Source organism: Fulvivirga sedimenti (assembly GCF_020328055.1).
Window position 1 is genome coordinate 1 of the sequence record NZ_JAIXNE010000007.1, and the last position, 57,671, is coordinate 57,671.

Annotated in this window: 51 protein-coding genes (1 of these 51 running past the window's edge); 31 read left to right on the forward strand and 20 right to left on the reverse strand. The window is 46.6% G+C overall.

Features of this window, described 5'->3' with window-relative positions; translation table 11 throughout:
• Positions 1-305: 305 nt before the first annotated feature.
• Both LDX50_RS27840 and LDX50_RS27845 read right to left on the reverse strand, forming a co-directional pair.
• Positions 306-2,066: a TonB family protein gene (locus tag LDX50_RS27840; RefSeq protein ID WP_225699578.1), complete on the reverse strand. Its 1,761-nt coding sequence runs from the start codon at positions 2,064-2,066 to the stop codon at positions 306-308.
• Positions 2,059-2,436 carry a BlaI/MecI/CopY family transcriptional regulator gene (locus tag LDX50_RS27845; protein ID WP_225699579.1) on the reverse strand — a complete coding sequence of 126 codons (378 nt, stop codon included), beginning with the start codon at positions 2,434-2,436 and terminating at the stop codon, positions 2,059-2,061. The genes LDX50_RS27840 and LDX50_RS27845 overlap by 8 nt, the downstream gene beginning before the upstream one ends.
• Before the next feature lie 148 nt (positions 2,437-2,584).
• Here LDX50_RS27845 and LDX50_RS27850 point away from each other — a divergent pair, with 148 nt between their 5' ends.
• Positions 2,585-4,285: a GMC oxidoreductase gene (locus LDX50_RS27850; protein ID WP_225699580.1), complete on the forward strand. Its 1,701-nt coding sequence runs from the start codon at positions 2,585-2,587 to the stop codon at positions 4,283-4,285.
• Position 4,286: 1 nt separating this feature from the next.
• A complete protein-coding gene (locus LDX50_RS27855; RefSeq protein WP_225699581.1) occupies positions 4,287-4,883 on the forward strand; it encodes a gluconate 2-dehydrogenase subunit 3 family protein in 597 nt (198 codons plus the stop codon).
• Positions 4,884-5,099: 216 nt separating this feature from the next.
• Here LDX50_RS27855 and LDX50_RS27860 read toward each other — a convergent pair whose 3' ends face one another.
• A complete protein-coding gene (locus LDX50_RS27860) occupies positions 5,100-5,957 on the reverse strand; it encodes a hydroxypyruvate isomerase family protein (RefSeq protein ID WP_225699582.1) in 858 nt (285 codons plus the stop codon).
• The gene (locus tag LDX50_RS27865; RefSeq protein WP_225699822.1) at positions 5,954-6,628 is read right to left on the reverse strand and encodes a DUF4159 domain-containing protein; all 675 of its coding nucleotides are present in this window, start codon (positions 6,626-6,628) and stop codon (positions 5,954-5,956) included. The genes LDX50_RS27860 and LDX50_RS27865 overlap by 4 nt, the downstream gene beginning before the upstream one ends.
• A gap of 90 nt (positions 6,629-6,718) precedes the next feature.
• On the opposite strand from LDX50_RS27865, the gene LDX50_RS27870 reads away from it, so the two are divergent.
• The 12 genes from LDX50_RS27870 to LDX50_RS27925 all read left to right on the forward strand — a co-directional run bounded on the left by LDX50_RS27870 (position 6,719) and on the right by LDX50_RS27925 (position 18,889).
• Positions 6,719-7,129, forward strand: a complete 411-nt coding sequence (locus tag LDX50_RS27870) for a hypothetical protein (RefSeq protein WP_225699583.1) — start codon at positions 6,719-6,721, stop codon at positions 7,127-7,129.
• Positions 7,126-7,653 (forward strand): hypothetical protein, encoded by a 528-nt coding sequence (locus LDX50_RS27875; protein WP_225699584.1) that lies wholly within the window; start codon positions 7,126-7,128, stop codon positions 7,651-7,653. Before LDX50_RS27870 ends, LDX50_RS27875 begins: the two co-directional genes overlap by 4 nt.
• Complete coding sequence (locus LDX50_RS27880) at positions 7,650-8,366, forward strand: DUF2927 domain-containing protein (protein WP_225699585.1); 717 nt, start codon at positions 7,650-7,652, stop codon at positions 8,364-8,366. The genes LDX50_RS27875 and LDX50_RS27880 overlap by 4 nt, the downstream gene beginning before the upstream one ends.
• 62 nt (positions 8,367-8,428) lie before the next feature.
• On the forward strand, positions 8,429-9,157 hold the full coding sequence (locus LDX50_RS27885) for a DUF6503 family protein (protein WP_225699586.1): 729 nt from the start codon (positions 8,429-8,431) through the stop codon (positions 9,155-9,157).
• A gap of 15 nt (positions 9,158-9,172) precedes the next feature.
• Positions 9,173-10,354, forward strand: coding sequence for a TlpA family protein disulfide reductase (locus LDX50_RS27890; protein WP_225699587.1), 1,182 nt, complete (start codon positions 9,173-9,175; stop codon positions 10,352-10,354).
• Between the two features lie 116 nt (positions 10,355-10,470).
• Positions 10,471-12,327 (forward strand): glutamate-cysteine ligase family protein, encoded by a 1,857-nt coding sequence (locus tag LDX50_RS27895; protein ID WP_225699588.1) that lies wholly within the window; start codon positions 10,471-10,473, stop codon positions 12,325-12,327.
• Positions 12,299-13,507, forward strand: coding sequence for a succinylglutamate desuccinylase/aspartoacylase family protein (locus tag LDX50_RS27900; protein ID WP_225699589.1), 1,209 nt, complete (start codon positions 12,299-12,301; stop codon positions 13,505-13,507). The genes LDX50_RS27895 and LDX50_RS27900 overlap by 29 nt, the downstream gene beginning before the upstream one ends.
• Before the next feature lie 116 nt (positions 13,508-13,623).
• Positions 13,624-15,072 carry a sodium:solute symporter family protein gene (locus LDX50_RS27905; RefSeq protein ID WP_225699590.1) on the forward strand — a complete coding sequence of 483 codons (1,449 nt, stop codon included), beginning with the start codon at positions 13,624-13,626 and terminating at the stop codon, positions 15,070-15,072.
• Between the two features lie 14 nt (positions 15,073-15,086).
• A complete protein-coding gene (locus tag LDX50_RS27910) occupies positions 15,087-15,527 on the forward strand; it encodes a GNAT family N-acetyltransferase (RefSeq protein ID WP_225699591.1) in 441 nt (146 codons plus the stop codon).
• 5 nt (positions 15,528-15,532) lie between these two features.
• On the forward strand, positions 15,533-16,663 hold the full coding sequence (locus tag LDX50_RS27915) for an amidohydrolase (protein ID WP_225699592.1): 1,131 nt from the start codon (positions 15,533-15,535) through the stop codon (positions 16,661-16,663).
• Positions 16,656-17,813, forward strand: coding sequence for an alanine racemase (gene alr / locus LDX50_RS27920; protein WP_225699593.1), 1,158 nt, complete (start codon positions 16,656-16,658; stop codon positions 17,811-17,813). The genes LDX50_RS27915 and alr overlap by 8 nt, the downstream gene beginning before the upstream one ends.
• A gap of 5 nt (positions 17,814-17,818) precedes the next feature.
• Positions 17,819-18,889 carry an alanine racemase gene (locus tag LDX50_RS27925; RefSeq protein ID WP_225699594.1) on the forward strand — a complete coding sequence of 357 codons (1,071 nt, stop codon included), beginning with the start codon at positions 17,819-17,821 and terminating at the stop codon, positions 18,887-18,889.
• Here LDX50_RS27925 and LDX50_RS27930 read toward each other — a convergent pair.
• On the reverse strand, positions 18,886-19,728 hold the full coding sequence (locus tag LDX50_RS27930; protein ID WP_225699595.1) for a formate/nitrite transporter family protein: 843 nt from the start codon (positions 19,726-19,728) through the stop codon (positions 18,886-18,888). The genes LDX50_RS27925 and LDX50_RS27930 overlap by 4 nt on opposite strands.
• Before the next feature lie 84 nt (positions 19,729-19,812).
• Between LDX50_RS27930 and LDX50_RS27935 the strand changes: the two genes are divergently transcribed.
• Positions 19,813-20,355: a Dps family protein gene (locus LDX50_RS27935; protein ID WP_225699596.1), complete on the forward strand. Its 543-nt coding sequence runs from the start codon at positions 19,813-19,815 to the stop codon at positions 20,353-20,355.
• A 47-nt stretch (positions 20,356-20,402) separates the two neighbouring features.
• The gene (locus tag LDX50_RS27940) at positions 20,403-21,146 is read left to right on the forward strand and encodes a hypothetical protein (protein ID WP_225699597.1); all 744 of its coding nucleotides are present in this window, start codon (positions 20,403-20,405) and stop codon (positions 21,144-21,146) included.
• On the opposite strand, the gene LDX50_RS27945 is transcribed toward LDX50_RS27940, so the two are convergent.
• From LDX50_RS27945 to LDX50_RS27955, 3 genes are read right to left on the reverse strand one after another with little or no spacing between them, the layout of a single operon-like run.
• Positions 21,138-21,818 (reverse strand): peptidoglycan DD-metalloendopeptidase family protein, encoded by a 681-nt coding sequence (locus LDX50_RS27945; RefSeq protein WP_225699598.1) that lies wholly within the window; start codon positions 21,816-21,818, stop codon positions 21,138-21,140. The two genes, LDX50_RS27940 and LDX50_RS27945, sit on opposite strands and share 9 nt — an antisense overlap.
• Before the next feature lie 18 nt (positions 21,819-21,836).
• On the reverse strand, positions 21,837-22,235 hold the full coding sequence (locus LDX50_RS27950) for a hypothetical protein (protein ID WP_225699599.1): 399 nt from the start codon (positions 22,233-22,235) through the stop codon (positions 21,837-21,839).
• Entirely contained in the window at positions 22,232-22,783 is a 552-nt protein-coding gene (locus LDX50_RS27955) for an RNA polymerase sigma factor (RefSeq protein WP_225699600.1), read from the reverse strand. The genes LDX50_RS27950 and LDX50_RS27955 overlap by 4 nt, the downstream gene beginning before the upstream one ends.
• Positions 22,784-22,906: 123 nt before the next feature.
• Between LDX50_RS27955 and LDX50_RS27960 the strand changes: the two genes are divergently transcribed.
• Together LDX50_RS27960 and LDX50_RS27965 are read left to right on the forward strand one after the other, a co-directional pair.
• Positions 22,907-23,266 carry a DUF6249 domain-containing protein gene (locus LDX50_RS27960; protein ID WP_225699601.1) on the forward strand — a complete coding sequence of 120 codons (360 nt, stop codon included), beginning with the start codon at positions 22,907-22,909 and terminating at the stop codon, positions 23,264-23,266.
• Between the two features lie 41 nt (positions 23,267-23,307).
• Complete coding sequence (locus LDX50_RS27965; RefSeq protein ID WP_225699602.1) at positions 23,308-25,710, forward strand: ABC transporter permease; 2,403 nt, start codon at positions 23,308-23,310, stop codon at positions 25,708-25,710.
• A gap of 304 nt (positions 25,711-26,014) precedes the next feature.
• Here LDX50_RS27965 and LDX50_RS27970 read toward each other — a convergent pair whose 3' ends face one another.
• Together LDX50_RS27970 and LDX50_RS27975 are read right to left on the reverse strand one after the other, a co-directional pair.
• Positions 26,015-27,037, reverse strand: a complete 1,023-nt coding sequence (locus tag LDX50_RS27970; RefSeq protein WP_225699603.1) for a glycoside hydrolase family 113 — start codon at positions 27,035-27,037, stop codon at positions 26,015-26,017.
• A gap of 8 nt (positions 27,038-27,045) precedes the next feature.
• Positions 27,046-29,331, reverse strand: coding sequence for an efflux RND transporter permease subunit (locus tag LDX50_RS27975; RefSeq protein ID WP_225699604.1), 2,286 nt, complete (start codon positions 29,329-29,331; stop codon positions 27,046-27,048).
• A gap of 118 nt (positions 29,332-29,449) precedes the next feature.
• Here LDX50_RS27975 and thyA point away from each other — a divergent pair, with 118 nt between their 5' ends.
• On the forward strand, positions 29,450-30,244 hold the full coding sequence (gene thyA, locus LDX50_RS27980) for a thymidylate synthase (protein WP_225699605.1): 795 nt from the start codon (positions 29,450-29,452) through the stop codon (positions 30,242-30,244).
• Positions 30,241-31,029, forward strand: coding sequence for a glycoside hydrolase family 16 protein (locus LDX50_RS27985; RefSeq protein WP_225699606.1), 789 nt, complete (start codon positions 30,241-30,243; stop codon positions 31,027-31,029). Before thyA ends, LDX50_RS27985 begins: the two co-directional genes overlap by 4 nt.
• Positions 31,030-31,296: 267 nt before the next feature.
• Here the strand turns inward: LDX50_RS27985 and LDX50_RS27990 are convergent, their stop codons facing one another.
• On the reverse strand, positions 31,297-32,238 hold the full coding sequence (locus LDX50_RS27990; protein WP_225699607.1) for an alpha/beta hydrolase: 942 nt from the start codon (positions 32,236-32,238) through the stop codon (positions 31,297-31,299).
• Positions 32,239-32,496: 258 nt separating this feature from the next.
• Between LDX50_RS27990 and LDX50_RS27995 the strand changes: the two genes are divergently transcribed.
• On the forward strand, positions 32,497-34,629 hold the full coding sequence (locus tag LDX50_RS27995; RefSeq protein ID WP_225699608.1) for a PQQ-dependent dehydrogenase, methanol/ethanol family: 2,133 nt from the start codon (positions 32,497-32,499) through the stop codon (positions 34,627-34,629).
• Between the two features lie 27 nt (positions 34,630-34,656).
• Positions 34,657-35,157, forward strand: coding sequence for a VOC family protein (locus tag LDX50_RS28000; RefSeq protein WP_225699609.1), 501 nt, complete (start codon positions 34,657-34,659; stop codon positions 35,155-35,157).
• 102 nt (positions 35,158-35,259) lie between these two features.
• On the opposite strand, the gene LDX50_RS28005 is transcribed toward LDX50_RS28000, so the two are convergent.
• Both LDX50_RS28005 and LDX50_RS28010 read right to left on the reverse strand, forming a co-directional pair.
• Positions 35,260-35,706, reverse strand: a complete 447-nt coding sequence (locus LDX50_RS28005) for a hypothetical protein (RefSeq protein WP_225699610.1) — start codon at positions 35,704-35,706, stop codon at positions 35,260-35,262.
• On the reverse strand, positions 35,703-36,140 hold the full coding sequence (locus LDX50_RS28010) for a peptidylprolyl isomerase (RefSeq protein ID WP_225699611.1): 438 nt from the start codon (positions 36,138-36,140) through the stop codon (positions 35,703-35,705). The genes LDX50_RS28005 and LDX50_RS28010 overlap by 4 nt, the downstream gene beginning before the upstream one ends.
• A gap of 93 nt (positions 36,141-36,233) precedes the next feature.
• On the opposite strand from LDX50_RS28010, the gene LDX50_RS28015 reads away from it, so the two are divergent.
• Complete coding sequence (locus LDX50_RS28015; protein WP_225699612.1) at positions 36,234-36,707, forward strand: DUF4442 domain-containing protein; 474 nt, start codon at positions 36,234-36,236, stop codon at positions 36,705-36,707.
• On the opposite strand, the gene dinB is transcribed toward LDX50_RS28015, so the two are convergent.
• Entirely contained in the window at positions 36,686-37,786 is a 1,101-nt protein-coding gene (gene dinB / locus LDX50_RS28020; RefSeq protein ID WP_225699613.1) for a DNA polymerase IV, read from the reverse strand. The genes LDX50_RS28015 and dinB overlap by 22 nt on opposite strands.
• A gap of 54 nt (positions 37,787-37,840) precedes the next feature.
• Here dinB and LDX50_RS28025 point away from each other — a divergent pair, with 54 nt between their 5' ends.
• Positions 37,841-38,041 (forward strand): hypothetical protein, encoded by a 201-nt coding sequence (locus LDX50_RS28025; RefSeq protein WP_225699614.1) that lies wholly within the window; start codon positions 37,841-37,843, stop codon positions 38,039-38,041.
• Positions 38,042-38,202: 161 nt separating this feature from the next.
• Here the strand turns inward: LDX50_RS28025 and LDX50_RS28030 are convergent, their stop codons facing one another.
• Positions 38,203-38,820, reverse strand: coding sequence for a deoxynucleoside kinase (locus LDX50_RS28030; RefSeq protein ID WP_225699615.1), 618 nt, complete (start codon positions 38,818-38,820; stop codon positions 38,203-38,205).
• Between the two features lie 215 nt (positions 38,821-39,035).
• Between LDX50_RS28030 and LDX50_RS28035 the strand changes: the two genes are divergently transcribed.
• Positions 39,036-39,992, forward strand: coding sequence for a YheT family hydrolase (locus LDX50_RS28035; RefSeq protein ID WP_225699616.1), 957 nt, complete (start codon positions 39,036-39,038; stop codon positions 39,990-39,992).
• On the opposite strand, the gene ggt is transcribed toward LDX50_RS28035, so the two are convergent.
• Entirely contained in the window at positions 39,989-41,692 is a 1,704-nt protein-coding gene (gene ggt / locus LDX50_RS28040) for a gamma-glutamyltransferase (RefSeq protein WP_225699617.1), read from the reverse strand. The two genes, LDX50_RS28035 and ggt, sit on opposite strands and share 4 nt — an antisense overlap.
• A 143-nt stretch (positions 41,693-41,835) precedes the next feature.
• Here ggt and LDX50_RS28045 point away from each other — a divergent pair, with 143 nt between their 5' ends.
• Positions 41,836-42,513: a TetR/AcrR family transcriptional regulator gene (locus LDX50_RS28045; protein WP_225699618.1), complete on the forward strand. Its 678-nt coding sequence runs from the start codon at positions 41,836-41,838 to the stop codon at positions 42,511-42,513.
• Here the strand turns inward: LDX50_RS28045 and LDX50_RS28050 are convergent.
• The 4 genes from LDX50_RS28050 to LDX50_RS28065 are packed head-to-tail and all read right to left on the reverse strand — an operon-like array spanning position 42,495 to position 45,637.
• A complete protein-coding gene (locus tag LDX50_RS28050; protein ID WP_225699619.1) occupies positions 42,495-43,478 on the reverse strand; it encodes a glycosyltransferase in 984 nt (327 codons plus the stop codon). The genes LDX50_RS28045 and LDX50_RS28050 overlap by 19 nt on opposite strands.
• Positions 43,478-44,191, reverse strand: a complete 714-nt coding sequence (locus tag LDX50_RS28055; RefSeq protein WP_225699620.1) for a tetratricopeptide repeat protein — start codon at positions 44,189-44,191, stop codon at positions 43,478-43,480. Before LDX50_RS28055 ends, LDX50_RS28050 begins: the two co-directional genes overlap by 1 nt.
• On the reverse strand, positions 44,160-44,435 hold the full coding sequence (locus LDX50_RS28060) for a lipoprotein (RefSeq protein WP_225699621.1): 276 nt from the start codon (positions 44,433-44,435) through the stop codon (positions 44,160-44,162). Before LDX50_RS28060 ends, LDX50_RS28055 begins: the two co-directional genes overlap by 32 nt.
• A 32-nt stretch (positions 44,436-44,467) precedes the next feature.
• Positions 44,468-45,637 carry a glycosyltransferase family 2 protein gene (locus LDX50_RS28065; RefSeq protein WP_225699622.1) on the reverse strand — a complete coding sequence of 390 codons (1,170 nt, stop codon included), beginning with the start codon at positions 45,635-45,637 and terminating at the stop codon, positions 44,468-44,470.
• A gap of 253 nt (positions 45,638-45,890) precedes the next feature.
• Here LDX50_RS28065 and LDX50_RS28070 point away from each other — a divergent pair, with 253 nt between their 5' ends.
• The 5 genes in view from LDX50_RS28070 to LDX50_RS28090 are tightly spaced (at most 37 nt apart) and all read left to right on the forward strand, a layout consistent with a single transcriptional unit that may run on beyond the window.
• Positions 45,891-52,994 (forward strand): putative Ig domain-containing protein, encoded by a 7,104-nt coding sequence (locus tag LDX50_RS28070; RefSeq protein ID WP_225699623.1) that lies wholly within the window; start codon positions 45,891-45,893, stop codon positions 52,992-52,994.
• Positions 52,991-54,004: a PorP/SprF family type IX secretion system membrane protein gene (locus tag LDX50_RS28075; RefSeq protein WP_225699624.1), complete on the forward strand. Its 1,014-nt coding sequence runs from the start codon at positions 52,991-52,993 to the stop codon at positions 54,002-54,004. Before LDX50_RS28070 ends, LDX50_RS28075 begins: the two co-directional genes overlap by 4 nt.
• Positions 53,998-55,278 (forward strand): hypothetical protein, encoded by a 1,281-nt coding sequence (locus tag LDX50_RS28080; protein ID WP_225699625.1) that lies wholly within the window; start codon positions 53,998-54,000, stop codon positions 55,276-55,278. Before LDX50_RS28075 ends, LDX50_RS28080 begins: the two co-directional genes overlap by 7 nt.
• A 37-nt stretch (positions 55,279-55,315) precedes the next feature.
• A complete protein-coding gene (locus tag LDX50_RS28085; protein ID WP_225699626.1) occupies positions 55,316-57,541 on the forward strand; it encodes an exopolysaccharide transport family protein in 2,226 nt (741 codons plus the stop codon).
• Between the two features lie 4 nt (positions 57,542-57,545).
• Positions 57,546-57,671, forward strand: partial view of a glycosyltransferase gene (locus tag LDX50_RS28090; protein WP_225699627.1) — the 5' portion only. 1,053 nt of this gene lie beyond the right edge of the window; only the first 126 of its 1,179 coding nucleotides appear in the window; its start codon is at positions 57,546-57,548; the stop codon falls past the right edge of the window.

Sequence of the window (57,671 nt, forward strand, 5' to 3'; positions counted from 1 at the left end):
AAGATATGGAATAGTTCAGCAGACCAACCCCTGTGCAACGGGGGTCGCATATGTGAGCAAATGATGGTTAGTCAGAATGACCCCTGTGCAACAGGGGTCGCATACGTAAGATATGGAATAGTTCAGCAGACCGACCCCTGTGCAACTGGGGTGGCATATGTGAGACAAGAAATTGTTAAACAAACCGACCCCTGCAAAGCGGGGGTCGCATATGCGGGAAGCATGCAGTTAGGAGTATTCATAAATAAAAAAAAGCTGCCCTTTCGGGACAGCTTTTTCGTTTTCAACCTTGAAATTTTCTGACCTTAGTTATTTGAGAGTTTTGCTGTTTCATAGCCTACATAGCTAAAAACCAGTTCCTGATCCGGGCTATCCAGTTTGATCTTAAAACTGCCGTCACGGTCGCATACGGTACCGCGGGTAGTCCCTTTGATTACCACGTTCGTACCAGCCAGCGGTTTTCCATCCTCTCCGAATACTTTGCCATATACAGCATCACCTGATCGCTGCACGTCCAGCTTCATCTTAAAGAAATCTTGTTTCAATTCTCCGGGTGCGGGCGGAGGAGGGGTGTTTGAGCCATGTGACTGACTGTCGCCACCCAGTGCAAAAGCGATTGGAACAACGATCTTTTGCTTCACCTTTTTTCCACGCTGCTCGGCAGGTTGCCATGCAGGTGCTGCAGAAATTACACGAACAGCTTCTTCGTCACATCCGTAACCGATTCCTTTTACAGCGGTTACATCGGTAACGGAACCATCGGTGTCAATGATCATCTGGATATAGACCTTGCCCTCAATACCTTTTTCCTTTGCCGATGCTGGGTATGTCAGGTTATCTGCAATGTACTTGTAGAATTCCTGGTATCCACCCACCGGTTCGGCCGCTTGTTCTACCACAAGGAAAGTTTCGCCGTCACCGGTGTTTTCCGCAACACGGGTCATCACGCCGTCTTTTCGTACGATCATTCCAATACGGTTTTCCTCCTTATTCACATCGACCAGTGCGATTGTATTGGGGTCCATAGATTTCAGACGCGCTAGTTCCTCCTCATTATCCGCGCTCGTTTCCAGGTATTCAAATTCAGCATTCGGATATTTCTCCTTAAGCTTCTGCATTTCAACCTGGATATTTTCAGGTATTTCAACCGCCATGGCAGATCCTTCTACGACCGTTTGAAGATCATTCATCGCTTCATCATTACAGCTGAATGCTATCAGGATGATCGCGACCAGCGGGGCAAGTGATGCCCATTTCCATTTTTTAATTTGAGTTTTTGTTGTGTTCATCATATTGATCCGTTTTAGAGTTTTTGATTTATTAAAGTGATGTCCGATGGACAAGTGTGCTTTGTTTAGCGCCATGCGCGCGAGCAGGTCTGAATAATCTTCAGGTGTTGTTTCTTTCAGAATAACGTCATCCGCCAGGTATTCATGTAAATCCTGGATTTCCTTCCGGTTATACCATGTTACCGGATTAAACCAGAAAAAGATTTTTACCGCCTCAAGGAATAGTATGTCAACTGAATGCATCTGACGGATATGTGCCATCTCGTGTGCCACGATCTTATCTTCCTCCTGTTTAGTGAGCTCTACTGAATTGTCAAGAAACAGCAGGTTGAAGAATGAAAATGTGGGAAGTGTACCATTGGTATGAATGATGATATAGCTGCCTTTTCTGGACATTCGGTGTGTATTGGCCATAAAGAACCACACTACCTGCCCGAGCTGAAACATCAGCCAGAGGGATAACAGCACAACGCCAGTCCAGTAGAGGACCGGGATCCATGTAAAGGATGATGTGACTGTCTCTGCCTCGGCAATTTCACCACCACCAATTACTATTTCCGGCAGAATCATGGTTTGAATGCCTTTCAGGGTCTCACCCTGATCCGGAAACAGATCGAATCGAAACAGCGGCAATACCAGCGCGAAAAGAGATGAACCAATCAGGTACCATCGCTTGCGCCGGAAATCGGTTTCATTTTTCAGGAAACCATAGTAGAACAGGCCGAGCAGTAACAGTGTACAATTCGCTTCAAACAGATATAACAGGTAATTATTCATTTTCGCCTTCTTTCAAGTTTTTCTTAACATGTTTCATTAACTCATCTACCTCTTTCATGCCCAGTTCATTTTCCTTTGCAAAAAAGGAGACTAGCCGTTCAAAGGATCCGCTAAAATATCCCTTGAGAAAGTTGTTGAGGTAGAACTGACTGTAATCGTCCTTATCAACAATGGGGAAATACTGGTAGGTCTTGCCGAATGCCTCATGGTCAACAAATCCCTTCTGTTCCAGGATGCGGATGATGGTGGATACCGTATTATATGCAGGTTTGGGTTCAGGCATTTCTGCGATGATCTCCTTAACGAACGCCTTATCCAGCTGCCAGAGGATCTGCATAACCTGTTCTTCCGCTTTTGTGAGTTCTTTCATAGTTCCGAATTAGCTTGCTTCAAATATATGACTAATAATTTAGTTGACAAACTAAAAACTTAGTTTATTAAAAAAAAGTTAAAAAAAAATCCGCCAGTGCCCGGGTTTGTTCAAAATGCTTTAATTTTTACCCTTCATTTCAGAATATATGAATTTAAACACGAAGGCAAAGAAGCAGAACACGTACGATGCGATTGTTGTAGGTACCGGAATTAGTGGGGGATGGGCTGCAAAAGAACTCACAGAAAAGGGATTGAAAACCCTTGTATTGGAGCGGGGCAGGATGGTCGAACATTTGACGGATTACCCCACCATGAACAAGGCTCCATGGGAACTTCCCTACAATGACCGCCTCACAGCGGAAGAATCCAAGGATTATTATGTTCAAAACAGAACAGGCTACACGGTGCGCCAATCGACCAAACATTTCTGGATTAAGGATACCGAGCATCCTTATACGGAGGTGAAGCGTTTCGACTGGATTCGCGGATATCACGTGGGTGGCAGATCATTAATGTGGGGGCGGCAGAGTTATCGTCTCAGTGACATTGATTTTGAAGCAAACCTCAAGGATGGTATTGCTGTAGACTGGCCGATACGCTACAAAGATATTGCACCCTGGTATGATTATGTTGAATCGTTCATTGGTGTTAATGGCAAAAAGGAGGGGCTTCCTCAATTACCCGATGGTAATTTTCTTCCTCCGATGGAAATGAACTGTGTCGAGGAGCATCTGCGGGACAGTATTTCCAAGCGGTACACCGATCGTATCATGACCATAGGGCGTTCTGCAAACCTCACCCAGAATCACAACGGCCGGAGCAAATGTAATTACCGAAACTTGTGTACACGAGGTTGTCCGTACGGTGCATATTTCAGTTCGCAGTCGAGCACACTGCCTGCGGCTGCAGCGACAGGGAATATGACGTTAAGACCTCATTCCATTGTTACGGAAGTTTTGTATGACAAAGAGAATAAGCGTGCAACGGGTGTACGCATACTCGATGCCGAGACCAATGAGTACATGGAATTCTATTCAAAGATTGTATTTCTGTGTGCTTCAACACTGGGATCAACCTTTATCCTTCAGAATTCAGTAAGTGATGTTTTCCCGGATGGTATGGGTAACGCATCCGGAGAACTGGGTCATAACCTCATGGACCACCATTTTCGGGTTGGGGCGCGTGGAGAGTATCCCGGATTCCAGGATCGCTATTATAGTGGTCGCCGTCCGAACGGTATCTATATTCCAAGATTCAGAAATATCTCAGAACAACGAACTGACTACATACGTGGATTTGGGTACCAGGGCTCTGCAAGCCGTGAAGGCTGGCAACGTGCCGTGGCTGAACTCAGCATAGGCGGCGAACTGAAAGAGGCCATTACCACACCCGGTGAATGGACTATGGGGCTTACCGGTTTCGGTGAGTGTCTTCCTTACCATGAGAACAAGGTATCGCTTACAACTGAGAAACTGGATAAATTTGGACTTCCAACCTTTGTGATCGATTGTGAATTCAAGGACAATGAAATGGCCATGCGTAAGGATATGCAGGAATCGGCCATAGAAATGCTGGAAGGTGCCGGATTCAGGAATGTTCGTGGTTATGACAGCATCGGCGGGCCTGGTCTTGGTATTCATGAAATGGGTACTGCCAGAATGGGTCGTGATCCCAGGACATCGGTGTTGAATGGCAACAATCAATTGCATGAGGTTCCGAATGTTTTTGTTACAGATGGTTCGGCAATGACATCAGCAGGATGCCAGAATCCGTCACTTACGTATATGGCCTTAACGGCGCGCGCTGCAGACTTTGCCGTAAATGAGTTAAAAAAGAATAATCTCTGATATGAAAGGAATGAATAGAAGGGAAGCATTAAAAAGAACAGCCCTGGTGATGGGTACAGCACTTTCTGCTTCAACGATTGCCGGAATCATGCAAGGATGCAAGGCAGAGCCCGAACTTACCTGGGTGCCTGTTTTCTTTAACGAGGATCAGGCCCAACTTGTCTCTGCGATGGCCGGGACCATCATCCCCAAAACCGGAACACCGGGAGCCGTGGAGGCAGGCGTTCCGAAGTTTATCGAGGATATGGTAAAGGATGTTTATGGCCAGGAGGAACAAGCCAGTTTTATCGAAAGTCTGTCAGCTTTTGATTCTGCTTGTAAGGAGAGTACCGGCAATGCCTTCAACGAACTTGATTCCGGAGAGCAGGAAAGTCTTTTGAAGGAATATAATACCCGGATGCAGGCGGCGATTTCCGACAGAAGTCAGGAACCTTCGATGGACGTACAATTCTTTTACCGGATGAAGGAGCTCACTGTAACAGGATTCTTCACTTCTCAGCCGGGAGCTACCGAAGTACTGCAGTATAAGGCCATTCCTGTGGAATATCATGGCTGCATTTCCCTGGAAGAGGCCGGAGGAAAAACCTGGGCTACGTAAGATTTTATTTTCTCTCTCTAAAACCCTGGTTGAAAAACCAGGGTTTTTTTATTTAGTGCCTTTTCTATTTGGAGGTTTCTCACCATTGAGTCCCATCATTGCCAGCATTCGGGATATCTACGACTAGTATTTGGAGGTAAATCACCCCACCCTTGAGGGGGGTGTCTCATTAACCATTTTACCAGGCGGCCTTTTAGCCGCCTTGAGAGACTACTTTTACACGTCGCAGATTTTCTGTGCCTGGGCCAGTGAAGCCATTTTGTCGGGTCTGGCCGGGATGAATTCCTGGCCAACAAATCCGGCATAGCCGGTTTCGGCTATCGCATTCATTATGGCCGGATAGTTCAATTCCTGTGATTCATCAATTTCATGTCGGCCGGGAACCCCTGCCGTATGATAATGACTGATATAATCGGAATACTGGCGGATGGTAGCGATCACATTTCCTTCCTGGATCTGCATGTGATATATATCATACAGCAGCTTAAAATTGGGAGAACCTATTTTATCAACCAGTGCAACGCCCCAGGCGGTGCTGTCGGCCATATAATCCGGGTGGTTTATTTTACTGTTCATCAGCTCCATGCTGATTACAATATTATGTTTCTCGGCTATTTTGATCACAGGGTCCAGTCCCCGGGCACAATTTTCAAGTCCCGTCTGATCATCCATACCCCTGCGGTTGCCCGGGAAGCAAATGATCTGTGTCAGACCTGCATCGGCCGCTTTGGGAATATTTTTAGCGTATTGTTCCATCAAAGAGGAATGAAGCGACGGGTCATTAAAGCCACGAGTTAATCCGTGGTCGTTACCGTAGGCGATAGCGCACGTAAGACCTGCATCAAGTACCACCTGCCATTCATCAGGGCCCAGTAATTCCACAGACTGTAATCCGATATCTTTTGAAGCTGCTGCCAGTTCCGGTAAGGGAATATCCTGAAAGCACCATCGGCATACGGACTGCCGGATCCTGCCACCAAACAGGTTCAAATTCTCTGAGGTTCCCATTGATGAAGCCACTGTTGGCATAGCCAGGGATGCGGCCAACAGTCGTAAGGCGTCTTTTCTGTTCATGGCGTCATTCGTTGCTTTTGTGTAAATGCATAGGTTAGAATATTTGCACCCATCCGCAACGCTGCCTGCCGTTTCTCTTCAGGGTCATTGTGAATGCTCGGGTCTTCCCATCCGTTGCCCAGATCAGATTCGTAGCTGTAAAAACAGACCAGTCGCCCTTTCCAGATGAGTCCGAAACCCTGTGCAGGCTTACCGTCGTGTTCATGAATTTTCGGGAGTCCTTCAGAAAAACGGAATTTCTGATCATAGATGGGATGGTCAAAGGGCAGTTCAACGAATTCAAGATCAGGAAAGACTTTTTTCATTTCAATACGGATGAACTGATCCAGGCCATAGTTATCATCGATATGAAGAAAGCCGCCTGCTTCAAGATATGTGCGCAGGTTTTCAGCATCCGAATCAGAGAATACAACGTTCCCATGGCCGGTCATGTAGACATATGGGTACAGGAATAATTCCGGACTGCCCACGTCAACCACGTCATCTTCGGGTTCAAGATTCATATTGAGTTCCCGGTTACAGAAATCGATCAGATTTGGGAGCGCTGTTTTGTTTGCATACCAATCGCCTCCTCCGTCATATTTCAATTTAGCGATCCGTACCTTTATCTGAGCTTCTGCTGAAAAGACCATCAGTGCGGTCGCTAAAAGCAAAAAGAGTGCTTTCTTCATCATCTCCAAATTAGTCAATTATTTTCAAATGCGTATGTCTGTATTTGTTCTTATTGCTTCGCATTGTATCTTTCTTATTAACGATATGCTATGAAGTACGTTTTATCCGTAGTTATTTTATTCAGTATATTTACTGATCTTTTTTGTCAGACCACTGAAGAGCTGGAAGGAACCTGGAAGGTTATTGAAGTATCAATCAACGATACTTTTTACTATGATGCCGCCACAAAAACTGATCTGACCATGATTGCAGACGCACTGGTGGGAAGTTTTATCGTTCTGGTCAAATCGGGAAGGGCCGATTTCAGCACCCGGGTACCGCAGCTTTACGTGGAAAATGCCAGATGGAAATATGATGAGGAAGAAGGAACACTTCGATTTCTTGAAAAAAGGAAGAAGGAGGTTGTTACCGAATTTATTGTCGCAGGAAGAGGTGACAGGCTGTTATTTCAGATGGTCAATTCTCCCTTTATCCTGTCGGCGGAAAAAGTGAAGAAATGAAATACAGATTAATACTTTCCCTGATTCTAACATCCCTGATGGCTACTTCATATTCCCAGTCGGCCGAATATAACGGGGTTCATTTAGATAGTAATGAAGAAACCAGCGACATCCGAACAGCTGATTATATTGACAAGGAGGGCCGGTCAGGAACAGTTACCGGTGCCTATTCTTCGGCAGAAATTGAAAATATCAACTTTGCAAGTGAAACCGAGATAGGTTCATATTCTGAATCTTTTATCTATGCTGATGGCATGCTGGAACGGGTGGAAATTACAGAAGTACAATTCAATCGTCCGAAATTCTGGAGTCAGTCAGTTGCAAAATCAAACGGTGATAATGAATGGTATGATCCCGACAAATCTGTAACAGCGGTAACAACATACTATTTCAAAGGGGGTGTCCTTGAATATTGGGAAAACAGTGATGGTTCTGAAGGGCATCCGATCAACAAACAGCTTAAAAAAATCGGCCCGGATTTGATGGATAGGGCTGAATTGTACCGGCAACTTTTAGAAAAATGATCAGAAAATACCGGCATCTGTGGGTTTTGTTGCTTTTGCCTGCATTCGTTGCCTGCAGCGATGATGATGTTGTTTCCAGGGAATTTACACCCTTCCAGGAGGAGGCCATGGTCTATTTTAATGAAATTGCCCTGGGTTTTGAATTCGGACAGTTCCCGGAGATCACACGAAAATGGAAAGTCCCGATGAGGGTCTTTATCGGGGGGCGACCTGATTCCCGTCTTTTGCAGGAATTTGCCGACATCAAGGATGAAATTAACTCCCTTGCCACCGATGGTTTTGAAATGATCGAGGTTCAGGATTCACTGGAAGCGAATTATTACCTTTTTTTCGGCAGTGGGACCGAATACGTGAAGCATTTTCCATATCAGAGTGAGTATGTCCCGTTTAACTGGGGTTTGTTCTATCTGGTTTTTAATCAGCGGGCAGAATTCATCGGCGGACATATGTATGTGGATATTGACCGGGCAAATAATACTGAGCAACTTCATTTACTACGGGAAGAATTAACACAGTCGCTTGGTCTCGCCAAGGACTCCAAACGTTATCCAACCAGTATTTTTCAACAGGACTGGACCACCACGACCAATTATGCAGAAATTGATCGTGAACTTATTCGATTGCTGTACAATCCGAACATGGTGGTAGGTGTAAGTGCGGCGGGCAGCACCGCCATCATAAAAAATATTTATCGAGAAGAAAACGCAGATTAATTAATGAATTGGTCAACCCTCGGCATATCCCTGTCGTATGGTAAGTAAAACCCTTTTATTAAATGCGCTTTATTTCCTCTATTTTTTTGCTCGCATCACTGGGATGGCTTGTTCCGGAAGCGGAACTCTCGGAAAGAACACGTCATACCATCAACCAAAGCCGCTCATTCCATGACCCTACCGGGAAATGGGATAATGCGTTGCTTAATTTTCATATCGAGGAGCCACGGGTTGCCAATCCCACCAGGTTTTCAGAAATTTTTCTCAATGTGGCAGATGGCACCTTTTCACTCGTAAGGAACAGGGAAGATCACCTTACAACGTATAGCATGGATGCCAATGGAAAGCCCATGGTACTGCTGGACGGCAGTGAACAGTTCGATGAAGAGTTGAGGGCGCGGTACCGGCTTTATCCTGATCGTGTCGCTGGCTACCGGGATTTTTACAGGGTGATGTATGGGCTCCCCATGAGCCTCGACCTTTCGCGTATCAGAAATCTGGGAGACGTTGCTGCCGGAACATTTCAGGGTAATCGTGCACTCGTATTTACCATTGAATGGAAAAAGCCACTTATTAAGCCGGTCTGGAAAGTATTTCTGGATCCGGATACCCATAGTGTTATGGGGGTGGAGTTGATCGAACCGGATAATGCGGATGCAGGTGAACGGATTGTATTCCAGGGATTGGTGGAGTATCAAGGAATCAGAATCCCGCATATGCGACATTGGTATTCGTTAAAAAATAATTCATACCTTGGTTCTGATATTATCATCACGAACGAGGAATTCTGATATTTCAGGAATTGTATGAGAATAAAATCTTGTTTTTTAGTATCACTGCTGCTGTTTTCTCTAGCCTGCAGTCCCGAATATGAATCTGCCGAGGAATTATTGCAAGATGTGGTTGAGGCGTATAACGTTCGTCAGAGTATTTCGTATTCTGTAACCTACCATGCTAAGTACTTTGATAGTGATGACACATTAACCTACCCGGTAGATGTGGAGATGTTGCGGATTCCTGAAGATTCTGTATTCCAAGGGATGATTTGGATGCATGTGGAAAGGGAGGGCTCTTCCTGGGGCAATCTCTATGACCTTGATACCATTTACCAGGTCGTTTACAAGGATTCCGCCGTTACAACCTTCAGGCCGCATCTGGGTGAGGATTGGGTAATTACCGGAAATACTGCCGGTGATGCGATCGCTATAAATTTCATGAAGCCTTCCGACCTGTTGAAGCAGGTTCAGGATACATTGAATCAGTCGGTCTTGGAAAGGGAAGCGGATGGGCGATATCATATTACGATAAAAGAACCGGATGAAGATCCCTTTTATCAACAGGAAAGGCATTACTGGATTGATCCCGACGGATTGGTCATCAATGAAAAGAGTTTTCAGGTGATGTTTCAGGGAAATTATCAATACAACCACTGGGAACTATCCAATATCGGGTTCAATACCCTTACAGCCGAAAATTTTTCCGACAGGCGCCATGAACTTACTTCTAAATATCCTGTAACCGCTTACGTACCCAGGGATCCTACAGATTATAAATTACTGAATCCGGGGCAGGAAGCTCCTGAAATTTCCGGAGACCTTTGGCCAACCCGTGAGCCCTGGTCGCTGGATGATTACCGCGGAAAGGTGGTGGTCATGGATTTCTGGTATATGTCGTGCATGCCTTGTATTCAGGCCATCCCTCATTTAAATGAAATTCATGATTCCTTCGGTTCAGATGTAGTGGTAATAGGAATAAACAGTCTCGATAATGATGATAAAACACTCAAACGTTTACCGGGATTTATTGAGAAAAATGATCTGCGCTACCAGATTGTTCTGAACGATCGTACAGCCGACAGCCTGTATCTTGTAAAGGCATATCCATCCCTCTATGTGATTGATCAACAGGGATCTGTCGTGTTTACTCAGCTGGGATTTAATGAAACGCTCACCGATACCCTCGCGGTAGTGATAAATCAGCTTCTCTGATTTTTTTTCTTTAGTTAACAGGTATTTCATGGTACAGGATCAGTGAATATACTGATGCTTATCACCGTTCACAGATGCTCCGCATTGTAAATTTAGGGGAATCAATTACGGTAATTATGGGTGAACATAAGGTTCGGCAAGTTGGCAAAAAGGACCGCGGCCATTTTATACATAAACTCTTACTGGATATTGAGGCCCTGGAATATATGCTGGAAAAAGCCATAATTGAACCGGGTTTTCTGCGCATTGGTGCGGAACAGGAGTTTTGTATCGTAAATAATGACTGGTCTCCATCTACAAGCGCGATGGAGATTCTTAAGGCAATAGATGATCCACACTTTACTACTGAGCTGGGGTTGTTCAATCTGGAATTGAACCTGGATCCGGTAAGGCTAGGTCCGGATAGCTTTTTACACATGGAGGAGTCCCTCAAGTCTTTGTTGAAAAAGGCGGCAGAGGCCGCAAAAACCCTTGATAATAAGATTTTGCTCACGGGTATTTTGCCTACCGTGTTGAAAAGACATCTTACCGATGATTACATGACGCCCATACCAAGGTATAAGGCGCTCAACGATGTGATCCGGCAGATCAGGGGACGTGATTTTGAATTACACCTCATTGGCGTGAATGAACTTTCACTTACCCATGATTCGGTCCTGTTCGAAGCTTGCAATACAAGTTTTCAGATGCATCTGCAGATAGATCCGGATGATTTCGTTCCGAGTTACAACTGGGCTCAGACGATCGCCGGTCCCTTACTTGCTATTTCAACCAATTCTCCCTTGTTGCTCGGGCGTGAACTCTGGAGTGAAACACGAATTGCCTTATTTCAGCAAAGTATTGATACGCGCTGTACGTCAAGCTTTTTAAATGAGATGGAACCCCGGGTGACCTTCGGGAAGAACTGGATTAAGTCGGTAACGGATATCTATAAGGATGATGTAGCGCGGTATAAGATTCTTCTTAGCTCTGATATAGAAGAAGACAGTATGCAGGTTCTCCGGGATGGAGGAATCCCAAAACTCAGAGCATTGAATCTGCATAACGGTACGATTTATCGCTGGAACCGGCCATGCTATGGTACGACCAATGGTGTACCCCACCTGAGAATTGAGAACCGTTACATTCCGAGCGGACCTTCAGTAATCGATGAAATAGCGAATTTTGCGCTCTGGGTAGGTCTGATGGTTGGAAGGCCGAAGGAATATGACAGAATGGAAGACCTGATGGATTTCCGGGATGTGAAGATTAATTTCATCAATGCCGCCCGCAGCGGTTCGGTTGCCAGTATGTATTGGATGGATGGACGAATGAGTGTCGGACGACTGGTTGAAGAGGTTTTCATCCCGATCGCGATTGATGGACTTAATAGAATTGGGTTAACCGAACAGGAAATCTGGCGATATATGAATGTAATTCGTGAGCGCATTCACGGGGTAACGGGGGCACGCTGGATGATCCGGAATTACCGTGAGCTTCTCACGCAAGAAAAGCGTGAGGACGCCTTAACGCTGCTAACCGGGGCGATACATGACTATCAGCAGACCGAGCTTTCAGTGAATGAATGGGGTGGGGCCGGGCATACCGACCTGGGACTGGTTCGGCATGTTAGTCGTCATATGACCACGCATCTTTTTACTGCACATGAACATGATCTGGCAAAAATGGTGGAACGTGTGATGGAATGGAAGAACATTCACCATATGCCGGTGGAAAACAGTGATGGTGAATTTGTAGGTTTGATCACTTCTACTAATATTGAGGTCCATCGTGAAAAGATCAGGGAGAATCCTTATCTGACCGCGGCGGATATCATGGTAGTGGACCTGATCACGGTAACCGAAGACAAGTTGATCGAGGAGGCTATTGACCTCATGCAGCATCATGGAATCGGATCGTTACCAGTAGTTCAGGATAAGAGATTAATAGGCATACTTACCAGGAATGACCTGGCAAATTATAGAAATGGATAAGGCCCTGGAGAAGAACAGAAAGCATCAGAACGTGGATCAGCGATTGATCGGAAAGGTTGAGACGGGCGTCGGGCCGACGGTTATATTTACCGCCGGTATTCACGGAAATGAACCATCCGGTGTGCATGCACTGCGTGATGTATTATCCGGCCTCGGATTATTCGGGGATGTGAGACAGGGAAACGTATACGCGTTTGCCGGTAATTTAAGTGCATTGAAGGAAGGTATACGCTTTCATGAACGGGATCTCAACCGATTGTGGACTCTTGATCGCGTCCGGCAACTTGAAACCGGCCCGATAGATACCGGAATACTGGATATCCGTGAACAGTATGACCTGTACCAGGAATTGCAGCGCATCATCCAAACCGGTTCAGGACCTTTTTATTTCATTGATCTGCATACGACTTCCAGCAGGACCATTCCGTTTATTACCATTAACGATACCATGATCAATCGACGGTTCTCACTCAAATTTCCGGTTCCTGTGGTATTGGGAATAGAGGAGTATCTCGATGGTCCCTTATTGACCTATATCAATGAACTGGGGTACATTGCCATTGGTTTTGAGGCCGGACAGCATGATGATGAAATCGCCTTTAAGAATCAGGTGGCCTTTATTCATCTTGTGCTCAAAGAAACAGGCATATTGCCCGGAAAAAGCGATCTGCGTGATTACGCCGATGAACTGGCGCAACAGACAAAAGGGCGACATGATTTTTTCGAGATCCTGGATTATCACCGTATACAGCCGGGAGAATCCTTTGAAATGGAAGCGGGTTTTGAAAATTTTCAACCCATCAGAAAAAAAGAAAGGCTCGCCAAAAGTAATGGAAATGCTGTCTATGCATCAAAAGGCGGCCGCATATTTATGCCGCTCTATCAAAAGCAGGGGGAAGATGGTTTCTTCATAATCCGGAAAATACCACAGGTTGTTATATGGCTTTCTTCACTCCTTAGGTTCATTCGTTTTGACTCTTTCCTCACATTACTTCCCGGTGTCTCCTGGATGTCGGAAAAGAAAGATGCACTTCGTGTAAATCTTCATGTTGCACGTTTCATGGCCCGTGATTTTTTCCATCTCCTGGGATATCGCACAAAGCAGAAAGGCAATGATTACCTGGTGGTAAGAAACCGTGAACGGGCTGCCCGCACCAGTGAATATTCAGAATATCTGTAGGTATATATGATCTTCCTGGCTACATTTTTCGGAAAGTCGGCCGTATAATGGACATTGCCGATTGCTGTCCGTAGCTTTACACCTGAAACAAATACGAACCGGCAAACTCAAAAAGGATGCATTGGATCGATGTGACAATTTTTGTCACGTACATGTTGGTGATGTTGGGTGTGGGGTTTTTCTTCCTGCGCAAAAACAAAAATAGCGAAGATTATTATGTAGGTGGTCGTGGCATGGGAGCCATGCATGTGGGCCTTTCTGTAGTTGCTACGGATGTTGGCGGTGGTTTTTCCATTGGCCTCGGAGGGCTGGGCTTTACCATGGGTATCTCCGGAAGCTGGATGTTATTTACAGGATTGCTGGGCGCATGGCTTGCGGCAGTTTTATTGATTCCGACCGTAAGTAAATTGGCTACCGCCAAAAAATTTCTCACCTTCCCCCAACTCTTCGGCCATTATTACAGCAAACGCGTTGCACTTTTAGCGGGGGTCATCTCAGCTATCGGATACGTGGGATTCACCAGCTCTCAAATCCTGGCAGGTGCCAAACTCGCATCAGCCACGTTTATTGCCCTGGATATGAAAACGGCACTCCTTGTCATGGGAGTGATTGCGATCGTCTATACGGTGATGGGAGGGATTAAGGCTGTTATCTATACCGATACGATTCAATGGCTTATCCTGATGGGAGGATTGATCTTCATTGGTTTGCCGATGGGATATTCTGCCATAGGGGGTTATGATGGAATTGTGTCAAGTGTAGGGCCGGAGCTGCTGTCACTTCAAAATATTGAATGGCAAACGCTTGTCAACTGGTCGGTCACCATAATTCCTATTTGGTTTGTTGGGATGACCTTATACCAGCGAATTTATGCTTGCGGAGATGAAAAAGTGGCGAAAAAGGCATGGTTCATAGCCGGACTGTTTGAATGGCCCATAATGGCCTTCATGGGCGTTTTACTAGGGCTTTTTGCAAGGGTTGCTGCAGAGCAGGGAATGTTTCAAGCACTTGGATTTTCAGATCCGTCTGCCATGGATGCAGAAATCGGATTGCCGCTTTTACTGCGGACGATATTGCCGGTTGGGCTTATGGGCCTGATGATGTCGGCATATTTCTCGGCGATTATGTCAACGGCAGACAGCTGCCTGATGGCGGCATCCGGAAACTTGCAAACGGATGTTTTTGGAAAGTGGCTTCATTCGGGTAAGGCAGACCGGCAGGTACTTCGCAATTCGCAATGGCTTACGCTGCTTGTAGGCGTACTGGCCTTGATTCTGGCGGCTTTCATGGAAAATGTCCTTAACCTGATGTTGTATTCCTATGCATTTATGGTGTCCGGACTGTTCATACCTGTAATTGGGGCTCTCTTCATGAAAAGGCCAAGTTCCCTTGCTGCGTTTATGGCAATGCTCACAGGGGGCAGCATCACGCTCGTGCTGATATTATCCGGGATGTCGCTTCCTTTCGGACTCGATGCAAATATTTTCGGTATATCGGCTGCTTTAGCGATCTTTATTATCATCAGTATATTCAACAAAAGACAGGCGATGGAGCCGGTCAATTAACCAGTTATAAACAAATGATTCAAATTACAATATTATCACCGGCAGATACGGTCGGACTTATTCAACGGGAACAGGTGGCGAATTTTCTTTTTAAACACCTGGACCAGTATGGTGACAAAAAAGAAGATATTCTGAAAGCGATTGATTATTCCCTCGACCGGGGTGTGCGACCGGGTGGTTTTGTGGTTGTCGCGAAGGACGGACGTAAAGTTGTTGGCGCAGTAGTGGTGAACAGAACCGGTATGGAAGGATATATCCCTGAAAACATTCTGGTTTATATTGCTGCGCATGCCGACTACCGCGGACAGGGATTGGGTAAGAAACTCATGAACGCTGCCATTGAGCGGGCTGAAGGAAGCATTGCGCTTCACGTGGAGCCGGATAATCCTGCCAGAAAATTGTATGAAAAACTAGGGTTTACAAATAAATACCTGGAAATGCGGTTAACACGGTAGGGCACATGATCTCACAAGCTGAATTAAGTGAAATTACCGACCTGAGGCACGCGCTTCATCAACATCCGGAACTATCCGGATTTGAGGTCAATACAGCCGGTCGCATTCTTGAATTTCTTGGAGAACATCCGGGAAGAACTATTGTCAAAGGGATTGGGGGCCAAGGTATTCTCCTCGTTTACGATTCGAAGGCTCCGGGGAAGACCATCATGTTCCGGGCCGACATGGATGCACTTCCTATTCAGGAGGAATCATCGGGACTTTCTTACAAATCTAAAACAGATGGAGTGGCCCACCTCTGCGGTCACGATGGTCATAGTGCCATACTGGCCGGCTTTGCCCGATACCTGGACAAGGCTGGTGTGACTTCCGGACAGGTTCTGCTCCTGTTTCAACCCAGTGAAGAGAACGGTAAAGGGGCTTTTTCGGTACTCGGGGATCCGCGGTTCAGTTTTGAGCCCGATATGGTTTTCGCATTTCATAACCTTCCCGGGTATGAAATGGGGATGCCGGTATACCGGAAAGATACGTTTGCGTGTGCTTCAACCGGAATGATCATCAGGCTTACAGGACGAACCGCTCATGCAGCCGAACCGCAAAAAGGTATTTCTCCTGAATCCGCCATCGAACGCATATTGTTGTTTGTTCGGGGGTTTCGACAATCCCTGCCATCCGATACCATTATCACCACAACGCACATTCAGATGGGTGAAAAAGCCTTCGGAATTGCCCCGGGAATGGGCGAATTATATTTTACCCTTCGGAGTGAGCGTACTGAAATGCTGGATAACGTTTGTAAGCAGCTGGAAGAGAAGGTCCGTGAAATTGCACTGGAGGAGGGTCTCGGATGTGTCGTTGAAAAAACAGAATATTTCCCAGCTACTGTTAATGCAGATGAGCCGCTTTCGGTACTGAAGAACGCCATCGAATCACTCTCCTTTCAGGGTGAGGAAATTAATACACCTTTCCGTTGGAGTGAAGATTTTGCCTGGTTCACAGGCAGGTATCCGGGGGTTTTATTCGGCCTCGGGAGCGGTAAGGATCAGCCTCCGTTGCACCATCCGGAATATAATTTTCCGGACGAGCTTATTCCAACAGGTATCCAACTATTCAAAGAAATACTAAAAAATGTCTAAAACCTCTGTGATAAAATTAAGCCAGCAGGCCCTTCAGAATAACATTGATTTTCTGAAAACACATATGGGCGATGTGAAAATTTCGTCTGTGGTGAAGGGAAATGCTTATGGTCATTCGATCCGTCACTTTGTTCCCATGGCGGAGGAATGTGGAATTGAGCATTTCTCCGTGTTCAGTGGCGATGAGGCAAGGGAGGTGAAGTCGGTTTCGGGGCGGAATACCGACGTCATGATCATGGGTTTCATGACCGATGAGGATATTGAATGGGCTGTGCAGCAAGAGGTTAGTTTTTTTGTGTTTGAAATGGGGCGTGTGCGAAAGGCAATTATTGCTGCGCAGAATTCAGGAAAACTTGCAAAAATTCATATCGAGCTGGAGACAGGATTCAACCGAACCGGTTTTGAGGAGCATATGCTGGAGGCCCTGGCTGATATTCTTGTCACTCATAAATCGCATGTTACCATTGAAGGCGTATGTACTCATTTTGCAGGTGCTGAAAGTGTGGCCAACCACGTGCGGGTCACACGGCAACTTGCACAATTTCACCGGCTGACCGCTCTATTAAAAGAGATGGGGATCAATGCACAAATTCATCATACTGCGTGCTCTGCTGCCTCCATGATTTATCCTGAGACGCGGATGGACATGGTGCGCATAGGAATTCTTCAATATGGTTTCTGGCCGGGGAAGGAAGTATTTATCGACTTTCTGGCGAAGCAGGAAAATCAGGAAGATAAAAGGGATCCACTCAAAAGGGTTTTAACCTGGCGAAGCAGTGTGATGGCTGTGAAAAGCGTGAAGACCGGGGAATTCGTCGGTTATGGCACCAGCTATCTGGCCGAACAGGATATTAGAGTGGCGACTATCCCGGTGGGGTATGCGCATGGCTACAGCAGGGCGCTGAGCAATCAGGGCCGGGTACTGATCAGGGATCACAGGCTTGGGATTATTGGAATTATCAATATGAACGCATCCATGGTGGATGTGAGTGAACTGGATGAGGTATATCCTGGAGATGAGGTAACATTGATTGGAGGGGCGGGGGACAAGGAGATCTCCGTTTCATCCTTTGGAGAGTTGTCAAATCAGCTTAATTATGAACTCCTTACCCGGCTTCCACATAGTATTGAACGAATAGTAGTAAAGTAAAAATTATGGCTTTTATAGAACTGTACAGGGATCGTCTGAAGCACAATTATAATTACCTGGAAAAATTATTTGAGGATCGGAATATTGAATGGGGTGTGGTAACCAAATTGCTTTGTGGAAACCGCGCCTACATCAAGGAGGTCATCAATCTGGGTGTGCGGGAAATACATGATTCCCGCATCAGTAACCTGAAGGTGGTCAAGTCGATTGATCCATCCATTCAGACCGTCTACATAAAGCCCCCTGCCAAGCGCAGCATTAAGAACATCATAAAATATGCCGATGTCAGTCTGAATACGGAGTATGCTACGATCCGGATGCTTTCCGACGAGGCGGTCCGACAGAACAAGAAACACAAGATCCTTATCATGATTGAAATGGGGGATCTTCGGGAAGGTGTTGTGGGGAACCAGGTGCTGGATTTCTACGGCAGGGTGTTCAAACTCCCTAATATTGAAATCGTTGGCCTTGGAACGAACCTCAATTGTCTGCACGGCGTGATGCCATCACATGACAAACTCATACAGCTAAGCCTGTATAAACAGTTGATTGAGGCTAAATTTAACCGTGAAATACCCTGGGTATCCGGGGGAACATCGGTCACGATCCCGTTGCTGATGAAGAATATGCGGCCGGAAGGAGTCAATCACTTCAGGGTGGGAGAGATCCTTTACTTTGGCCTGAACCTGTTTACTATGGAAAAAGTTGAAGGCATGCGCGACGATGTGTTCAAACTGTTTGCCGAAATCATTGAATTACACGAGAAGCCAAAGGTGCCCACAGGTGAACTTGCAGAAAACCCTTCAGGTGAGATTGCAGAGATCAATGAGGAGGACTACGGCAAAAAATCCTACCGGGCTATTCTGGACATTGGGCTGCTTGATATGTCTCCTGAATTTTTGATTCCGGAAGATGACAGGATTGAAATTACGGGCGCCAGCAGTGACATGATGGTAATCGACCTTGGGGCGAGTGACCGGAATTATAAAGTGGGCGATTTGATTTCCTTCAAACTGCGGTATATGGGAGCACTCGGATTGCTGAATTCCGATTATATCGACAAGAAGATTGTTTAATCGCTATCCTCCTTCGCGCTGAGACGGATCGTGCTGAATTTAATCAGTGATACAAATACCACCCCGCCGATAATATTACCGATTGTGGTCCACCATTGAAAGTGGAAATAGTCATTGATAGAAGTTCCCCCGGTAAGCACACCTGCGAAAACTTCGATCGATCCAACGATCGAATGGTGCAATCCGCCCATACCGATGAGAAATGTTACCAGAATGACCATCAGGATTCGGCTGATCGTTTCCTGCGAGGAGGTCACCAGCCAGGAGAGAAGGCCCATCAGCCAGCCGGCAATAATGCTGCTTCCCAGCATGAGATTCCAGGGAAGCTCAACCATTTTTTCGGAGAGATAATTGAACGCGTCTACAGAAATGATTCCTGATGACGGTCCGAATTGCGTGAGAATAAAAGCCATCCCGTAGCCACCAATTATATTCCCTATGAATATGATGGCCCACGTCTTCAGAAGACTGCTTACCGTCGTTGAACGATTCAGTACGGGAATTACGGCGAGCGTTGTATGTTCTGTGAATAATTCGCTTCGGCCAATGACAACAAAGATGAATCCGATCGGATAACAGAGAGCCAGCCAGACATGCATTTGCGGACCTGAAACATCCGACATGAAGAGCGTCAGGATGATCCCTGTCAGAAACAGTGTAAAGCCAACTTCCAGCCCGGCCGCTATGGCAGAAACGAATAATCCACCCGGAGATCGGTTGTGTTCGGCCAATCCCATGCGCACCTGTTCGTGAAAGATCTCTTCAGCAGATTTTGGATAATTGCTGACATCTTCCACCATTTTTGGTGACTTCCGGAAGAAATCCCTGAGTTGGGTCATTATTCTGTATTTGATTCCAAATTAATGAACAATATGGGCTAAAAAACGTTATAATAATAGAGAACAAAAGGAAAAACTAATTTTATGGAAACTGATATTTTGGAAAAAATCAACGATACTAACACAAAAAAAACGCGAAGCTGGGCCTATAAGAAATTGGGTTACTCAAAAGAGGAAACCAAGGAAATTGTAGATGCTTTGAACCAGCTGCTGGCGAATTATCATGTACATTACCAGAAGTTGAGAAACTATCACTGGAATGTGACAGGTGCAGATTTCTTCGATATTCATGAGAAGTTTGAAGCGCAGTACGAGCAGGCAAAGTTAAACATCGACGAGATCGCTGAGCGTATCCGTGTATTTGGTTACAGACCGCTAAGCACACTTACAGAATACCTGGAAGTATCTGCTATTAAGGAGACTCCTACCAACAAAAAAATGTCCGGCATGGAGATGGTGCGGGAGATTTTGAATGATTTTGAAATTCTGCTATCTTACATGGTAGATGCAGCAGACGCAGCAATCGATGTCGGAGATGTCGGTACTGAAGAAATGATAAAGGACTTCGTGAAAAACCTGGAGAAAACGCACTGGATGTTTACTGCGTTCGCCAGCGATGACGAATAAAGATCAGAATTCTACAGAAAGGGATGTCTTGCGGCATCCCTTTTTTTATGACAACTAACCAACTAAATAAGGTGGTTGCATTTGCAGGCCCGCATCCTGAATCGGATGTGGTGGTCAGCAAAGCAATTCAGTTGAGCGCTCTGCTTAAACTGCCGATTGAACTACGGGCTTTCCTTTCGATGAGAAGTTCAAACGGACATTCGACAGTCAACGAACTCAACCAGTGGCTGGAAGAATTCAAAACCGAGGAGGCACTCCTTAAATCCCATCTGAAACAAGCTCAGAAGAAGAATATCGAAGGAACAGCCTCCGTCGTGCCCGTCTATGAACCTTCCGCTGAACTCGGCAGGGAAGAGTCAGTTCTGGTCATGGATTTCAATGACCGGTGGAAATGGATGGAGAATCAGCCCCGCTCACTGTCCTACCTGCATTTCAAGGATTCCAGAAAAACCGTGAAGCTCGATCAGGCAGTTATCTTTGCGGAGACTGACCTGAGTCCGACACAGGAAGAGCAATTTATTCGCCTTACATCCCTGCTGTCGGAAGCAGGGGCAACGATCCGTGTTGTATTGATAGAAGGCCAGTCGAATCTGCTGGCCTGGCAAAAATTTATTGGAAGCAGTCAGCTTAGGAACGGAACCGTTGATATTTTGGGTAATTCCTCCGATCTGCCGCGTTACCTCAGGAAACAGAAGACTTATCTGCTTTGCATACCCAATTTTGAAGGTAATTCAGCAGAACGCATCATGGCGCTCCATCAAATAAATAAGTCAGACATTATTTTATTCTAACACCGATACCTGCAGAATCAGGTTAGGGTCCGGACAGTTTTGCAGGTAAAAGTCCTGCTCCGAACGTGCACACACTCCCGGGTAATCTCCTGTCTTATCGCCCAAATCCCTCATGAGCTGAAAATGCAGGTGGGGAGGCCAGTGAACATTTTCATCATAAGCCCCCAGGGCGGCAAATTGTACTCCTGTCTTTATCAGCAATCCTTTTCTTAAGCCGGAGAGAGAAGTTCGGCTCAAATGGCCGTATAACGTGTAAAAAGTGTATTGATCAACCTTATGCTCCAGGATTATGGTCGGGCCGTAATCTCCATGATTGTTATTGTCGGCAAAGCTGTGAACTGTTCCTTCAAGTGGACAATACACCGGACTGCCCGCCTCGGTCCAAATGTCAACACCCAGATGGATACTGCGTGCGGTACCGAATACATCGGAACGCGTGTAAATGATCCTGTCTTCCCCATACCCCCCAATTCCGTAATCACAACCTGCATTCTTAATGCTGTTCGTTATGAAGTTGCTGAATGCAAATTCATCGTTGAGGTCAACCGATTCAATGTTGGGGTTGGATGAAGAAAGATCCAAAATATGCGGACGGGCATTACCGGAAATCATGTCCATCACTGGATGAAACCGGGTATTGCGGAGTGCTTTAATGAGGGGATCCGTTGCCATGCGGCGAAAGTACGGTATTTAGTTAAATTCTGAAATGTCCTTTCTGGCAGCGGTTCTTTTTTCGAGAATGGAGTACAATGCGCTTATGATGATGCCGATGCCGAACATAATGTACAGGTTGAACCCTGAACCCGACAGGGAAATAGATGGCAATCCACCAAAGATCAGCAATACAATGGCAGCGATGAGTATAAATCCCAGGCCACCAAGGGCAGCAGCCCAATAAAGTGGCTTGTCTGATGCCTTCCGCTGGTCGAGACGTGATGTGACCCGGTGAGCAAACCCGGCATGGAGTTCATATACGCGATGCTGATCGAGGGCTTTAAACAAGTCCTGATATTCTTTTGCCTCTTCAGATGGTTCTGAAGTGAACTCTTTATTGTGATCGAGCCACTCCTGTAATTCCTCGTCAGTCATATTACTTCGTTATTTTTTAACACTTTCAAAATTTCTTTCAACTGGTTTCTTCCCCGGAATAAATAGTTTTTGACGGTTCCGATTGGCATTCCGGTTATTTCAGCCACCTCTTCATAGGTCATTTCTTCCAGGTGAAATAAGGTGATCACATTTCGCTGTGCTTCGGGCAACTTCCGGAGCGCATTTTCCAGCGTGGTTTTCAGATCATCCAGCTCCATCACGTCATCCGCACCGCGTTCCGTGGCGCCACGGCTGTGAACTTCATCGATGGAGACCTGAGGGCGCTTTTTCTTTTTCGCATGATTCAGACTCATGTGATAGGCAATGGACACCAGCCATGTTGAAAACTTCGAGACTCCCCGAAAGGTGGCCAGTTTGTCGTATGCTTTCAGAAAAACGTCCTGACAAACCTCTTCCATTTCATCCTCATTCTGTATGATCCGTCCGACCACACGTGAAACCAGATGCTGATTTCGGGTGATAAGCCAGCGAAATGCCTGCATATCACCCTTGAGTGTACGTTCAATCAGCAGCTGATCATCCTTCATTTAACCGTTTGACAGTAGAACTTTTTCCAGGGTTGCAGAAATCTACAAAAAAAAAATTCATAAAATCTGCAACCCTGCCTGTGGGTAGGCCTGTCTAACCGGCAAAATCAAAATAAAAATAACATGAGCGCTTACTTGAAAGACGTATTGATGCCCCTGATGATCCTGGGGCCTATGGTGATCGGCCTGATCCTGTTTGTTAAAACACTCACTACCTATTTTCTAAAGAAGAGAATGGTTGAAAAGGGCTATGTAGACCAGGAAAGTGTGGCCATACTGGCCAAAGAAGAAGAGAAAGACAATAAGATGACAACCTTGAAATGGGGACTTGTTGTGTTCTTTGGCGGCCTTGCATTGATCATCCTGGAATTTATTGATTACGGTCCGGAATCCCCTTTGCCGTACGGTGTTTTTGCACTTAGCGTTTCCCTGGGATTTCTGCTGCATTTCCTGATTTCCGGCGGACTCAATAAGAAGGATTAACACACGCCAAACAAAGTTCAAAACTCAAAATCAACAACAACATGCTTCGCAACTATATTCTTACAGCACTTCGCAACATGAAAAGGTACCGGGTCTTTACCTTCATCAATGTGGCAGGGTTATCCATCGGATTATCCATCTGTATGCTGATCATCATGACGGTATCCTTTCAGCTGGAATCGGACAGGTATAACACAAAATCAGACCGTATTTACCGGATAATCACCGACAGGCTGAATAACCCGGGTATTTTCAGCAAGTATGCAACTGTACCTCTTCCCATGGCGGAAGAACTGAAAAATAACCATACTGCCGTGGAGCAAACTGTTCGGATACGACGGGGTTTTGGTAATAGCTGGGTAGGGGATCTTGATGATCCCACACTCCCTGTTGCAGGCTTTTTTGCCGATGACGGATTTCTTCAGCTATTCGAATACAAACTCAAGTCGGGAAATCCTGAGCAGGCCCTCAAGGATCCGTTTTCAGTAGTCATTACAGAGGCGGCTGCAAAAAAGATTTATGGAGACGAGAATCCGCTCGGACAGGACCTGGACATGGATGAAAAGGGTGTTTACAAGGTTACGGGGGTCATTGAAGATGAAGGCAATACGTCACACATCGTTTTTGAGGCCGTAGCTTCCATGAGTTCTGCATATGCGCTGGAGGCAGACAGTGTTCTCGGTCGGAATCTGGATTCCTGGGGAAATACAACTGTCGGCTGGGTGTATATGGCATTAAAGGAAGGTTCCAACCCGGAAGATGTGGAAGCATACCTGGAAACGCTCAACAAAGAACATTTTGCGGATGATCCCAAGGCGGATTTCGCGTTTCCGCTTCAAAAGATCACGGATATCAAACCCGGTCCGATCATGGGCAATGAGATCGGCCCGTTTATGCCATGGCTTTTTGTGTATATCCTTTCGGGGCTCGGACTGATCATCATGGGATCCTCCTGCTTCAACTACATCAATCTTACGATCGCACGGTCCATGAACAGGACACGCGAAGTTGGCGTTCGTAAAGTGGCGGGCGCGAGCCGGTGGCAGGTTTTCGGACAGTTTATTGTTGAGTCGGTGATCATCTGCCTGGTGGCACTGGTTCTGGCGTTGGTATTGCTTCTCCTGCTTGAGCCTGCCTTTGCGCAATTAAACTTTGCCCGGATCCTGCAGTGGAAGCTTAGTCATGCCTGGTGGGTATGGGGATGGATCTTTGGGTTTACGGTTTTTACAGGCATTGTAGCCGGTGTATTTCCGGCACTTACCTTATCGTCTTTTCAGCCGATCCAGATCTTTCGTGACATGAATCGTTCGAAAATATTTTCGCGTGTTTTTCTCCGAAAGTTCCTGCTGGTTAGTCAGTTCGCCATATCACTCATTTTCATTATCAGTATCATGATCCTTTATCAGCAGGTGGATATGATGATGAATGCAAAACTGGGTTTTGACAATGACAGGGTTCTTACCATTCCTTATGACGACGAATCATTTGAGATTGTGAAAAACGAACTGGAAGCCAATACGCTTTTTGAGTCTATTTCACTCACCTCGCACATGCCCGCCAGTGGCACTTCATATGGGGAGACTATCAAGAGAAACGTGGCGGATGAGGATAACGGGATGAACTATTTTTCAGGAGATTCCAAATATTTGGAGACGCTCGGTGTAGAGCTTTTAGCAGGGCGGACGTTGAATCCCCGTAGTGCAGAACAAATTGAAAGTGAAATTCTCATTAATGAAGCAGCCGTAAATGAACTGGGCTTTGAAAACGCGACAGATGCTGTAGGAAGTCTTGTCTATTTGTCGGATACCACATCACTTACGATTGCCGGAGTATTTCCAAACTACCATCATGAGGCCCTGGTATTGAAAATCGAACCATTAGCGATTCGTACATTGCCGGATCGTTATAATTTCATCCAGCTTCGGGTTGCTCCCGGTAAAAATGAAGAGGCACGTGCTCTCGCAGCGGAAGTCTGGAAGAAATATACCCCCGGGAAGGTTGTTAAGGCACGTTACCTGAGCGAGATCACTGCAGAATTTTATGACATTATGTTTGGCGACCTGATTAAGATCCTGCTGGTGATGGCGGTGATTGCCAGCTTTGTGGCAACCCTGGGCTTATTGGGAATCACAATATTTACCACGGAACTGAAGGTAAAAGAGATCAGCATTCGGAAAGTAATGGGAGCGGGGGATCAGCAGTTGTTCGCCTACCTTGGAAAAGGATTCATAATCCTGGTTGGAACCGCGATCTTACTGGCGATTCCGGCAACCTGGTTCCTGAATTCCCTGTGGCTCGAAAAGATGGCCTTCAGGATCGATATGAGTCCGTGGTATTTCATCATCGGCGGCGGAATCATGCTGCTGGTTTCACTGGTCACCGTTGGCACCCAGGTGTTGCGCGTTATCAGGATTAATCCGGCGGTGAGTTTGAGAAATGACTGAATCATCGGCCTAAGGGCCGATGCAGGTGGTAAGGAATAGGGAATAGGGAATAGGGAATAGGGAATAGGGTGTCCCTTCCCCGAACCGTCATCCCGGCGGTACTCCCTGAGATCTGCGGCGATAGCCGGGGATAATCAGGGAGTCGGGCCGGCCTGCCGGCCGTAGCTTTAGCGGAGGTGGGGATCTGATCTAGGACCTTTCTGCAATCAAATGGGTCGTAGAAATGACTCTACGATCAGTTTCGTCGGTTTCTGAATAGGGCCCCGCTACTCCCTACTCCCTATTCCCTACTCCCTATTCCCTGTTACCTATTCCCTGAAGCAAACGCTTCCTTAATCACTCTCTCCGCAGGCTTACCTTGCGGCGTGTATTCACGTTGCAGACGGGAGCGGTAACGCTCGGGGACCGACATATGCCATTTCCACAGGAAACCGCCGGCCATCCAGGGCTGGTTCCAGGTGTGATCGAAAAGACCCTGATACGCCGCGGCCTGGGCTTCCATATTTTCGGGCATGGCATCATAATCATGCTTCCAGTGGCCATCGGCCGCGTAATCAACGCTGCGATAGCCGAATTCAGTGAAAAGGATGGGTTTTTGCCATTGGTCGAAAGAGGCTGCCATCGCCTCGACAGGCTCTTCCCAGCCGGCAGAAAGACTTTCAGAGCCGGGAATGCGCTCTTCAGAAACAGGGAAATAGGCGTCGATGCCTATGTAATCCAGTGCATCCCAAAACATGATATTTTCGAAGTTGTCCCAGTTCGCAGCATACGTGAGCTTGCCCTTGTATACTTTTCGTACGTCCGCAATGAGCATGCGCCAGAATTCAGGTCGCAACGTGGCGGTTTTCCGAAATTCAGTTCCGACACAAAAAAGCTCGATTCCTAGCCGGTCGGCCAATGCAGCATTAAATAAAATATAATCCCTGTAGGTGGTTTCCCATTTGGACCATTCCTCGGCAGAAGACGGCTGGTAATCCCCCGGCCACCCCTGTCCGCGGACCCAGACATGGGGTTTAAGCATTATCTTAAGATTTTGTTTTCTTGCCATTTCCGCGACGGCTTCTATGCCTTCCGTCCGTTCACCCCACCACTGTCGGGGTGTATTGAAATGGACGGTTCCTGTTGAGTCCCCGATAAACCCGAACGGAATGATCGCTACCCATCCGGCGCCGATACTGCTGGCGTCCATGAGAGATTGATCACCCACGGAATCCCTTGGCGCAACAAGACTCACGCCATAGATCCGTTCAGTGATGGATATGGGTTTTTTAAATTCAAAAAAGACAACTATCATGAGAATAGCCGGAATAAAAATATAGCGCCCCATGGCTTATGTTAAATTTCTTCCTCAAACAAGATACGCTTTTTTGGATTATCCCGTCTGAAGAAAAGAAGTATCAAAACCGGAAGAAGTGTGAGATCGGTAATGAGTGCGAACACCAGCGTAAGGCTGATCAGCAGACCGGTATAAAACGTACCGCCAAAAGAGGAGAGTAGAAGGATCAGAAATCCGCCCGATAGGATGATGCTGGTAACGATGATAGCCTTTCCTGTCGAAAGATAGGTGCGCTTCAGTGCGAAGATGAGTGACTTGTTCTTCTCCAATTCGAGCTTGAGTTTGCTGATGAAGTGGATGGTATCGTCAACAGCGATTCCAAAAGCGATGGTGAACACAATCGATGTCGAAAGCTTCAGGGTGATCCCGAAAAAGCCCATTATGGCCGCAACCATCATCAGTGGAATGATATTCGGAATCAAAGTAATAGCCACCATCCGAAGGGAGCGAAACAGGATGCCCGCGATAATTGCCACAACAGCAAACGCAATGGCCAGTCCAAGAAACATGTTTTGCGCCAGGTATTCGTTGTTTTTATCGATCAGGTTGGAGGTGCCGGTTACGGTGAACCTGACCAGTGAAGTATCTGTTTCCTGTCGGATAAACTGTCGGAGTTGTTCCGTTTTAGCCAGTGTAATAGCACTGCCTTCATCTTCTATCCGGCTGCTGATCCTTGCCAGTCGCTGGTCTTCGGTGACCAGATTGGAGGCATTCCTGCCGGACCGCAGGTAACGTTTCAGGTAACGATCCAGCCGCTTAAATCCCGATTCGGAATCCGGAATGCTGAAACTCTCAGGCGATCCGCCATTGATGGCCTGGTTGATCGATTTCACGACAGTTGCCGGGCTGACGATCACACCTGTACCGTAGTTTTCGTTTAAATATTTCTCAACTTTCACGATTTGCTGAACTACCGCAGGATTAAATACGGTTTGGTCAGCTCCTGTTTCCACGGTCATTTCAAAGGGCCGTGATCCGCCGAAATTTTCATCAAAAAATGTGAAATCTTCCTTGAGCGGATCATCATTGGGAAGGTCCTCGATGAGGTAGGTGTTGATATAGATTTTTTGAATTCCGACAAACGATAAACCGATGAGTATCACACTGATTATTAGAATTACATTTCTTCTTCGAAGCACCTGGATGAATCCCTGGCCGAGTACTACAAACCAGCGGGAGCGATGCTCAAGCTTTCGGGCTACTACCGGTTTCCGCATCAGGAGCAATGCTGCCGGCATGAGTGCAAAAGCAGCGATGAATGCCATAAATACACCTATCCCGGTGTAGAGTCCGAATTCACGAATAGGCCGGATACTTGCGGTTAACAGCGTAAAAAAGCCGACGGCGGTGGTAAGGGAGGTAAGGAATGTAGCCAGACCTACCTCACGGAAGGTGGTTCTGATGGCCTGAAATTTTGTCTTACGCCTTCGAAGTTGTTCCAGGTACTTGGTGAGAATGTGCACCACATCCGACATGCCGACGACAAACATGATGGTAGGCAAAAGGACCATCAGGATATCCAGTTGTTTTCCTGCGATTGCCATGGTTCCGAGTATCCATACAGCGCCAAGAAAGACGACCAGCAGGGGTAATATTGTAAGCCAGAATGAGCGATAGGTGACAATAAGAAACACTATGATCAGCACCATGCTCGCACTAAGAAATATCATTAGCTCCCACTGCATTTTGGTGATGAACGTGCGCTGGGCATAGATCTTTCCGGCTGTATGTACCTGTTCTGCCGGAAAGGGGCTCAGTATATTTTCCAGGGAATTGAGATAGCTATCAGCGCCTTCACGCGTGGTGAAATGATCATGTTCAACCATCAGCAGGACGGTTCGGCCATCCTCAGAAAGAAGGGTTGAGCGAAAATTTTCCTGTCGGAATAGACGGCTGCTGTCGGCCGTATATTTTTCCGGCTCTTCTACGTGGATCACGGGCACATCAAATACACCCAGCGGACCGATTACAGGCTGCGACGCATTCGTGATGGAACGAACGACTACCGTTCCTTCGAGGGACGAGAGCTCTTCGGATACGAGGGTAATCTGATCCAGAAATTGAGAATTAAAGACGCCGTTGGAGCTGGTTACCGAAACCAGCAGGTAGTCATTATCCTCACCAAATGTTTCCTTGAATTTCTGATAATAGGCAAGCTCAGGATCGTCGACCGGGAAAAAATCCTCGAATACGTAGTTGAATTTCAGATTGGGCAGTTGCCAAGCAAAGAAAAGGGTGATGATCACCAGCCCTGCAATAACCCAATAAGCCGTTCGACGGTACATATGTTCCCAAATTTATTGAATAACAACGCAGGCACATCAGGGTTTGCGAAAGAAAGTGTAAGTTTTTTTGTTGCCTAATCATGGATGAACCAGTAACTTTAAAGTCAAACAATAAAGTATGCGGCAATATCTGGATTTAATGCAGGATATCCTGGACAATGGCACCAGGAAGGAGGACCGGACAGGAACCGGCACGTTATCAGTTTTCGGACGGCAGATTCGTTTTGATCTGTCGGAAGGATTTCCCCTCGTAACCACTAAAAAACTTCATTTACGCTCGATTATCCATGAATTATTATGGTTTCTGAGCGGTGATACCAACATTAAATATCTCAAGGAGAACGGTGTTTCCATCTGGGATGAGTGGGCAGATGAGAACGGGGATCTGGGTCCGGTATACGGACATCAATGGCGCAGCTGGCCAAACCCGGAAGGGGGCACAGTCGACCAGATTACGAATGTTCTTAACCAGATAAAGAACAAGCCGGATTCACGCCGTCATATGGTGGTTGCCTGGAACCCGTCGGAGGTGGATAAGATGGCCTTGCCGCCTTGTCATGCATTGTTCCAGTTTTACGTGGCCGATGGAAAACTGTCCTGTCAGTTGTACCAGCGAAGCGCTGATTATTTCCTGGGAGTTCCGTTTAACATTGCATCTTATGCGCTTCTCGTACATATGTTTGCTCAGCAGTGTGACCTGGAGCCGGGTGAATTTATCTGGACGGGCGGCGATGTGCATTTGTATCTGAATCACCTGGAGCAGGCTGAGCTGCAGCTGCAGCGGGAGCCTCGACCCTTGCCCCAATTGAATATTCGCCGAAAACCGGATTCCATTTTTGATTACAAGTTTGAGGATTTTGAAATTCTGAATTACGATCCGCATCCTACCATCAAGGCACCGATCTCGGTATGATGGTCCGTATCATATTAGTGGCGGTTGTCATTGGATTGTCATTTCCTGCTATATCCCAGGAAAAGCTGGTTTGGTCGGATGAATTTGAAACCGACGGCGCGCTGGACCCCAATAAATGGGCCTATGATCTGGGCACTGGTTGTCCGAATGTCTGCGGCTGGGGCAACAACGAAAAACAATATTATACTAATCACCCTTCCAATGTGCGTGTGGGTAACGGAGTGCTGACGATCGAAGCACATCATCATCCGCAGTCGCCGGTGAAATATACATCGGCACGTATTGTTACGCGTGGAAAGGCTTCCTGGAAATACGGAAGGATCGAGGTGCGGGCAAAATTGCCCAGCGGTCGGGGCACCTGGCCAGCGATCTGGATGATGCCCGATGAAAGTACCTATGGAGGTTGGCCCCGAAGCGGGGAGATCGACATCATGGAACATGTGGGATTTGACCCGGAGCAGGTGCACGGGACGGTGCATACCCAGGCATACAATCACAAAATCGGTACGCAACGTGGTCAGCAGCTGAAGGTTGACGGTTCGATGGACGAGTTTCATACCTACGGTATCCGCTGGACAGAAACGGTCATTGAATTTTTTATTGACGGCGAGAAATACTTCGAATTCAAAAAGCAAAGCGACAACCCGGATGAGTGGCCTTTTGACCAACCTTTCCACCTGATCATGAATATCGCGGTCGGCGGCGGCTGGGGCGGACAAAAAGGCATCGACGATTCCATCTGGCCCCGGGCGATGGAAGTGGATTATGTGAGAGTCTATCAGTAGTCAGTAGTCAGTAGTCAGTAGTCAGTAGTGTGTCCCGTGCCGAGGGCATCCCTTTGGGTAGGTACGGCGGATGGTTTGCGAATAAATAAATGGAAGTAGCAGGGAATAGGTTGATCTGTCATTTTCGTCATCCCGGGTAATTCCGGGTTTAACCCGGAATCGAACCGGGATCTGGAGAGTACAAAGAATTAAGGGGATCCATGACCACGCAAAAACAGTCGGTTAAAGTCGGTATCCTGAATGGTTCGAGTAAATCGGCCCTTCAATTCAATCATAAATAAACTGCAGCCCTCTTTTGACCGAAGGTTCAACTACTGTTGGGTTGAATGCATCCGAATTTTCATCCTCAATGGTCATCAGGTCTATTTGGAGCCATGGGTAATTATGCTCAATTAAAAGATCGTTAAACCACTCGGCTTTCATGGATGAACTCACCTGGGAATGGTGCAGGAATATGTCTGAATCAGGTCCGACACTTAGGTTTTCTGCCAGGTCAATCAGGATGAAGAAGTTTAGTATTTCCGCATTAATGGAAAGATACCCGTGAAAAATCTGTTCTTCATCCGCCCCATACAACAGAGCGAAATTCGTAAACAGGCCGGCTGCATGATGGCCGATTAAGGATCTTTTGCTATGGTCATTTTCATAGTTTTCATCGATAAAAGGTATCAGCTCCTTCGTGAGAAAGTTGTAAAAATCAATATGGCCTCCCTTTTCTCCATTATAGGCGAAATCGGGAAGAAAATCCCTTCTTCTGAAATCAAATTCCTCATTGAATAAGTGATCACCAACACCCACAATAATTGCTTCCAGCTCAATTTCACCCTGCCATTTGATAACATCATCGAAATAGGTTTTTCCATCCAGCACATAAAGAACAGGAAGATTTTTGGTTTCATAATCGACGGGTAAAAAAATCCGAAGCGGATAATTTTCACCTATGAAGGAGGAGTTTATCTGAGTTTCGAGCCGTTGTGCAACGGGCGCCGGATTGTCATTATCATCATTGTTATTGTCCACATACCCCAACGGTTGACTACAAGCCGTTTTGGAGACATCCGGATTTCCAAGGCCATCATTGTCGACATCGGCGTACCACGTTTTTTCCACGCATACTTCTTCCTCACTGCCACCACATGCAACAAAGACGATCGTCAAACATAAGAATAGATACTTTCTCCAGCTATGTTGTTTCTTTTTTACATTCATAAACCGGGAGTTTTAGGTAGGAAGATTACTTAATCTAACGAATAATTTCGCCAATTCACATAACTATACTGATTATCAATGATTTTAGCTTTTTCAAAGGGGCAGATAGGGGTGATCACGACCTAAACGGGCATGCCAGTGAGCGGTTGTTAAAAGTTAGTAGTCCTATACAGGTGTTAAAAGATTGAACAATGTTCAGCTCATTTGGAGATATCGGTTTTAAGTTCGTATCTTATTTTCCTAACCTTCCCCTAATCAATGAACTATTCCAACCGAACCCCGATCTTCACATTTGTTTTATGTTTAATTTTTCTCACATCCTGTACTCCTGAGGAAAAAGTCACCGAGGTGATCTACGGCGATGAAGCAATCGCCAATGAATCGCAAACCGAGAACTGGTTCGCCTATGGGCGTACGCACAATGAACGCCGCTTCTTTCCGGCTTCAGATATTAATGCGGATAATGTAGCCGGACTAAAAGTGGACTGGTATATGGACCTGCCCAATGATGTGGGACTGGTCTCCACGCCTTTGGTTATCGACGGGGTACTGTACTTCACCGGAACCATGAATATCGTGCGCGCCGTGGATGCAGTGACAGGAGAACTTCTATGGACTTACGACCCGAAAGTAGGGGATGCCGTTAAAGGTAAGCGCAAAATCGGGTGGCTGCACAATCGCGGTCTTTCTTATTACGAAGGAAAAATATTCGCCGCTACCTGGGACGGTAGGCTGGTGGGAATCGATGCCAACACCGGCGAAGAAATATGGCAAACCCGGACTTTCGACATGGAGCGTTCCCTGTATATCACAGGTGCCCCCAAGGCTTTCAATGGTCTTGTCCTCATCGGAAACGGCGGTACGGAAAACGGTCCGACACGCGGATGGGTTACTGCCTATGATGCGGATACGGGTGAGGAAGCCTGGAAATTCTACATGGTACCCGGAAACCCTGCCGACGGTTTTGAGAATGAAGCCATGGAAATGGCGGCAAAGACATGGACGGGCGAATGGTGGAAGCACGGTGGCGGGGGAAATGCCTGGCATGGGTTTACCTACGACCCTGAACTTGATCTCATTTACATCGGAACAGGAAACGGTGCGCCCTGGAACCAGAAAATCAGGAGCCCTGAGGGTGGTGATAACCTATTCCTTTGTTCCGTACTGGCATTGGATGCAACCACCGGGGAGTATCGCTGGCATTATCAGACTACGCCGGGTGAGTCATGGGATTACAACAGCAATATGGACATCGTGCTGGCAGATCTTACCATCGAAGGCAAAGACGTCAAGGCATTGATGCATGCCCCGAAGAATGGGTTTTTCTATGTGATCAACCGGGAAACCGGTAAATTGATCTCGGCAGAACCCTTTACGGAAACGACCTGGGCGACGCATGTGGACATGGCAACCGGCAGGCCTGTGGAGGTGGAAGGAGCACGTTATGAAGACGGTTCGGCCGACGTAACGCCTATGGCCTGGGGTGCGCATAGCTGGCATGCGATGTCATACAACCCAATGACGGGACTGGTTTATCTTCCGGTGATTCATCAGGCGGCTAAATACTCTGACGATGGCGTTGACATAGAGGGATTTCAGGCGCTTGAATTTCTCGGTGGTACGGGCGTAAGCAGCCTTTCTCCGGATAAGGAGCCACGTGATTATCCCGGTTCATTATTGGCCTGGGATCCCGTGAAACAAGAGAAGGTATGGGAGATTCCTCAGGACAATTCGCACGGTCCGGGTACACTAACTACGGCCGGCAACCTGGTTTTCCAGGGAAGCCCGGATGGAAAATTACATGCCTATGATGCTACAACCGGGGATATTCTCTGGACATATGACTTAGGACTCGGTATTGCGGCACCGCCCATAAGCTATAAGATCGATGGGAAGCAATACATTTCACTCCTGGTAGGATGGGGTGGAGGAACTGCTGGTATTGGTGGGGAAGCTGTTGCCAAGCTGGGTTGGGCCTATCGTGCTCAGCAGCGCCGATTGGTAACCTTCTCTCTTGACGGAACCCAGGAAATGCCAAAACTTGCAGATCCTGTCATACCCAAGCCGGTTGATGATCCTGATTTCATTGTCGACGCAGCCCTGTCAGGATTGGGAAGTGCAAACTACGGACGCTGTTCCGCATGTCATGGAAGCGGTATGGTCAGCGGTGGAATGGCCCCTGATCTTCGCGCTTCGGCAGTGCCCTTCAGCAGTGAAGCTTTTGCATCAGTCGTGCGTGATGGCGCAAGGGTATCCATGGGTATGCCCCAGTTTCCGGATTTGACTGATGAACAGCTGGAAGGCCTTCGGCATTTTATTCGGGATAAGTCACGTAAAGATCTCATGGCGGCAGAGGGAAATTCGGGAGATGAGGGTGTTGGAGCACATTGATGATGTTGTTTATTTGAATGCATCTTGATGAAAAAGTATATCACAATATTCCTGCTGATGGTTTCCTTTTATGCCTACGCGCAGGAGTCTTCTGCAGACCTTGGAGTCACAGCCATAGGAATAGTAGTTTCAGATATTGAAAAATCCGAAGCGTTTTATACCGATCTGCTGGGCATGGTTCCGGCCGGTAGTTTTTCCCTGGATGAACAGTGGAGTAAGGAGGCCGGTGCCGCAAACGACAGACCCTTCAAGGTAAAGATGTTTAAAATGGTTGACCGGAATACGGCGACCATATTTAAACTTGCTTATTTTGATAAGGTAAAACCCAGGCCAAAGCAAACAGGAGTCGACAGCAATGCGGGCGTGAATTACCTTACTCTCAATTACAGCGACCTGGAACCGGTAAGAAAACGCCTTGAAGCTGCCGGGATAACCCCGTTGGGATGGGTGAAACGCGATACGTATCAGTTGTTTTTCGTCCGTGATCCTGATGGGATTTTTATTGAATTGGTAGGACCGGCGGATTAATAGTCAGTAGTCAGTGGTCAGTAGTCAGTAGTTTGTCCCGTCCTAAAAAATGTTGACAGGCAAGTCAGTAGAACTTCTGAAGGGATGACGATTTAAGGAGAATCACTTTTTCAAGACCACAACCAGGACCTGATCATCCATTTTAACCTCTATATTTCCATGCAGGGTGGTATCCTCAGACATATCCCAACGAAAATCTCCTGAAATGATCCTATGGAAGCCGTTATTCTCACATCGGCAAACACGTTCGTAGAAAGCACTGGATTCCGGGTTGATTTCAAGACGCGATTTGTCATCGGAAACTTCAAGCCAGATCCGTTCCATATAGCCGGCATCAACGGCGATATTGCCCACGGTTCGTTCGAAAACCAAGACGCGTGATGTGCCCTCCACAATTTCAACCTGAAGCCGGTCGTTCTGCCATTCGCCCTTCAGAACCGAATGCTCATAAATTTTAACTTTCCATTCCTCTCCCTTAGCAGCTTGTTTATCCTGACTGCTTGCGCAGCCTGCGGACAGTACAATCAGCAGGAGAGGGACCCACCTCATGATTCGTGGATCACGATGCGTTCGATACGATCGCCCTGACGGATCTGATCGATCACATCGAGTCCCTTTACAACCTTGCCAAAGCAGGTGTGATTTCTGTCGAGGTGCGACGTGTTGTCGCGGCTGTGGCAAATGAAAAACTGGCTGCCGCCCGTATTCCTTCCGGCATGCGCCATCGACAATACACCGCGATCATGATACTGATTGTCACCATCCAATTCGCAATCGATGGTATACCCCGGTCCGCCTGCTCCAGTTCCCTTAGGGCAGCCGCCCTGGATAACAAAATTGGGGATGACTCGATGGAAGGTTAGTCCGTCATAAAAACCTTCCTTGGATAATTTAACAAAGTTTGCTACGGTTTTCGGGGCATCTTTCTCATAGAATTCAATTTCCATGGTTCCCTTCTCCGTGATCATTTCTGCAGTTTTCATAGTCGTTGTCTTTGCGGCAAAAGTATTTAAAAAATCTAAACGTTCTCAGCAGTATCCCGTTTCTTTGTATGCATGCTGAGTAAAAAGACAAAAATGAAGCTCATAAACTGGTGGCCTCCCATGCTGGGCACCGGTATATGGCTGTCCTATGTTTCACCAAGGCTTGATGAGTTTCGTGTGAAGATGCATCTGCGCTGGTTTAATAAAAACCTCATTGGCATCCACTACGGTGGCTCACTCTACTCGATGTGCGATCCCTGGTATATGTTCATCCTTACCGCAAATCTTGGCAAGAAGTACCTGGTGATGGACAAGGCCGCCGCGATCCGGTATCTTAAGCCGGGCAGGGGCACACTGTATTGCACCTTCAGGCTTGAGCAGGAACAAATATCAGCGATCCGAAGCGAGATCGATGAGATTGGAAAGAAGGATTATACTTTCTTATGCGAAATCCGAAATAAGGAAGGGGAGATAGTGTGTGAAGTCGACAAGGTTGTATATGTCAGGAAGAAGGACTTTGACTGGGATGCCTTCAACGCTAAAAATCAGAAAGACAGGGTAAGCTGAACCCCGTGGGTGTCTGCGACGGGTTCATTCTCTTCCTCTTCCGTATTCAGGTGACTCACCGACAAGCCCAGCAGCCTGATCCTGAATTTCTCCAACTCGGCCTGTTCGAGCAGGGTAGGAATCAAATCAAGGATATCCTGTTCATTTTCGATAAGTCCGTGAATGGTCTTACTTCTCGTAATCACAGTAAAATCATCAAATTTTACCTTTAGTGTGAGTGTCTTTCCGGCAGATTCCGATCGCTTCATTCTTCCGGAAACCGTCCCGGCGATTCGCTTCAGTTCCTGTTCCACATCCGTTATACGTACGAGGTCCCGGCTGAAGGTATTTTCGGCGCCGATGGACTTCCGGATGCGGTTTGGGTTAACCGGGCGCTCGTCGATGGCCCGCGCGATCTGGTAGTAGTAGTGACCGGCTTTTCCGAAACGGATCACCAGGTCTTCCCTGGAATATTGCTTCAGGTCCTTTCCGAAAAAGATGCCCATCTGCCTCATTTTATCGGCCGTAACTTTTCCAATTCCAAAGAATCGCTCGATGGGTAATGTATCAACATATGCTTCGGCATCTTCCGGCGGAATGAGGAACTGTCCGTTCGGTTTATTTACATCCGAAGCGGTCTTTGCAAGGAATTTGTTGATCGAGATACCTGCAGACGCGGTGAGACCTGTTTGTTCTAAAATTCGTTTCCTGATTTCTTTGGCGATCAGGGTTGCCGATGGCAATCCGATCTTATTATGGGTCACATCAAGGTATGCCTCATCTAGTGACAGGGGCTCAATCAGATCAGTGAATTCTGAAAAGATTCCCCGGATCTGGTCGGAAACCTCTTTGTAAACATCGAAGCGGGGTCTTACAAATATTAAATTCGGACAAAGCCGTTTTGCCGTGCGGGAAGGCATGGCAGACCGAACGCCATATTTCCTGGCCTCATAGCTCGCTGCGGCCACAACGCCACGTTCAGCACTGCCACCTACTGCAACAGGCTTATTTCTCAGGTTTACGTCATCACGCTGTTCGACCGAGGCGAAGAAGGCATCCATGTCGATGTGAATGATCTTACGAACAATGCCGGCTTCCATATCTATAAATCCTTCCTGTTTTGTAGATTTACAACGTTCAATCGTATCCTAAAGATGTCCAGACAAAAACGAATATTTATCATCCTGGCGATCCTATTTTTCGCAGCCATGGCCTATGTCGCCTATGATATCTCGAGTCGGACGACATTTCCCGGGTCTAAACCACAGTTGAAGGAGCGTATCGAAAAGCAATACAACAGTGATGAATCAATTGATTCAGCCGGTGTCAAACGTGATACCGTCACTCGTCGGTGATATCTGCGGGTCGTCTGAAACTTTTGTCGCTGGTCGGATAGCCCTTCCACAGTTTTAAGTCAGACCGTATCTTAGATTCAATTAAAGCCAACTATAGACAACGATTTATCCCCCGGAACCAGGTTTCGGGGGATATTTTGTTTACAGGGGTTGTGATTTTTTCAGCTGAACAGACCGAATAATTCCACATCGATCCTGTTCACGATTCCCGAGAAGTGTTCGGGGTACTTCACAAAATCAAGTTCATTCACCTCAATGACCAGGAGCTTGCCAAGGTCATAGGACGATATCCATTCGTCGTAATGGGTATTCAGGTTTTTCAGGTAATCCAGCCGGATGGCATTTTCATAGGAACGTCCCCGTTTTTCGATCTGTGAGATCAGCTTCGGAATATCGGCTTTAAGATAGATCAGCAAATCCGGAGGAGCCACATGCTGAATCATGGAATTAAATAATGACAGATAGCTATTGTAATCCCTGTCGTTGATAAATCCGGAACGATACAGGTTGGCTGCGAAAATATACGCATCCTCATAGATGGTACGGTCCTGAATCGTCGTTTTCGCTGACTCCCTGATTTTTTTTACCTGGTTAAAACGGCTGTTCAGAAAGTAGATCTGAAGATGGAATGCCCACCGCTTCATGTCTTCATAAAAATCTGACAGGTAGGGGTTGTCTTCAACATCTTCGATTTCCATCTGCCAGCCATAATGTTTGGCGAGCATTTCGGCCAGAGTTGTTTTTCCGGATCCGATATTTCCACAAATAGCTACGTGCATTCTGCAAAGCTACATTATTCAAATGAAAAGGACCGGCATCTGGCCGGTCCTTCACCTAACATTTCACCTTATCGACTAACATTGAATGTCCTTCAATTAACAAATCAAATATCAATTTATCAGGAACTAAATGTTAAATAAACGTTATCATGACAGATGAAGCAATATCAATTGTTATCGTTGATTTAGTTTGATCAAATTTGGTTTCTTTGCATATGCCTGTCGTAAAATCTTCTTACAGAAGTCCGTTCTGGCTGCGTCACCCGCACCTGGCCACCATCATACCGTCGATGTACCGTAAAGTGGAAGGGGTTCGCTATGAGCGGGAAAGAATCGATACACCTGATGGGGATTTCCTGGACCTGGACTGGTTGCGGCAGGGCAGCAGAAAGCTTGTCATCCTTTCTCACGGGCTGGAGGGAAGCTCCGGTCGGGGGTATATGAAGGGCGTGGCCCGTCATTTTTATAATTCCGGTTGGGACGCATTATCCTGGAATTGCCGCAGTTGCTCCGGTGAGATAAACCGACTGCCTCGCTTTTATCACCATGCAGATATTGAGGATATTGGCCTGGTGATCGATCAGGCACTTCCGGCCTATGAGGAGGTATACCTGGTGGGTTTCAGCATGGGAGGAAATATGATACTGAATTACCTGGGCCGATTGGGAAATAGCGTTTCTGAAAAGGTACGTGGCGGTGTGGTATTTTCAGTGCCATTACTGTTGAAAAGCAGTGTGAATGCATTATCTACCCGTTCAAATCGTATGTACCGTGAGCGTTTCATTAAGAAGCTGGGGGAGAAGATCCGTTTGAAATCCGAGTTATTTCCCGAAGTCATCAGCGATGAAGGCTATGAGGAGATCGAACAGTTTCCTGATTTTGATAATCGCTATACTGCTCCGCTGCACGGTTTTAAGGACGCGGAGGATTTTTATGAAAAGGCGTCACCGCTCAGGTATTTGAGCGGAGTGAAGCGCCCCGTACTCATCGTTAATGCTGCAAATGATCCATTCCTCGGACCGGAATGCTATCCTGTTGAAGTCGCTGATAATCTGGCTAACATTTATCTCGAGATCCCAAAACGCGGCGGACATGTAGGGTTTGTCCACCGAAAGCTTGCCCATAGCTATATGGAGGTACGGGCACTGGAATTTTTTAATGAGATCGGTTAATACCCCGAGGCCATATCGTCACCGCGTGGATCGGCCGCGCCTTCGAGGGTTCCATCCGGCCTGACGAGAATCGCATCTACCCGTCCGATTGCAGAACGCGTTTCAAAGCTATGCCCCATTTCTTCGAGTTCTTCCATTACCTCGTCTGATAATCCACCTTTCTCAATGGTTATTTCATCCGGGTACCACTGGTGGTGGAATCGTTTGGCGTTGACAGCCTGCTGCATGTTCATGTTATGGTCAATCACATTCAGAATGGTCTGGTAAACAGAGGTAATGATGGTTGATCCTCCGGGTGTGCCGACCACCATGAAGAGTCTTCCGTCCTTTTCCAGTATGGTAGGTGTCATGGAGCTCAGCATACGTTTGGTCGGACTGATGGCGTTGGCTTCACCGCCGAGGAGACCGAACATATTGGGCACCCCCGGCTTAATACTAAAATCATCCATTTCATTATTCAGAAAGAAGCCGCCATTACCCACCACGACCTTTGACCCATAGCCGCCGTTGAGGGTTGTGGTGATGGCTACGGCATTGCCGTACTTGTCGACAATAGAAAAATGCGTTGTCTGGTTGCTTTCACCGATGAACACGCCTGCCTTGATTGAGTCACTGGGTGTGGCTTTTTCCGGGCTGAAACTTCGCATTCTGCCTGCCAGGTAAACGCTGTCGAGCAGTTCTTTGACCGGGACAATGTAGAAATCGGGATCGCCCAGGTGCGTTGCGCGATCAGCATACACGCGGCGCTCTATTTCCGTCATCAGGTGAATGGTTCTGGGATCTCCATAACCCCATTTCTCAATGGGGTGGGGTTCTGTCATTTTCAGGAGCTGATAAAGTGCTACGCCACCACTGGAAGGAGGAGGCATAGAAATGAACTTATATCCCTTGTAAGATCCCTTTATTGCCGGTCGCCATACAGATTTGTAGACCGTAAGATCCTCACGTGTGATAATACCACCGCCACGTTCCATTTCTTCCGTAATAAGACGGGCCGTTTCACCTTCATAAAATCCCGCCCTCCCAAGATCCTGGATTCGTTTTAACGTGGCTGCCAGGTCTTTCATCACCACTTTATCGCCGGCTTCCCATTCTCCGGTTAGGTTCTCAGGAATCACGGTATTTGTTTCATCGAAAAATTGCTGCACCCAGTTGAGTCCGCCAGCCTCATTCTCGGTAAGCAGAAAACCATTTTCAGCCAGGTCGATGGCTGGTTGCAAAAGGTCTTTCCAGGGCAGGGTGCCATACTTTTGGTGTGCGTTCACCATACCGTCCACCGAACCCGGGACACCAGATGCGAGATGACCTTTAAGGCTGAGCCCTTCAATAACCTCCCCGTTTTTATCCAGGTACATATCTCTATTGGCTGCCATGGGAGCGGCCTCCCTGAAATCAAGACAATCGGTAGAACCGTCATTCTTCCGAAACACCATGAATCCACCACCTCCGATATTTCCTGCCGCCGGATAAACCACGGCAAGGGCAAACTGTACCGCAATGGCTGCGTCTACTGCATTTCCCCCGGCCTTCAGAATCTTTACGCCCACTTCAGAAGCAAGGGGGTGGGCTGTAACCACCATGGCATTGCTGGCGATCACACCCTCCCGGGGAAGAGTTTCTGTGGGCAGACCATCTTTCTGACAACCAGTGAAGGCTACAAGAAGAATCACAAGAATATGGACTTGGTGGCGTTTTAACATAGTATGGATTTTGGTCCTTTAAGTTAATTCAAATCCATTCAGAATTCACAGCAGCTCTTTGAAGAGACAGATTTTTATTTAAACGGCTTATTGCCGGTCTGTTATAAATGGTTTTTTTAAAATAAAACGTAGATTCGTTACTAATGAAAGTGATCACAAAACCAGTCGGAAAGCGGGAGCGAAAATCAGCCAAGATCAAACTGGATATCATGTTCAGTTCGATGGAACTTATTGGTAATCAGTCGTTCAAGGATTTATATGTTGATGATATTTGTGAAAGGGCAGGAGTATCGAAAGTAACACTTTTCAAATACTTCCCGCAGAAGGAAGATATTTTGCTTTACTACATGAGGATCTGGTCACTGGACAGGGCGGTGGAACTCTACCATCAGCCTCGAACCGGATTGAAGGGGATTTACTTTCTGTTTGACCGTATGGCGGAGGCATTTGAGAAATACCCCGGACTTGCACTTAACGTGATCAGCTACTGGACTTCTGCAAGACGGCCGCCATCGGCTTTTCCACTCAAGCCACTTGAGCGTAAGATCCTGTATCCAAAAGAAGAAAATCTTGAGGATATCCAGGTATTTACTGTGCCCCAGCTCCTGGAGAAATTTCTGCTGGATGCGATCATGAACAGGGAGATCCATACGGTAAGTGATGCCAGGGAACTCAGTAATCTTTTCATGTCACTCCTGTACGGAACACTGATCACTGCCCACCTAAGGCAATTATCACCTCTGCGGATGGTATTCCGCAAGAACATCGATATGACGCTCAAGGGCCTGCAGACGCCCGGCACCTATTCGAGCATGAGATAGTCCGTTTCGGGTTTAAATCCCTCACTTTTCAGAAAATTGCTAATGCGCTTTCGGCCGTTGTAATCCCTCACAAGACTGATTAAAAAAGGATTTTTAACATGTTTGATCTGATCATACGTGATAACGTCGTCATTGCCGGGGCGCAGCTTCACATCAACCTTTTTGTGGATCCGGATGCCGTGCCTGTTCATTTCACTGATCTTCTGGTTAATCATTCGGCTGTTGCCCAGGACAAGGATCGGACGTTCACGGATGGATTCTTTCGATAAGTGTTTCCTGAGATATTCGATCTTCACCTGCAGGAAGGCCTGATCTGAATAAGCGGGATGCGAGCGGCTCAATCGGACGGAGTTGTCACGCCAGGTGAAGAGCTTCTCAGGAATTTTGGAAAAGTGTACACCTTGTTCAAACCAACGCAGCCATAATTCAAAATCTTCCGGTATTATCGGATCCTCGCTATAGCCGCCATGAGTAGAGAAAATTGAACGGCGGAACATGACCGAAGGATGGCATATCACCGCATCCCTGTATCTGGCCATAAACATCTCTTCATGTGTTTGCAGAGAGTTTTGCCAGCGCACGAATCGGGCAAAACCTTCGGAATCACCATCGTGGGAGATCAGGGACGAAACGACTCCTGTTGCCGGATTCGCATTAAGGAAGTCAGCCTGTTTCAATAACCTGTCGGCTGAACAAATGTCATCCGCATCCATGCGGGCAATGTATCTGCCGGTGGAGAGTTTGATGCCAAAATTAAGCGCCCGCGACAATCCCGCTGCAGGAAGAAAGAATGGACGGATTCTTGGGTCTTTCAGGGATTGAACAAATTTCTGTACCGGTACCGGTGAACCGTTACATATAATAAGAAGTTCAAAATCGGTGAAAGTCTGATGTAAAATGCTTTCTACCGCCAACGGTAGCGTTTCCCGGTTATCATGAACGGGCAGAATAACCGAGAGCGACATTATTTGCTGCGGAAAAAGTTCTTCAGAAAATTCCCAAAAGAAGCACGATCTTCGGGTGAGGTGAAGATCGATGTAAGCTGTCTGATGTATTCGGAAGGTGTGAGTTTAGCAGGCTCCCGGAGCTGAGATTTCTCTTTGACGGGGTTGGGTTTGATCTCAGGTAAATCTGCAGGTTTCTTTGACTCGGGTGCCTTTACCGGATCAAGATTATCAGCCCGTGCAAAACTTTTTTTCGCACGCTCCTGGTACCCCATCTTTTCTTCAACAAGACCCTTATTGTTGTAGGAGATTGCATCTTCAGGGTCCAGGCTGATCGCTTTTTCATAATCCTCAATCGCGCCCTGCAGGTCGCCGAAACGATCCTTGATAAATGCCCGGCTCGCATAGCGGTAAGCCTTTTCGGGCTCCAGCTCAACAGCGAGATCAAGATCACTAAGGGATTCGTCCCTGTTGTTCATAAGAAGATGAACGACAGCCCGTTCACTCAGATAGTGTGCATTATCGGGGGCAATATCGATAAGGGAATTGAAATCAGCCAGTGCTGCCGCCAAATCTCCCGATTTGGAAAGGGCTTTGGCACGATCGTATAGTAATTCAGGGGTGGTTCCAGTTGCGTCGATGGCCCGGGTAAAGGCTGCGACGGCCTTCTGGTATTCACCTTCCCTGGCGAGTTTTATTCCTTCATGGTGTAAATCCGGTGGTGTCTGACTCATTTGGAATGGATTCTTCTCTTTTTTTAATCTTGCTTTCGGACTTCTTGTCCGGTCCCTTTCTTACAACATTTCGCTGGTTAACGATTTTCTTCTTTACGATTTTAACCCGTTTCTTATGCTTATCATTTTTAACATTGTAATACCGGTTTCGGTTCTTCGGCGCCTTGTGTTTCACCGTAGTGTAACTTGTGGAGCATCCGACCAGGACTGCAAGGATGAGTAAAATTAAAAAATATCGTCGCATAATAAGTTAACGTAAAAGCGTTGATTCTCGTATCAGGCAGCTCGTTTTGCTTTTTCCCACACAGCAGACTGTTTCCCCCTGATATATCTGAAAAATCCCATAAAAACAGCATAATTCATCATGCTGAAATAGTAGGGGATGAATAAGATCTTCATCCGAATATTCCGGTTCTGAAGGATCCAGCCTAATAGTGCTAAACTATAAAAGATAATCTGGGCCCAAAAGAGCCACATATAAAAATCCATTCCTTTCAATCCCAGGTAAAGACTGCAAAGGAAAACTACAATAAGTCCGACCGGCGCAAGTGTCCAGCGCAACACCCGATGGGAAATGTACTGAAAGCTTAACCACCCATATCTGAATATATTAAGTAGCGGAAGTAATTTCACGATCGCCTGGATGCCGCCAGCTGCGATCCTGATTTTTCGCTTGAGTTCTTCGGAAACGGACGCAGAACCTTTTTCCATTGCATAGGCATCTGGTGCGTATCGTGTGACCAGTCCGTCCATGGCAATGCGAAGTGAAATGTAAAAGTCCTCGATGATGATAGAGGTATCGACCGGTTTGTAAAGAGAAGTACGGACTGCGAACAGCTCCCCGGCTGCACCCACCACGGAATATAATTGAGAATCCCATTTTTTTAGCTGGGATTCGTATTTCCAGTAGGCACCTTCGCCGGATGCGGCGGCACCGTCTTTTTCTTCCGACAAAACACGTTTTTCCCCGGCAACCACACCAACCGTGGGGTCTTCAAAGTGTTTTGTGAGATTGCGAACGGATTCACGATTCAGAAAGGTATTGGCATCGGAAAACATCACAAGAGGAGTATCAACATAGGGCATTACCCGGTTAACGGCCGCAATTTTTCCGCTTCGTTTATCCTCATGAAAGCTGGTGACCTGTGGGTGATTTCTGGCGATTTCGGCGGATTTGTCGGTTGAGCCGTCCGTTACGATCAGTAATTTGTATGCGTCGGCCGGATAATCCAACTCAAGTGAATTCCTGATTTTATCGGCCAGAAGATCTTCCTCGTTGTAGGCGGCAATGATATGAGTAATGGCGGGTTTGTAAGAGTCGCTGTAAGAAAAGGCATTGTTTCCTTTAAGCTTAACGAGTATTCCGAGTACTACACCATAGCCGATATAAGCATAGAAAATGATGAAGGCAAAAAACCAAATCAACAGTTGGCACAACAGTTCCATATAACTGATTATCTTGATGTTGAAGGAGAAATCTGTTCACCGGTTGATAAAAAATAGGCCGGCATTAAAAAATCATCCATTTTTAAAATTGTATCAATTTAAATCTTTCAAGGCGCGGTAACCTTATGATGTAAGTTTTCTTTATAAATTTGCTGGATTCAGGTGACTATTGGCTTGTATAGGGTATAAAGAATTAGTGTTGGTAGTTTTTGGAAATTTTAAAGTGAGCCATCTTTACTCGAATTTGATTAAGATGACAATGGTAATCCTTTTATTTACAGGGATTACAGGGTCTGTAATGGCCCAGCCGGGCTTTTCCAGTTCGCCGGTCTTAAGTGGTCAGGTGGATGTGAATTACTCATATCCCATTTTGGTGACGGATGCTTCAGACCCGGTTACCGTTACCTTTGAGCTTATTGCCGGCGCTCCGGGATTGTCTCTCACCATTGTAGACGGTGACCAGGCCATCCTTGAGGGTGTGCCCACGCAGGCAGGTACTTTTCCGATAACCATCCGGGCTACGAACGCGCTTAACGAATCGACCGATCAGGATTTTGATCTCGTTGTTGCGAAAGGGAATGCGACGGTAGTCATATCCAACCTGAATCAGACCTATACAGATCAGCCCTTGCCAGTGGATATCACCACGGTACCTGATGGATTAGCCGTAGACATAACCTACGACGGGGATCCAGCCACTCCCCGTGATGCCGGTAGCTACCTTGTGCTGGCAGTTGTGAATGACGCCAATTATGAAGGCAGTAATTCTGGCAGTTTAACGATTAATCAAAAAAATCTCCAGGTTGGGGTGCAGAATGAATCCCGTCCTTACAATACCGCCAACCCTGCATTTACGCTCAATTACCTTGGGTTTGAAGGGAATGATGGCCCTGGCGACCTGGATACGCCCCCGATGGCGACCACATCGGCAACCCAGTTGAGCGATGCGGGCGACTATCCAATTACAATCGGCGGTGGAGTTGATCAGAACTATTCCTTTTCCTATACTCCCGGGGTGCTAACGGTCACAACCGCGATAGCGACTGTCTCGATTAACGGATTGCAATTTACTTATGACGGACAACCGAAGGTTCCCGTCGTCACTACGACTCCTCCGGCACTTGCTACGCTGGTAACGTACAACGGAAGTGCCTCACCACCTTCAAATGCAGGCGATTATACGGTAAACGCAGTTATTAATGAGATTAATTATACAGGTTCAGCTACTGCCCAAATGAATATTGCACAGGCTGCAGCCACCGTTACGCTAAGCAATCTGCAGCAAAATTTTGATGGAACACCTAAAGCGGCCACTGTTACGACCAATCCTTCCGGTTTAAACTTCACCATCACGTATAATGGTTCAGCAGCTTTGCCGACGGCCATCGGCAACTACACGGTGAATGTGAGTATTTCAGAGCAGAATTATACAGGAACAGGTTCGGGGACATTAATTATTAACGGTCCTCCGGTTTCAAACGGTATTTCAAATGTTGTGGTGAATGAGGACGCAACAAACTCTGTAATCCTGCTGAACGCGGCATTTGACGATGCGGAAGACCCGGATGCCAGCCTGGTAATGACAGTTAGGTCAAACAGTAATCCTGGGTTGTTTCAAAGTGTTTCAATTGACGGGTCGAACCGGCTCATTCTTGATTACGCCGCAGATCAGTTCGGGTCTGCGAATATTACTGTTCGGGCTACCGATACAGGGGGACTTTTCACTGAAACCTCCTTTACGGTAACCGTCAACCCGCAGCAGGATCCCCCAAGTTTCACTTCGGTACCGATCACAGGTGGAGTTCAGGGACAATTATACGTATATAACATAACGGTTACGGATCCGGATGCGAATGAAACATTTACGTTCAATACGGCACTGCCCTCATGGCTCACTTTTCAGAACCTTGGGAATGGCAATGCACGGCTTCAGGGAACTCCGTCTAATGCCGACGTAGGGCCGAATGTCGTAGCGCTTGAAGTAACGGATAAGGATGGCTTGAAGGATACGCAGTTCTTCACCATTCAGGTCGGTAATTCAAATGACGCACCATTTTTCACCAGTATTCCGATCACTTCGGCCACCGAGGGGGTACGCTATACATATAACATTACCACTTCTGATCCGGATAATGATGTTCGTCAAATTACAGGTGTAACACTGCCGGGCTGGCTTGAGCTTACCGATAACGGGAACGGTACTGCAGTACTCACCGGAATTCCCACGAACCAGGATGGTGGCAATAATACCGTAAGCATTCGCGTCGAAGATACGTTTGGTGCACAGGCCAATCAGAATTTTACCATTGTTGTTGATAATACCAATAATCCGCCGTTCTTCACTTCCACTCCTGTGACCGCTGTGAATGAAGATGCCACCTATTCCTATACGGTTCGTGTGGATGATCCGGATGTCGGGGATGTGCTGGATATTGATGTGCTGGCCAAACCTTCCTGGCTGAATGTTAATCCAAACGGGGCGAAGAGCATCATTCTGACCGGTGTTCCATTAAATGCGAATGTTGGAACTTCCAGCGTCGTAATCACGGTAACAGACCTGGAAGGTGTTCAGGCGAATCAAAACTTCAGCATAACGGTAACCAATGTAAATGACCAGCCGGTTTTCACAAGTACTCCGGTCACGGCCGCGCTGCAGGGTGCCCAGTATACTTACAATATCACCACATCAGATGTGGATGCCGGGGATACACGAACTATCCGGGCAACGATCCGGCCGGCCTGGCTCACGCTCACCGATAATGGCAACGGTACTGCGCGGCTAACGGGTATCCCGGGGAATGGTGATTTTGGGGTGAACAGCGTCAGGCTCGTAGTGGAGGATGCCGCGGGTAGCACCTCTGTTCAGAATTTTGATATCAATGTAGACAACGCCAATGACCCGCCTCAGTTTACAAGTACTCCTGTAACGCAGGCTACAGAAGATGTTGTTTATCAGTATTCTATAACAACAAGTGATCCCGATGCGGGTGATACACGTTCCATTACGTCGCTGGCATTGCCATCCTGGTTGACGCTTACGGATAACGGCAACGGAACCGCAGTCCTTACAGGTACGCCCAGGAATGCCCAGGTTGGAAATCACAGCGTTGTACTCAATGTGCGGGACGCGCTGGGCGCAAATACAAATCAGAGTTTTTCGATTACAGTGATCAACTCAAATGATGCACCGGTATTTACATCTTCACCGGTAACGTCGGCCTTGCAGGATGTTGAGTACAGGTATGAGGTTCGTACCAATGATGTTGACGCAAATGATACATGGGTTCTGGTGGCGGAAACGCTTCCGTCCTGGCTCACATTTACAAATTTGGGCAACGGGAATGCCCTGCTTAGCGGAACTCCCAGAAATGTGAACCTGGGAGCCAATCCCGTGAAGTTGAAGGTTACAGATGCAGCGGGTAGTTCAACCTTTCAGAATTTTACCATTACGGTGGACAATACGAACGATCCGCCGTCCTTTACCAGTACGCCTGTTACGGTAGTGCTGGAAGACAATGAATACCGGTACAATGTACGGGCTACAGATCCGGATGCGGGTGATAATCTTGAAATGCGGGCGCTTGTAATACCTGCATGGCTAACGTTTACCGATAACGGTGACGGTACCGGATTATTGGTGGGAACTCCACAGAACAGACATGTGGGTTCAACAAGTATTGTGCTTACCGTTGAAGACGTTCAGGGTCTTACTGCCACTCAAAACTTTTCAATCACGGTACAGAATACGAACGATGCACCAGTATTTTCGAGCAGTCCGGTTACAGGTGCCATTCAGAATATACAATATTCCTACAGCATACTTACCACCGACCCGGATGCGGGTGACCAGCGTGTGATCACCGCCGTTAGCCTGCCGGCATGGTTAAGCCTGAATGACCTGGGCAACGGAACAGCTGTATTATCAGGGACACCGACGAACGCAAACCTGGGCGCAAATCCGGTATCGTTGCGTGTAACGGACCTTGTTGGGGCAGCAACAGATCAGAATTTCGTGATCAACGTGGATAATATTAATGATCCGCCATCTTTTACAAGTTCGCCGATTACGTCGGTTGCTGAAGATGATGTTTATGAATATTTCATTTCGACTTCCGATCCGGATGCAGGGGATACACGTACCATTATTTCCTTATCGTTGCCTGCATGGCTTGACCTGACTGATAACGGGGATGGTACCGCCGTACTAACCGGAATTCCAGAAAACGCCGAGGTAGGTAATCACACCGTTGTTTTGAATGTTCGTGACGGTCTGGGTGCCAATGCAAATCAGGGATTTTCCATTGAAGTGACAAACACGAATGATGTGCCTTCCATAACTTCCCAGCCTGTTCCCGTCGCTGTGCAGAATTCTACTTATACCTATAATGTGGTTGCCAGTGACCCGGATATAGGAGATGCCGTTAACCTTCAGGCTACCACCTTGCCTGCATGGTTGTCCTTCACCGATAATGGAAATGGTACCGGCCGACTAACAGGAACACCCGGGAATGGTGATCTTGGAATTCACAATGTGACACTTCTGGTGAGGGACCTGGAAGGTGCCGCCAGTGAGCAGATTTTCACTATCAACGTGGATAATGCCAATGATTCGCCGGTTTTTACAAGCTCACCCGTTCAGAACGCACATGAGGATCTGTTATATGAGTATTTCATCACGACATCCGATCCGGATCAGGGAGATATTCGAACCATTACCGCATTGAGTATTCCTGATTGGCTATCCCTGGTGGATAATGGTGACGGGACCGGAATATTATCCGGAACACCTGATAACAGCGATGTGGGAAATGAAAGTATTGTGCTGAGGGTTCGCGATGTTCTGGGCCTTTCCGATGATCAGTCCTTTACCATCACGGTACAGAATACAAATGATGCGCCTGTATTTTCCTCAACTCCTGTAACCGGGGCAATTCAGGATGTATTGTATCTTTATAATATTCTTACCCAGGATCCTGATGTTGGCGATACCCGCACCATACGTCTTCTCGAAGGGCCTGCCTGGATACAGCTTATTGATAATGGTAATGGTTCTGCTTCATTGCGGGGCACACCACGAAACAGTGATCTGGGACTGAATGGAATTGTAATTGAGGTGGTGGATGCAGCAGGAGCGGCAACCACGCAAATCTTCCAGATCAACGTGGATAATCAGAACGATCCCCCGGTATTTTCAAGTACGCCCGTTACTTCGGTCAATCAGGATGAACTCTATCAATACCTGGTGAATACGACCGATGATGACACTAACGATACCCGTGTTATAGAAGCGCTTACGTTGCCTTCATGGCTAATAATCGAGGATAATCTGGATGGAACTGCCATACTTACCGGTGTGCCTACCAATGATGAGGTTGGAAATCACAATGTTGTTCTCGAGGTGGAGGATGCCCTGGGGTCTAAGGATACGCAGAACTTTACAATTACGGTTGTCAACATTAATGATGCCCCGCGATTCACCAGTGAACCGGTTACGCTGGCGAAGGTCACACAGACATATCAATATCAGGTGACGGCCATCGATATTGACGCAAATGAAAGTCTCACAATCTCAGCAGAAACGCTTCCGGGTTGGTTGACGCTGGCGAACGGAGCAAACGGTTCAGCAACACTTTCAGGAACCCCGCCGCTGGCCGAGGTAAATAAGGAAATTGAGATCAGGCTGATTGTAACTGATAATGGCGGATTGGAAAGTGAGCAGCAATTTACCATTCGTACAGAATATCCGAATCTGCCTCCCACGATTCAGGCGGTTAACAATATAACCGGGATTGACGAGGATGCAGATCCAATTATTATTGATTTAAGTGGAATAACCGCAGGCAGAGGTGAGTCGCAGGCATTAACGGTATCGGCTAATTCCGATAATGCGACTCTTTTCGAGAATATACAGGTTAACTATGTTTCCCCTGCTAATACCGGTCAGCTTACCCTGACACCACGCCCTGATGCCTTCGGCAGAGCCCGGATTGAAGTAAGGGTTACAGATAATGGTAATCCCAATTTGAATACAACCTCGATTAATTTCATGGTTGAAATTGCGGCAGTTCCGGACGCACCTGTTTTTGAATCGGCGCCTGTTGCCAAGATATCCCTTGGTGAGCAATACACATACGCGATTGTAACATCTGACGCGGATCCGGGAGATGTATTACGCATTACGGCACCTTCCAGGCCAAACTGGCTGACCCTGACCGACGCGGGAGACGGGACGGCGACACTCACCGGGACCGTGCCTGCCAACGCAACAGCCAGAAACGTCACCCTCCGCGTGCGGGATCAAACAGGGCTGCAATCTGAGCAGATATTTACACTTCAGGTAAATCAGCGTCCTGTCATCTCCGACATTGCCGTGGATGTGGATGAAGATACAGAATACACATTTTCGCTTGCCGATTTCCTCACGGGCTATACCGACGTGAACGGAGACCCGCCAGCCTATATCAAGATTGTTTCATTGCCACAGCAGGGAACGTTACAGTATCAGAATTCAGCTGTAAGCATAGGTCAGGAACTGGTTCCTGTTGCAGGAGTTCTGAATGGGTTTGTATATCAGCCCAACGAAAACTATAACGGAGATGATTCATTTAGGTGGAATACGTTTGACGGAGAGGTAGAGGCAAGTGCTGAGGCATTGGTAAACCTGACAATACATCCTGTGAATGACATCCCGGTGGTGTCAAACCTCGAATCAACACCGATCAATTATAGTCAGGGGCAGGGTGAAGTGTTTATAACGCAGTCGGTCACAGTTAATGACATTGATAATAATTTCATCTCATCAGCCACCGTAATGATCGAGACAAATTATGTGGAAGGTGAGGATATTTTGATATTTACCAATGAATCTACGCCGGAGATCCAGCATAATTTTGATGCGCAAACAGGTGTATTATTGCTGGAAGGGCAGGCATCGAAGTCGCAATATGATGTTGCACTGAAAAGGGTACGTTACCGCAATAGTGTTATCGGAGAGATACCATTTACCTCGAAACGAATCACAATACTGGTTAATGATGGTGTAGATGAAAGTGCTCCCGTCTTCAGGAGTTTGCAGATTACAGAGGTGTTTCCGGAATTGGACCTGGTTAATGCCTTTACACCAAATGATGATGGAGTAAATGATATTTGGGATATCGGCAACCTGTCGTCCTACAGGAATTCGAATCTCACCATATTTGATGGCAACGGTAATGAAGTATTCAGCTGCAGCGGAACGGATTGCAGCTGGGATGGCAAGCGCGGAGGTGTAAGCCTTCCTGCAGGGCCTTACTATTATGTAATTAAAGTGAATGACGGACAACAGGTTCATCGCGGAACCGTAAGTATTCTGAAATGAGATATATCCTCCTGATCATATTATCTCTCACATATATGCTGGACAGCAATGCCCAGCTTCGGCGGGATTTCTCCCAGATTTACCGCAATGCTCCGTATATTAACCCGGCATTCACGGGTATTGAGGATTATTTTGAGATCAATTCAGGCTTACAGCAATCATGGTCGGCCATGGATGATAATCAGGCGTCGGTTTTTGTAAGTGCCTATGGAAGAATCGGTAACTACTCACCGACGGTTTATGAAAAGAATGCGTTGCGCGTGAGTGATCCTTCCCGCTTTCGTGATATTGCTGCAAGTCGAAAGGATATTTACAGGAAGCATGGTATTGGAGGGAGGCTCACCTCCTTGAGTATTGGTCCGCTTGTCCAGCAGAATTTCATGCTAAGTTATTCATATCACATTCCGCTCAGCACCAAACTGATGCTGTCATTTGGAACGAATCTGGCTATCGACAGGCAGGTGCTAAACCTGGATACTTATACATTGAGGAATGAAGCGGATGACCAGTTTTACCAGGAATTACTGCGGCAGGGCGACGGGGTCAGTACGTTTTTCAATGCCGGATTTGGGACGGTCTTATACAATGATCGTTTCTTTACTGGCTTCAGTGCACGTTCGATTGTCAATAGTACGGTTAAGAACTCTCTCGAGGTTGAAACATTGGAGCCGTCTGCGGTGTACACCTTTATGGGTGGGATGATGTTCCCGCTCGGGCCGGATCTTATCTTGAGGCCCGGTCTGAAAATGGACTATTCGGAATTTTATGATCTGGCGATTCAGCCGAATCTCTCATTGCGCTGGAAACACAGACTTAGTATCGGAACATACTATGCGGTTGATAAGGCGCTAACTCTCACGTTTGCTCTTCAGCTTAGCGACCGGCTCCGGCTGGGATACAGTTATGATCACTTTGTTGCTGATCTTGGCTTATTGAATCGTAACAATCATGAGATCACTCTTTCGTTTTTTGTTAATAATAAATATGGAATAGCATCCTATCTATGGTAGATAACCGACTATATGGATTGATCTTTCTATTTGTACTCTGGTTCTCTCCGGGCGTGGCACAAAAGAATTTTGCATTCAGGGGTATTGAGCGAATGGGTGTGGGAATTAATTCCGAAGCCGAGGAGATCATGCCGATACTATCTGAGGATGGTAGTATTCTTTATTTCAGCCGGGCGTTTTCCAAAGAAAATGCGGGTGGGGATGCCGCCGGATCCGATATTTGGTATAGCAGCCAGGTGGGGAACTGGGAATCCAGTTACCGGGCTCCCAACAGTGTCAATAACCGGGATAACAATGCGGTGGTCGGTTTAAATGCGAATGGAAATGTCATTTATCTGTTGAATGGATACAGCAGGGCAGAAGGGATATCTTATATGGATGGTTCGCCGGAGAATTGGAGTAAACCAACAGTGATATCGGTTGAAGGTATTGATTCTGAGGGATTTATAGGTGTTTACGTGAGTCCGGATTACTCAGTCATGCTTTTATCGATGAAGAAATCCGGTGGCCGTGGCCAGGAAGACCTTTATGTGAGTCTCCGTGATTCACTTACCGGCAACTGGGGCAGACCGCTGCCGCTCGGGCCTACGATCAATACGCGTGGCTTTGAAATATCTCCATATCTCTCCCGTGACAAACGATACCTGTTTTTTGCGAGTGATGGTCATGGCGGGTTGGGCGATGCGGATATTTATGTTTCTGAACGTCTTTATGATCGTTGGGATGTTTGGTCGAACCCTGTAAACCTCGGGAGTGGAATAAACAGTGATAAATTTGACGCGTATTTCAGTATAGCGAAGGACTCTACGATCTTTTTTTCCACCAACAGGGATGGGGGGCTAAGTGATATTTACCGTGGCAAACTCTATGTTAACACAAATAGCAGACAACCTGAGGATGCCCGGAAAATTATTGCCGAGGCGGAGGCTTTATTGAATGATTTACGTCAGACGAACGTTAAAGATGAACAGTTGATTGTTTTTGAAGATGGTTCTTCTGAATTGAACGATGCGGCAAGATCAGCTTTAAGAGGTTTGATTGAACGGCTTCAATATCAGGATTACTCGAGCTTTCATTTGCTTACAGTGGATCCGGACAGAACAGTAAATCGGGAGCTTAAGGATGCGCGCGTAGATGCCATTAAAAGATTTATATCTGTACTGGGAATCGGGGGAAAAAATATATATGATTATCCTGCAACTCAATCGGTTACAATGAAAGGGGGAGAGGTATTCAATAGTGCCGAGGGGATCCTAATAATTGTTAAAGATTAAAATAAGAGGTATTTTCACCTCATAATTCGAATATTCCATGGATTTGAACTATTTCATCAGTGTGCTGAAGCGCCGATTGTGGATTATTATCATAATTCCAATACTGGCGGCCGTCACTGCATTTTATGTGGTACGTAATGCGCCTAAGACCTACAGGTCAAATGCGCAGCTTGCCACCGGACTTACCACTGATGAAGCTGTAAAACTTACCGATGACCGTTATAATGCCGGGCAGACAAATCAGAATTTTTATAATCTGATCGAAAGGCTGAGCTCTGAGCTGACGATTTCCCTGGCTTCTTACAACCTGATTCTTCACGATCTCAAATCGGATAATCCATTCCGCACACCTGACTACACGAAAGTTGAAATTGATCCATTAACCCCCGAGGAAAAAGAAGAGGCAATCAAATTCTTTGAGAATAAGCTCGATTCGATGAAGGTGCTTTCAACTTACAAACCCATGGATCATAAGATGCTGGATGTTTTGAGGGCATATGATTATCAGCCGTATGCTTTGCGGGAGAACCGACTCATCATCTACAGGCTCAATAATACGGATTATATTTCCATCGATTTTTATTCGGAAGATCCGCAGTTATCTGCGTTTGTTGTAAATACGCTTTCAAGGGAATTCATCCGATATAATAAGAGCATTATACAAAGTATTTCAGATGAATCAGTTGAGTTTCTGGCTCAGCTTGTTAAAGATAAAAAGGAGAATCTCGACCAGCTGAAACAAAATGTTGAGCAGTTTAAAAAATCAAATGAGGTATCCGATTTCCAGCTTGAATCTGATCTGAAAATTACTCAGCTGAATGAATACGAAGTGAAGCGTCAGGAAGAGGAGGAAAACATTCAGGCTTTACAATTGTCAATCCGCAGCGTCAATGGCCAGATCAGCCGGCTTGAGAATACAGTAATTGATAATAGTAAGGTGCTGGAACTGAGAAACCGTATCCGGCAGCTCAATGCAATCTACATTGACGGAGGTTCTCAGGATAAGGAAATTGAAAAGACATTGAATGACCTTCGCACGGAGTTGCAGATCGAAATGAATCGTATTGCCTCTGTGAACCAGGATATGCCTACCCGTGAAGACCTCGAGGCTAAAAAGGATGAGCTTGAGCTTGCACTAGAGGTTGCGCGGTCTAATTTACGTAGCATCAATAATCGAATTGCGAACCTGAAAAGCGATGTAACAGGATATACCTCGAAGGAAAGCAACCTGAGTGTTCTTGAACAGGAAGTGGAAAATGCGACCCTTGAATATACCGATGCGGTTAATAAATACAATGAATTTAAGAACCAATCACTGATTTCTGGAGCTTATATCCGACAGACCAAGGAAGGTCAGCCAGCTGTTGAACCTGAATCATCCAATACTGTCATTATTACACTGGCTGCAGGCGCAGCTGTATTCGTATTGATTGCCAGTATTATTTTCATTCTGGAGCTATTGGATTTCAGAATTAAAACACCGGCACAATTTGCGAAAATGACGAAGCTTCCGCTTGCGGGTACCGTAAATAAGATCGATACCAAGAAGCTGAAGCTCAAAGAATTATTTAGCGTGGATAATCATGATGATGAATTCACGATGTTCAAGCAACTTCTCAGGAAGATACGTTTTGAATTTGAGTCACTTGATGCGAAAACAATTCTTGTTACGAGCACGAAGGTGAGTGAGGGAAAGACATTCATGATTTTATGCCTGGCGTACTCATTGAGCCTCATCAATAAGAAGATACTCATCATTGATACCAATTTTAAAAATAATTCACTGACTCAGCTTTTAGTCGCCAAACCTAATTTTGAGCGGGTTCTGAAGGAAGGACGCGTGGTAAATGGCAAATTATTGCTTAACCCGGCTAAGGGTGATGAACCATCGGATGATTTTGTGGAAGAGGAACAGGGCTACGAAAGCATTGTTTCAGCTACGGCGCACAAGAACGTGGATATCATCGGAAGCCATCGCGGAACAGATAGTCCTTCTGAAATCCTGAGCGGACGAAACTTCAAAGGTATGCTGGAGAGTCTTAAACAAGACTATGATTATATAATTATGGAAGGCGCATCCATGAATGAATATCCGGATACGAAGGAACTTATAGGTTACGCCGATCTCGTTATGCCTGTTTTCTCGGCTGAATCACAAATTCGTCATACCGATAAAGAATCAATTCAATATCTGAGATCCCTGAATGGCAAGTTGATGGGGGCTATTCTCAACATGGTAGACAGCAAGAATTTGAAATTATAGTCAGATGGATTTTCTGATTGTTGCAAAACAGCCATGGGAAAATGAGGTAGCTCATAATGCAAAGAATATCGCATTTGAGATCGCGAGGGATCACCGGGTTGTATATGTGAACCCTCCACTGAGCAGAAAG

Excerpts from the sequence above, each read along its gene's own strand:
- LDX50_RS27840 (WP_225699578.1), bottom strand. The coding sequence starts at position 2,066 with ATGAATAATTACCTGTTATATCTGTTTGAAGCGAATTGTACACTGTTA.
- LDX50_RS27845 (WP_225699579.1), bottom strand. The coding sequence starts at position 2,436 with ATGAAAGAACTCACAAAAGCGGAAGAACAGGTTATGCAGATCCTCTGG.
- LDX50_RS27850 (WP_225699580.1), top strand. The coding sequence starts at position 2,585 with ATGAATTTAAACACGAAGGCAAAGAAGCAGAACACGTACGATGCGATT.
- LDX50_RS27855 (WP_225699581.1), top strand. The coding sequence starts at position 4,287 with ATGAAAGGAATGAATAGAAGGGAAGCATTAAAAAGAACAGCCCTGGTG.
- LDX50_RS27860 (WP_225699582.1), bottom strand. The coding sequence starts at position 5,957 with ATGAACAGAAAAGACGCCTTACGACTGTTGGCCGCATCCCTGGCTATG.
- LDX50_RS27865 (WP_225699822.1), bottom strand. The coding sequence starts at position 6,628 with ATGAAGAAAGCACTCTTTTTGCTTTTAGCGACCGCACTGATGGTCTTT.
- LDX50_RS27870 (WP_225699583.1), top strand. The coding sequence starts at position 6,719 with ATGAAGTACGTTTTATCCGTAGTTATTTTATTCAGTATATTTACTGAT.
- LDX50_RS27875 (WP_225699584.1), top strand. The coding sequence starts at position 7,126 with ATGAAATACAGATTAATACTTTCCCTGATTCTAACATCCCTGATGGCT.
- LDX50_RS27880 (WP_225699585.1), top strand. The coding sequence starts at position 7,650 with ATGATCAGAAAATACCGGCATCTGTGGGTTTTGTTGCTTTTGCCTGCA.
- LDX50_RS27885 (WP_225699586.1), top strand. The coding sequence starts at position 8,429 with ATGCGCTTTATTTCCTCTATTTTTTTGCTCGCATCACTGGGATGGCTT.
- LDX50_RS27890 (WP_225699587.1), top strand. The coding sequence starts at position 9,173 with ATGAGAATAAAATCTTGTTTTTTAGTATCACTGCTGCTGTTTTCTCTA.
- LDX50_RS27895 (WP_225699588.1), top strand. The coding sequence starts at position 10,471 with ATGGGTGAACATAAGGTTCGGCAAGTTGGCAAAAAGGACCGCGGCCAT.
- LDX50_RS27900 (WP_225699589.1), top strand. The coding sequence starts at position 12,299 with ATGACCTGGCAAATTATAGAAATGGATAAGGCCCTGGAGAAGAACAGA.
- LDX50_RS27905 (WP_225699590.1), top strand. The coding sequence starts at position 13,624 with ATGCATTGGATCGATGTGACAATTTTTGTCACGTACATGTTGGTGATG.
- LDX50_RS27910 (WP_225699591.1), top strand. The coding sequence starts at position 15,087 with ATGATTCAAATTACAATATTATCACCGGCAGATACGGTCGGACTTATT.
- LDX50_RS27915 (WP_225699592.1), top strand. The coding sequence starts at position 15,533 with ATGATCTCACAAGCTGAATTAAGTGAAATTACCGACCTGAGGCACGCG.
- alr (WP_225699593.1), top strand. The coding sequence starts at position 16,656 with ATGTCTAAAACCTCTGTGATAAAATTAAGCCAGCAGGCCCTTCAGAAT.
- LDX50_RS27925 (WP_225699594.1), top strand. The coding sequence starts at position 17,819 with ATGGCTTTTATAGAACTGTACAGGGATCGTCTGAAGCACAATTATAAT.
- LDX50_RS27930 (WP_225699595.1), bottom strand. The coding sequence starts at position 19,728 with ATGACCCAACTCAGGGATTTCTTCCGGAAGTCACCAAAAATGGTGGAA.
- LDX50_RS27935 (WP_225699596.1), top strand. The coding sequence starts at position 19,813 with ATGGAAACTGATATTTTGGAAAAAATCAACGATACTAACACAAAAAAA.
- LDX50_RS27940 (WP_225699597.1), top strand. The coding sequence starts at position 20,403 with ATGACAACTAACCAACTAAATAAGGTGGTTGCATTTGCAGGCCCGCAT.
- LDX50_RS27945 (WP_225699598.1), bottom strand. The coding sequence starts at position 21,818 with ATGGCAACGGATCCCCTCATTAAAGCACTCCGCAATACCCGGTTTCAT.
- LDX50_RS27950 (WP_225699599.1), bottom strand. The coding sequence starts at position 22,235 with ATGACTGACGAGGAATTACAGGAGTGGCTCGATCACAATAAAGAGTTC.
- LDX50_RS27955 (WP_225699600.1), bottom strand. The coding sequence starts at position 22,783 with ATGAAGGATGATCAGCTGCTGATTGAACGTACACTCAAGGGTGATATG.
- LDX50_RS27960 (WP_225699601.1), top strand. The coding sequence starts at position 22,907 with ATGAGCGCTTACTTGAAAGACGTATTGATGCCCCTGATGATCCTGGGG.
- LDX50_RS27965 (WP_225699602.1), top strand. The coding sequence starts at position 23,308 with ATGCTTCGCAACTATATTCTTACAGCACTTCGCAACATGAAAAGGTAC.
- LDX50_RS27970 (WP_225699603.1), bottom strand. The coding sequence starts at position 27,037 with ATGGGGCGCTATATTTTTATTCCGGCTATTCTCATGATAGTTGTCTTT.
- LDX50_RS27975 (WP_225699604.1), bottom strand. The coding sequence starts at position 29,331 with ATGTACCGTCGAACGGCTTATTGGGTTATTGCAGGGCTGGTGATCATC.
- thyA (WP_225699605.1), top strand. The coding sequence starts at position 29,450 with ATGCGGCAATATCTGGATTTAATGCAGGATATCCTGGACAATGGCACC.
- LDX50_RS27985 (WP_225699606.1), top strand. The coding sequence starts at position 30,241 with ATGATGGTCCGTATCATATTAGTGGCGGTTGTCATTGGATTGTCATTT.
- LDX50_RS27990 (WP_225699607.1), bottom strand. The coding sequence starts at position 32,238 with ATGAATGTAAAAAAGAAACAACATAGCTGGAGAAAGTATCTATTCTTA.
- LDX50_RS27995 (WP_225699608.1), top strand. The coding sequence starts at position 32,497 with ATGAACTATTCCAACCGAACCCCGATCTTCACATTTGTTTTATGTTTA.
- LDX50_RS28000 (WP_225699609.1), top strand. The coding sequence starts at position 34,657 with ATGAAAAAGTATATCACAATATTCCTGCTGATGGTTTCCTTTTATGCC.
- LDX50_RS28005 (WP_225699610.1), bottom strand. The coding sequence starts at position 35,706 with ATGAGGTGGGTCCCTCTCCTGCTGATTGTACTGTCCGCAGGCTGCGCA.
- LDX50_RS28010 (WP_225699611.1), bottom strand. The coding sequence starts at position 36,140 with ATGAAAACTGCAGAAATGATCACGGAGAAGGGAACCATGGAAATTGAA.
- LDX50_RS28015 (WP_225699612.1), top strand. The coding sequence starts at position 36,234 with ATGAAGCTCATAAACTGGTGGCCTCCCATGCTGGGCACCGGTATATGG.
- dinB (WP_225699613.1), bottom strand. The coding sequence starts at position 37,786 with ATGGAAGCCGGCATTGTTCGTAAGATCATTCACATCGACATGGATGCC.
- LDX50_RS28025 (WP_225699614.1), top strand. The coding sequence starts at position 37,841 with ATGTCCAGACAAAAACGAATATTTATCATCCTGGCGATCCTATTTTTC.
- LDX50_RS28030 (WP_225699615.1), bottom strand. The coding sequence starts at position 38,820 with ATGCACGTAGCTATTTGTGGAAATATCGGATCCGGAAAAACAACTCTG.
- LDX50_RS28035 (WP_225699616.1), top strand. The coding sequence starts at position 39,036 with ATGCCTGTCGTAAAATCTTCTTACAGAAGTCCGTTCTGGCTGCGTCAC.
- ggt (WP_225699617.1), bottom strand. The coding sequence starts at position 41,692 with ATGTTAAAACGCCACCAAGTCCATATTCTTGTGATTCTTCTTGTAGCC.
- LDX50_RS28045 (WP_225699618.1), top strand. The coding sequence starts at position 41,836 with ATGAAAGTGATCACAAAACCAGTCGGAAAGCGGGAGCGAAAATCAGCC.
- LDX50_RS28050 (WP_225699619.1), bottom strand. The coding sequence starts at position 43,478 with ATGTCGCTCTCGGTTATTCTGCCCGTTCATGATAACCGGGAAACGCTA.
- LDX50_RS28055 (WP_225699620.1), bottom strand. The coding sequence starts at position 44,191 with ATGAGTCAGACACCACCGGATTTACACCATGAAGGAATAAAACTCGCC.
- LDX50_RS28060 (WP_225699621.1), bottom strand. The coding sequence starts at position 44,435 with ATGCGACGATATTTTTTAATTTTACTCATCCTTGCAGTCCTGGTCGGA.
- LDX50_RS28065 (WP_225699622.1), bottom strand. The coding sequence starts at position 45,637 with ATGGAACTGTTGTGCCAACTGTTGATTTGGTTTTTTGCCTTCATCATT.
- LDX50_RS28070 (WP_225699623.1), top strand. The coding sequence starts at position 45,891 with ATGACAATGGTAATCCTTTTATTTACAGGGATTACAGGGTCTGTAATG.
- LDX50_RS28075 (WP_225699624.1), top strand. The coding sequence starts at position 52,991 with ATGAGATATATCCTCCTGATCATATTATCTCTCACATATATGCTGGAC.
- LDX50_RS28080 (WP_225699625.1), top strand. The coding sequence starts at position 53,998 with ATGGTAGATAACCGACTATATGGATTGATCTTTCTATTTGTACTCTGG.
- LDX50_RS28085 (WP_225699626.1), top strand. The coding sequence starts at position 55,316 with ATGGATTTGAACTATTTCATCAGTGTGCTGAAGCGCCGATTGTGGATT.